Source organism: Streptomyces sp. NPDC090025, assembly GCF_044748125.1.
Taxonomy (GTDB): domain Bacteria; phylum Actinomycetota; class Actinomycetes; order Streptomycetales; family Streptomycetaceae; genus Streptomyces.
In genome coordinates this window covers 170,030-220,222 of record NZ_JBIVFL010000015.1, presented here as the reverse complement: position 1 = coordinate 220,222, position 50,193 = coordinate 170,030, and the positions used below count along the sequence as shown (strand labels likewise).

General features: G+C 73.5%; 44 protein-coding genes and 1 pseudogene (1 of these 45 running past the window's edge). 27 read left to right on the top strand and 18 right to left on the bottom strand.

From position 1 onward, the window contains the following. Positions 1-73 precede the first annotated feature (73 nt). Positions 74-1,660 carry an FAD-dependent monooxygenase gene (locus ACIPXM_RS29165; protein WP_401661424.1) on the bottom strand — a complete coding sequence of 529 codons (1,587 nt, stop codon included), beginning with the start codon at positions 1,658-1,660 and terminating at the stop codon, positions 74-76. A gap of 74 nt (positions 1,661-1,734) precedes the next feature. Further along, the gene (locus tag ACIPXM_RS29160; protein WP_401661422.1) at positions 1,735-2,610 is read right to left on the bottom strand and encodes an NAD(P)-dependent oxidoreductase; all 876 of its coding nucleotides are present in this window, start codon (positions 2,608-2,610) and stop codon (positions 1,735-1,737) included. Positions 2,611-2,741: 131 nt separating this feature from the next. Here ACIPXM_RS29160 and ACIPXM_RS29155 point away from each other — a divergent pair, with 131 nt between their 5' ends. Further along, positions 2,742-3,056, top strand: a complete 315-nt coding sequence (locus ACIPXM_RS29155) for an ArsR/SmtB family transcription factor (protein ID WP_401661419.1) — start codon at positions 2,742-2,744, stop codon at positions 3,054-3,056. A 69-nt stretch (positions 3,057-3,125) separates the two neighbouring features. Here the strand turns inward: ACIPXM_RS29155 and ACIPXM_RS29150 are convergent, their stop codons facing one another. Both ACIPXM_RS29150 and ACIPXM_RS29145 read right to left on the bottom strand, forming a co-directional pair. Further along, positions 3,126-4,319, bottom strand: a complete 1,194-nt coding sequence (locus ACIPXM_RS29150; protein ID WP_401661416.1) for a Cmx/CmrA family chloramphenicol efflux MFS transporter — start codon at positions 4,317-4,319, stop codon at positions 3,126-3,128. Positions 4,320-4,425: 106 nt separating this feature from the next. Next, on the bottom strand, positions 4,426-4,962 hold the full coding sequence (locus ACIPXM_RS29145; RefSeq protein ID WP_401661413.1) for a TetR/AcrR family transcriptional regulator: 537 nt from the start codon (positions 4,960-4,962) through the stop codon (positions 4,426-4,428). Positions 4,963-5,286: 324 nt separating this feature from the next. Between ACIPXM_RS29145 and ACIPXM_RS29140 the strand changes: the two genes are divergently transcribed. From ACIPXM_RS29140 to ACIPXM_RS29125, 4 genes are all read left to right on the top strand, one after another. After that, complete coding sequence (locus ACIPXM_RS29140; protein ID WP_401661410.1) at positions 5,287-9,273, top strand: amino acid adenylation domain-containing protein; 3,987 nt, start codon at positions 5,287-5,289, stop codon at positions 9,271-9,273. 142 nt (positions 9,274-9,415) lie between these two features. Then, positions 9,416-9,655 carry a tautomerase family protein gene (locus ACIPXM_RS29135; protein ID WP_401661408.1) on the top strand — a complete coding sequence of 80 codons (240 nt, stop codon included), beginning with the start codon at positions 9,416-9,418 and terminating at the stop codon, positions 9,653-9,655. A gap of 77 nt (positions 9,656-9,732) precedes the next feature. After that, entirely contained in the window at positions 9,733-10,479 is a 747-nt protein-coding gene (locus ACIPXM_RS29130) for an arylmalonate decarboxylase (RefSeq protein WP_401661405.1), read from the top strand. 106 nt (positions 10,480-10,585) lie between these two features. After that, the gene (locus ACIPXM_RS29125) at positions 10,586-11,812 is read left to right on the top strand and encodes an MFS transporter (protein WP_401661402.1); all 1,227 of its coding nucleotides are present in this window, start codon (positions 10,586-10,588) and stop codon (positions 11,810-11,812) included. An 86-nt stretch (positions 11,813-11,898) separates the two neighbouring features. On the opposite strand, the gene ACIPXM_RS29120 is transcribed toward ACIPXM_RS29125, so the two are convergent. After that, entirely contained in the window at positions 11,899-12,927 is a 1,029-nt protein-coding gene (locus tag ACIPXM_RS29120; protein ID WP_401661400.1) for a phosphotransferase, read from the bottom strand. Then, entirely contained in the window at positions 12,924-14,786 is a 1,863-nt protein-coding gene (locus tag ACIPXM_RS29115; protein ID WP_401661454.1) for an ATP-binding cassette domain-containing protein, read from the bottom strand. The genes ACIPXM_RS29120 and ACIPXM_RS29115 overlap by 4 nt, the downstream gene beginning before the upstream one ends. 446 nt (positions 14,787-15,232) lie before the next feature. Here ACIPXM_RS29115 and ACIPXM_RS29110 point away from each other — a divergent pair, with 446 nt between their 5' ends. The 7 genes from ACIPXM_RS29110 (at position 15,233) to ACIPXM_RS29080 (ending at position 25,647) form a co-directional block, all read left to right on the top strand. Next, positions 15,233-18,763: a LamG-like jellyroll fold domain-containing protein gene (locus tag ACIPXM_RS29110; protein WP_401661397.1), complete on the top strand. Its 3,531-nt coding sequence runs from the start codon at positions 15,233-15,235 to the stop codon at positions 18,761-18,763. 377 nt (positions 18,764-19,140) lie between these two features. Then, complete coding sequence (locus tag ACIPXM_RS29105; RefSeq protein ID WP_401661394.1) at positions 19,141-20,517, top strand: cryptochrome/photolyase family protein; 1,377 nt, start codon at positions 19,141-19,143, stop codon at positions 20,515-20,517. 149 nt (positions 20,518-20,666) lie between these two features. Then, a complete protein-coding gene (locus ACIPXM_RS29100; protein ID WP_401661391.1) occupies positions 20,667-21,365 on the top strand; it encodes a sigma-70 family RNA polymerase sigma factor in 699 nt (232 codons plus the stop codon). A gap of 46 nt (positions 21,366-21,411) precedes the next feature. Next, on the top strand, positions 21,412-22,671 hold the full coding sequence (locus ACIPXM_RS29095; protein ID WP_401661388.1) for an NAD(P)/FAD-dependent oxidoreductase: 1,260 nt from the start codon (positions 21,412-21,414) through the stop codon (positions 22,669-22,671). Next, positions 22,668-23,438 carry a DUF1365 domain-containing protein gene (locus ACIPXM_RS29090; protein ID WP_401661386.1) on the top strand — a complete coding sequence of 257 codons (771 nt, stop codon included), beginning with the start codon at positions 22,668-22,670 and terminating at the stop codon, positions 23,436-23,438. The genes ACIPXM_RS29095 and ACIPXM_RS29090 overlap by 4 nt, the downstream gene beginning before the upstream one ends. After that, positions 23,435-24,814, top strand: coding sequence for a class I SAM-dependent methyltransferase (locus ACIPXM_RS29085; protein ID WP_401661383.1), 1,380 nt, complete (start codon positions 23,435-23,437; stop codon positions 24,812-24,814). Before ACIPXM_RS29090 ends, ACIPXM_RS29085 begins: the two co-directional genes overlap by 4 nt. Beyond that, positions 24,811-25,647: a DUF1295 domain-containing protein gene (locus ACIPXM_RS29080; protein ID WP_401661380.1), complete on the top strand. Its 837-nt coding sequence runs from the start codon at positions 24,811-24,813 to the stop codon at positions 25,645-25,647. The genes ACIPXM_RS29085 and ACIPXM_RS29080 overlap by 4 nt, the downstream gene beginning before the upstream one ends. Before the next feature lie 41 nt (positions 25,648-25,688). Here the strand turns inward: ACIPXM_RS29080 and ACIPXM_RS29075 are convergent, their stop codons facing one another. Continuing rightward, positions 25,689-26,708, bottom strand: coding sequence for a MerR family transcriptional regulator (locus ACIPXM_RS29075; protein WP_401661377.1), 1,020 nt, complete (start codon positions 26,706-26,708; stop codon positions 25,689-25,691). 45 nt (positions 26,709-26,753) lie between these two features. Then, positions 26,754-27,194: an SRPBCC family protein gene (locus tag ACIPXM_RS29070; protein WP_401661374.1), complete on the bottom strand. Its 441-nt coding sequence runs from the start codon at positions 27,192-27,194 to the stop codon at positions 26,754-26,756. Positions 27,195-27,374: 180 nt separating this feature from the next. On the opposite strand from ACIPXM_RS29070, the gene ACIPXM_RS29065 reads away from it, so the two are divergent. From ACIPXM_RS29065 to ACIPXM_RS29030, 8 genes are all read left to right on the top strand, one after another. Next, positions 27,375-28,268 carry a HipA family kinase gene (locus ACIPXM_RS29065; RefSeq protein WP_401661371.1) on the top strand — a complete coding sequence of 298 codons (894 nt, stop codon included), beginning with the start codon at positions 27,375-27,377 and terminating at the stop codon, positions 28,266-28,268. Beyond that, positions 28,265-28,648: a DUF3037 domain-containing protein gene (locus tag ACIPXM_RS29060; RefSeq protein ID WP_401661369.1), complete on the top strand. Its 384-nt coding sequence runs from the start codon at positions 28,265-28,267 to the stop codon at positions 28,646-28,648. Before ACIPXM_RS29065 ends, ACIPXM_RS29060 begins: the two co-directional genes overlap by 4 nt. Positions 28,649-28,708: 60 nt before the next feature. Further along, the gene (locus ACIPXM_RS29055; RefSeq protein WP_401661366.1) at positions 28,709-29,407 is read left to right on the top strand and encodes a hypothetical protein; all 699 of its coding nucleotides are present in this window, start codon (positions 28,709-28,711) and stop codon (positions 29,405-29,407) included. 213 nt (positions 29,408-29,620) lie between these two features. Further along, positions 29,621-30,382, top strand: coding sequence for a 3-oxoacyl-ACP reductase FabG (fabG, locus tag ACIPXM_RS29050; protein WP_401661364.1), 762 nt, complete (start codon positions 29,621-29,623; stop codon positions 30,380-30,382). 40 nt (positions 30,383-30,422) lie between these two features. After that, positions 30,423-31,241 (top strand): SDR family oxidoreductase, encoded by an 819-nt coding sequence (locus ACIPXM_RS29045; protein ID WP_401661451.1) that lies wholly within the window; start codon positions 30,423-30,425, stop codon positions 31,239-31,241. Positions 31,242-31,389: 148 nt separating this feature from the next. Then, positions 31,390-32,967, top strand: a complete 1,578-nt coding sequence (locus tag ACIPXM_RS29040; protein ID WP_401661361.1) for an ABC transporter substrate-binding protein — start codon at positions 31,390-31,392, stop codon at positions 32,965-32,967. Positions 32,968-33,162: 195 nt separating this feature from the next. Continuing rightward, positions 33,163-33,846 carry a uracil-DNA glycosylase gene (gene ung / locus ACIPXM_RS29035; RefSeq protein ID WP_401661358.1) on the top strand — a complete coding sequence of 228 codons (684 nt, stop codon included), beginning with the start codon at positions 33,163-33,165 and terminating at the stop codon, positions 33,844-33,846. A 127-nt stretch (positions 33,847-33,973) separates the two neighbouring features. Continuing rightward, positions 33,974-34,453 (top strand): hypothetical protein, encoded by a 480-nt coding sequence (locus tag ACIPXM_RS29030; protein ID WP_401661355.1) that lies wholly within the window; start codon positions 33,974-33,976, stop codon positions 34,451-34,453. Positions 34,454-34,500: 47 nt separating this feature from the next. Here the strand turns inward: ACIPXM_RS29030 and ACIPXM_RS29025 are convergent, their stop codons facing one another. Both ACIPXM_RS29025 and ACIPXM_RS29020 read right to left on the bottom strand, forming a co-directional pair. Continuing rightward, complete coding sequence (locus ACIPXM_RS29025; RefSeq protein WP_401661352.1) at positions 34,501-34,968, bottom strand: hypothetical protein; 468 nt, start codon at positions 34,966-34,968, stop codon at positions 34,501-34,503. 153 nt (positions 34,969-35,121) lie between these two features. Next, complete coding sequence (locus ACIPXM_RS29020; protein ID WP_401661350.1) at positions 35,122-35,676, bottom strand: DinB family protein; 555 nt, start codon at positions 35,674-35,676, stop codon at positions 35,122-35,124. Positions 35,677-35,957: 281 nt separating this feature from the next. On the opposite strand from ACIPXM_RS29020, the gene ACIPXM_RS29015 reads away from it, so the two are divergent. Continuing rightward, entirely contained in the window at positions 35,958-36,860 is a 903-nt protein-coding gene (locus ACIPXM_RS29015; protein WP_401661347.1) for a Gfo/Idh/MocA family protein, read from the top strand. Here ACIPXM_RS29015 and lnt read toward each other — a convergent pair. The 5 genes and pseudogenes from lnt to ACIPXM_RS28990 all read right to left on the bottom strand — a co-directional run bounded on the left by lnt (position 36,787) and on the right by ACIPXM_RS28990 (position 41,126). Further along, positions 36,787-38,607 (bottom strand): annotated as a pseudogene (lnt, locus tag ACIPXM_RS29010) (apolipoprotein N-acyltransferase). The gene ACIPXM_RS29015 and the pseudogene lnt sit on opposite strands and share 74 nt — an antisense overlap. A gap of 52 nt (positions 38,608-38,659) precedes the next feature. Next, positions 38,660-39,097: a nuclear transport factor 2 family protein gene (locus ACIPXM_RS29005; protein WP_401661345.1), complete on the bottom strand. Its 438-nt coding sequence runs from the start codon at positions 39,095-39,097 to the stop codon at positions 38,660-38,662. 175 nt (positions 39,098-39,272) lie between these two features. After that, a complete protein-coding gene (locus ACIPXM_RS29000) occupies positions 39,273-39,464 on the bottom strand; it encodes a hypothetical protein (RefSeq protein ID WP_401661343.1) in 192 nt (63 codons plus the stop codon). A 194-nt stretch (positions 39,465-39,658) separates the two neighbouring features. Beyond that, positions 39,659-40,531: an undecaprenyl-diphosphate phosphatase gene (locus ACIPXM_RS28995; RefSeq protein ID WP_401661341.1), complete on the bottom strand. Its 873-nt coding sequence runs from the start codon at positions 40,529-40,531 to the stop codon at positions 39,659-39,661. Between the two features lie 133 nt (positions 40,532-40,664). Beyond that, positions 40,665-41,126, bottom strand: coding sequence for a winged helix-turn-helix transcriptional regulator (locus tag ACIPXM_RS28990; protein WP_401661338.1), 462 nt, complete (start codon positions 41,124-41,126; stop codon positions 40,665-40,667). A gap of 131 nt (positions 41,127-41,257) precedes the next feature. On the opposite strand from ACIPXM_RS28990, the gene ACIPXM_RS28985 reads away from it, so the two are divergent. Further along, positions 41,258-42,427, top strand: a complete 1,170-nt coding sequence (locus tag ACIPXM_RS28985; RefSeq protein ID WP_401661336.1) for a thiolase family protein — start codon at positions 41,258-41,260, stop codon at positions 42,425-42,427. An 87-nt stretch (positions 42,428-42,514) separates the two neighbouring features. Here ACIPXM_RS28985 and ACIPXM_RS28980 read toward each other — a convergent pair whose 3' ends face one another. Then, entirely contained in the window at positions 42,515-43,318 is an 804-nt protein-coding gene (locus ACIPXM_RS28980) for a TVP38/TMEM64 family protein (RefSeq protein WP_401661333.1), read from the bottom strand. Between the two features lie 109 nt (positions 43,319-43,427). On the opposite strand from ACIPXM_RS28980, the gene ACIPXM_RS28975 reads away from it, so the two are divergent. The 3 genes from ACIPXM_RS28975 to ACIPXM_RS28965 all read left to right on the top strand — a co-directional run bounded on the left by ACIPXM_RS28975 (position 43,428) and on the right by ACIPXM_RS28965 (position 46,701). Next, positions 43,428-44,153 carry a DNA alkylation repair protein gene (locus ACIPXM_RS28975; RefSeq protein ID WP_401661331.1) on the top strand — a complete coding sequence of 242 codons (726 nt, stop codon included), beginning with the start codon at positions 43,428-43,430 and terminating at the stop codon, positions 44,151-44,153. Positions 44,154-44,476: 323 nt separating this feature from the next. Then, a complete protein-coding gene (tuf, locus tag ACIPXM_RS28970; RefSeq protein WP_401661328.1) occupies positions 44,477-45,664 on the top strand; it encodes an elongation factor Tu in 1,188 nt (395 codons plus the stop codon). A gap of 191 nt (positions 45,665-45,855) precedes the next feature. After that, the gene (locus ACIPXM_RS28965; RefSeq protein WP_401661325.1) at positions 45,856-46,701 is read left to right on the top strand and encodes a spermidine synthase; all 846 of its coding nucleotides are present in this window, start codon (positions 45,856-45,858) and stop codon (positions 46,699-46,701) included. Here the strand turns inward: ACIPXM_RS28965 and ACIPXM_RS28960 are convergent. Both ACIPXM_RS28960 and ACIPXM_RS28955 read right to left on the bottom strand, forming a co-directional pair. Then, on the bottom strand, positions 46,663-48,060 hold the full coding sequence (locus ACIPXM_RS28960) for an MFS transporter (RefSeq protein ID WP_401661322.1): 1,398 nt from the start codon (positions 48,058-48,060) through the stop codon (positions 46,663-46,665). The genes ACIPXM_RS28965 and ACIPXM_RS28960 overlap by 39 nt on opposite strands. After that, positions 48,057-49,214 carry a hypothetical protein gene (locus ACIPXM_RS28955; RefSeq protein WP_401661319.1) on the bottom strand — a complete coding sequence of 386 codons (1,158 nt, stop codon included), beginning with the start codon at positions 49,212-49,214 and terminating at the stop codon, positions 48,057-48,059. The genes ACIPXM_RS28960 and ACIPXM_RS28955 overlap by 4 nt, the downstream gene beginning before the upstream one ends. 109 nt (positions 49,215-49,323) lie before the next feature. Between ACIPXM_RS28955 and ACIPXM_RS28950 the strand changes: the two genes are divergently transcribed. Together ACIPXM_RS28950 and ACIPXM_RS28945 are read left to right on the top strand one after the other, a co-directional pair. Beyond that, a complete protein-coding gene (locus ACIPXM_RS28950; protein WP_401661449.1) occupies positions 49,324-49,761 on the top strand; it encodes a DUF4442 domain-containing protein in 438 nt (145 codons plus the stop codon). 261 nt (positions 49,762-50,022) lie between these two features. Then, positions 50,023-50,193, top strand: the 5' portion of a protein-coding gene (locus ACIPXM_RS28945; RefSeq protein ID WP_401661317.1) for a beta-glucosidase. 2,421 nt of this gene lie beyond the right edge of the window; only the first 171 of its 2,592 coding nucleotides appear in the window; it begins with the start codon at positions 50,023-50,025; the stop codon falls past the right edge of the window.

Sequence of the window (50,193 nt, the reverse complement as noted above, 5' to 3'; positions counted from 1 at the left end):
GCCGGACGAAGTCCCACTCAGCATCCGTCAGTTCATGTCGACGTATCACGACACCATGGTCCATCAACGGTGATCATTTGAAGACACCGCCTAGCGGCAGCTGCCCCCGGGGCACCGCTCCCGGACCGGCCGGGCCCAGCCAGCGCGCCAGTTCCCCGGCGAGCTCGGCCGGGTCCGGCTCCAGGGCGCCCGCCGCCCACGCCAGATAGCCGTCCGGGCGGCACAGCACCGCCCGCCAGCCGAGCGCGGCGCCCTCGGCGTCGGTGGGCGCGACCCGTACCGTCCGCAGCCGGTCCGGCCAGTCGGCGAGCAGCTCGTTCGGCACCGTCGTCACGTCCTCGGCGAGCAGCAGCAGGGGAGTGGCGTCGCTCAGCAACTCGGCCGTGCTCACCGGGCCTTCGGCGGTGAGGAAGGTGTGGTTGGGCAGGAACGTGCCGGTGAGGGGATCGGTGCCGGGGCGGGCGTAGCGCACGCTCTGCCCGCTGATCTCGTCCGCCGTCGCCGCCCGCGCCTCCGGCACGTCCATCAGCCGGGCGAAGTAGGCGCGCAGCGGCTCCTGTTCGGGCCTTGGGTCCATCAGGGCCGCCTGCGCCCGGGTGTTGGCGGCCACCGCCTGGGCCACCGGCCGCCGCTCCCGCCCATAGCTGTCGAGCAGTTCGTCCGGGGCGTCGCCGCGGGCCACCAGACCCAGCTTCCAGCCCAGGTTGAAGGCGTCCTGGAGACCGGTGTTGAGACCCTGCCCGCCGAGCGGCGCGTGCACGTGCGCCGCGTCACCGGCGAGCAGCACCCGGCCGTGGCCCGTACCGCCGTCCGTACCGCCGCCCGTGCCGTCCACGAGACCGGGGGAGCGGTAGACGTCGGCGACCCGGGTGAAGTCACTGAACCGTGACCCGTACGCCAGCTCCCGCATGGGCAGTTCACGGCCGAGCACCCGCTCGGCGGTGGACCGCAGCTCCGCCAGGGTGACCGGACGGCTCCGGTCCGGGAACGGCCGCTCGAAGTCGTGCGTGAGGACCCGGCTGAAGCCGCGCGGGTTGACGTTGATCAGCGTCGAGCCGTGCGGGCCGCGCGCCCAGCCGCCCGGCGCGTCCGCCGGGTCGAGCAGCCTGACCAGGCCGATCACCCCGCTGAACGAGGGCGGGGTGGTGGTGACCGGGAACCCGGCGAGCTCCCGGACGGTGCTGCGGGCGCCGTCGCAGCCCACCACGTAGTCCGCCGTCACGGTGCCGGTGCTGCCGTCGGTGGCGGTGAACCCGACGGTCACGCCGTCCGGCCGCTCGGTCAGCCCGGTCACCCGCAGGCCGCGCCTGACCTCGGCGCCGAGCGCCCTGGCCCGGCCCTCGAAGGCCGCCTCCAGGGAGGACTGCGGCTGGTTGTGCAGCGGCGGGCCCTCGGCCGTCGGGGTGCTGATGGTGAGCAGCGGCAGCCCGCCGAAGTGGAAGCCGGAGCGCTGCCACAGGTCGAGCCGCCCCGGCCGGGGCAGCCGCAGGATGCCGCGCCGCAGCAGCGACTGCACGCTGCGCGCGTGCAGGGTGCCCGCGCGCGGGCTGTCCCGCACCCGCTCGTCCCGCTCGACCACCAGTGTGTCGACGTTCTGCAGCGCCAGCTCGCCCGCGAGCAGCAGTCCGACCGGACCGCCGCCGACGACGAGGACACTCACCCGTTCCCGGAACACCCTTGCTCCCCGCTGCCTTGTTCCCGTTGTCCGACTCGTGTCGTCCGCCTCGTGCGCCGTTACGCGTCGAAGCTGGCGAACCAGCCCGCGGCCATGTCCTTGTCGCCGTGGCCCTGGGCGGCGGCGCGCTGGAAGCGGCGGTGCCCGGCCTCGGTGGTGTCCAGCCGGACGCCGACCCGCTCGGCCGCGTCAAGGACGATCCGGGCGTCCTTCTCGGAGTTGTCCACGGAGAACTGCGGGGTCCAGTTCTCGCCCAGGATCGCCGCCGCCTTGCCCTGGAAGAACCCGTTGTCGAGCGGGCCGCCGGAGACCACGTCCACGAAGTGCGCCGGGTCCACGCCGAGCCCGCCGGCCAGCGCGAGGGCCTCGCCGACGCCGTGGGTGAGCGCGCCCACCCAGACGTTGAGGACCAGCTTCAGGCGGCTGGCCGCACCGGTGGCGCCGTCCTCGCCGACCCAGACCGTGCGGGCGCCGATGAGGTCGAACAGCGGCTGCACGGTGGGCCGTACGGCCTCCGGCGCGGCGGCCAGGACGACCAGCTTGCCCAGCTCGGCGGGCTGCCGGGAGCCCTGCACGGGGGCGTCGACGAAGACCAGCCCGGCCTCGGCGGCGAACGCGGCCAGCTCGTCGACGTCCTCGCCGACGGTGGAGACCTGCACCCAGACGGTGCCCTTGGCGAGCCCCGGCGCGGCGGCCTTGATGGTCTCCAGGACGCGCGGGCCGTCGTTGAGGACGGTGAGCACCACGTCCGCCCCCTCGACGGCCTCGGCCGGGGTGGCGGCGGCCGTGACGCCGTCGGCGGCCAGCGCCTCGGCCTTGGCGGCGGTGCGGTTCCAGGCGCGGACGGTGAAGCCGCCCTTGGCGAGGTTGCGGGCGACGGGGGCGCCGATGAAACCGGTGCCGAGGACTGCGATGACCGGCTGGGCGGTGGTCATGTCCGTACTCCTAGAGGGGGGTTCGAAAATTTTCGTACCGAGCTACCTTAGGCACCGGTGGCACGTGTTCCGCAACGTTTCCCGGCGTGCCGTCACGCATATGTCAACTTCCCGAAACCGAGAGGTCCCCGATGCCCGTCGAGCTGTTCCACCCGGCGCTGGACAGCGTCGAACTCGACTCCGTGTACGCGGCGTTGGCCGACCGGCACCGCCGTGGCGTGGTGGTCGTGCTGGCCCGTACACCGGACGCCGAGGTGGCCTGTACGACGCTCGACCTGCCGGGCGCCAAGTCCACCCGCTCGTACCACTGGAAGGTGCTCAGGGAGGCGGGGCTGATCCTGCAGCGCAGCACCGGGACCGGGATGCTGCTGCGGCTGCGGCCGGACTTCGAGCGGCGCTTCCCGGGGCTGCTCGGCAATCTGCTGAGCCTGACGGACGCGCACTGACGGACGCGCACTGACGGACGCGCCCTGACCGACGCGCACTGAGGGCGCGGGCGCCGGGCCCGCGCGCCGTCATGGCGTGGTCACCGGTACCGAGGCCGCCGGCTTCGCGGGCGCGGCCGCCGCACGGCGCTGGAGCACCCCGGACAGCAGGGCCGTGCCGAGCCCCGCGACCGCGAGCAGCGCGCCGGACCAGACCGGCGCCGTGTAGCCGAGGCCCGCGCCGATCACGCTGCCGCCGACCCAGGGGCCGATGGTGTTCCCCAGGTTGAAGGCGGAGGTGTTGGTGGTGGTCGCGAGGGTCGGCGCGTCGCCCGCCTCCCGCATCACCTGCGCCTGGAGCGCCGGGTTGATCGAGAACGCGGTCAGTCCGAACGCCAGGATCGTCGCCACGGTCGCCACCCGGCTGTGCGCGGTCACCGTGAGGACGGCGAGCACGACGGCCATCGCCGCGATCCCGCCGTACAGGTTCGGCAGCAGATGGCGGTCGGCGAACCGGCCGCCGACGAGGCTGCCCGCGAAGCAGCCGACCCCGAACAGGGTGAGCAGCAGCGGCACGGTCGCCTCGGAGAATCCGCTCACGTCGGTGAACAGCTTGGACAGATAACTGAAACAGCAGAAGATCGCGGCCTGGGTCAGCATCGAGGTCGAAAGCGCCACCCACACCCGGGGGTTGCGGAACGCGGTGAACTCCGCGCGCACGCCCGCGTACGGGCCGCCTGGCCGCCTCGGCACCGCGAACAGCACCCCGAGCAGCGCCAGTACGGCCAGCGCGTCCACCGCCCAGAAGCTGGCCCGCCAGCCTGCGTGCTGGCTGAGGAAGGTGCCGGCCGGGACGCCGAAGACATTGGCGACGGTCAGCCCGGCGAACATGATGGCGAGGGCCCGGCCCCGGCGCTCGGGACCGGCCAGCTCCACCGCGACCACCGAGCCGATGCCGAAGAACGCGCCCTGGGCGAGCGCCGCGATGACCCGGCCGGTCATCAGCACCCCGTACCCGGGGGCGAGCGCGCCCATGGTCTGGCCGAGCACGAACAGCAGGAGCAGCGCGACCAGGGCCTTCTTGCGGTTGACCCGCAGGGTGGCGACGGTGAGCGCCGGGCCGCCGACGACGACGCCGAGCGCGTATCCGGAGATCAGCCAGCCGACGGCGGGGACCGAGACCGACAGGTCGCGGGAGAGTTCGGGCAGCAGCCCGGAGATCATGAACTCGGTGGTCCCGATGCAGAACACGCTCAGGCCGAGCACGTAGACGGCGAAGGGCATCGCCGCTCCTCCTCTTTGTTGAACTATCGTTCCAGAACGACGGCGAAAGAAACGGCCGACGGCGGTGCGGGGCGGCGTCGGCCGGTCCGTGGGTCGCGGAGGGGGGTTACGGGTGCGGCGGCAGGATCTGATCGACCAGGGTCTCCAGGGTGGACCGGTCACTGACCTTGCCGAGCACCCGCAGACCGTACATCGAGTTGAGCAGATAGACCGCGAGCACCTGCGGATCCTGGCCCGCGGGCATCGACCCTTCGCGCTGGCCCTGTTCGATGCAGATGCGAAGTGCGACCTGGATTCTGGTGAACGTCCTGCGGACGTGATCGGTGATCTCGACGTCCTGGCCCGCCAGTTCCATGGCGGTGTTGACCACCAGGCAGCCGCGGTGCTCGGGGGCCTCGGCGGTCTCCTCGTCGACGACGCTCAGGAGCACCGAGCGGATCCGGTCGCGGGCCGGGCCCTCGCCCTCCTCGAGCAGTCTCACCAGGTGCGCGGTGCACTCGTCGTCGTAGCGCTTGAGGGCGGCTTCGAAGAGTCCGCGCTTGCTGTGGAAGGTGTTGTAGAGGCTGCCGCGACCCAGTCCGGTGCTGTCGACGAGGTCCTGGGCGGACGTTCCGGCGTACCCCTTGTCCCAGAATGTGGTCATTGCCGCGTCCAGCGCGTGGTTGAGGTCAAAGCCCCTGGGCCGAGGTGACATGTCGACAGGTTAGCAGTTCTGGAACGATTGTTAAAATTCCGTGGCCTGGCGTGACGACCCCCCGGAAGGTGTGGTTACCTCAAGTCGTCGACGCGGCACTGAGTGTCTCGGGCACCACACCGGGGCACTCGTGCATCGCCATCCGGCGCGAGGGATCCGACCATCCCGGACGCCGGTGTCGCCGCGAAGGACCCGGCTGCCGTCCCGTACGTGGACGGCCGCGGGGGAGAGCCCGACTGAGGGCATCAACATCATTCGCATGGGGGAATATCCGTGGCACCCGTTCAGTCCGTTGCGCCCATTCACGGCTTACGTCTGGAAAACGGGGCTTGCCTGCCCGGCCTGCTGGAGCAGCAGGCCGTGGCGCGGCCCGAGGCCGTGGCGGTCGTCTCCGACGATCGCAGTCTGACCTACCGCGAGCTGACCGACTCCAGCGGCCGGCTCGCCGTCCACCTGTACGCCCTCGGTGTCGAGGTCGACGACTGCGTCGGCCTGTACACCGAGCCGTCGCTGGACCTGATGACCGGTGCCTGGGGAATCCTGTTCGCCGGCGCCGCCTATCTGCCGCTGTCCCCGGAGTACCCCGAGGACCGGCTCCGCTACATGATCGAGAACAGCCGGACCCGGGTCATCGTCACCCAGGACCACCTGCGGGAACGGCTCACCGCCATCGCCCCCGCGGGCACCCGGATCATCACCCTGACCGACGTCCCGGACGCCGCCCTCGACGGCGTACCGCACTGCGGTGTCGGCTCCGTCGGGGCCGCCGCGGGCATCCCCGGACAGCGCGCCGGCGGCTCCGCCGCCGAAGCCGCCACCGAGGCCGACGCCGTGACCGCGACCGCGGCCGCCACCGAGCGGCGCGACCCGCGCGGCATGGGCCCGCGGCCCGACTCGCTCGCGTACGTGATCTACACCTCGGGCAGCACCGGCAAGCCCAAGGGCGTGATGATCGAGCACCGGAGCATCGTGTCCCAGCTGCGCTGGATGCACTCCTTCGGTCACCTCGGCAGCCATGTCACCGTCCTGCAGAAGACCCCGATGAGCTTCGACGCCGCGCAGTGGGAGATCCTCGCGCCCGCCGCCGGAGCCAAGGTCGTCGTCGGCGCGCCCGGCATCTACCGGGACCCCGAGGCGCTGGTCGCCGCCATCGACAAGCACCAGGTCACCACCCTCCAGGGTGTGCCCACGCTGCTCCAGGCGCTGGCCGACCTCGAGGAGTTCCGCTCCTGCACCACCCTGCGCCGGGTGTTCTCCGGCGGCGAGGCGCTGTCCCAGCGGCTCGCCAGGACGCTGCTCACCGAGCTGCCGTGGATCTCGCTGGTCAACCTGTACGGGCCCACCGAGACCACCATCAACGCCACCGCCTGCCTGGTCGACCCGGACCTGCTCGGCGACGGCGCGGGCTCGGTCCCGATCGGCGTCCCGGTCGACAACACGCCCTGCTTCATCCTCGACGAGGAGCTGCGGCCGGTCGACATCGGCACCACCGGAGAGCTCTACATCGGCGGCGTCCAGCTCGCCCGCGGCTATCTGCACCGCGACGACCTGACAGAGGAACGATTCATCCCGTCCCCGTTCGTGCCGACCGAGCGCCTCTACAAGACCGGCGACCTCGCCTACTGGAACCCGGACGGCACCATCACCTGCGTGGGCCGCGCCGACAACCAGGTCAAGCTGCGCGGCTACCGGGTCGAGCTGGACGAGATCTCGCTCGCCATCGAGGAGCACGCCTGGGTCCGCCGCGCCGCCGCCGTCGTCACCGACGACCCGCGCACCGGCTTCCAGAACCTCGTCGCCTGCATCGAGCTCAACCCGCGCGAGGCGGCCCTGATGGACCAGGGCAACCACGGCAGCCACCACCAGTCCAAGTCCAGCAAGCTCCAGGTCAAGGCGCAGCTGTCGAACCCCGGCGTGCGCGACCAGGCCGAGCTGGCCGGCCGGACCGTGCTGGAGCTGCCCGGCCGCGAGGAGACCGAGCGGCAGCGCCGGGACACCTTCGGGCGCAAGACCTACCGCTACTACGACGGCGGCGAGGTCACCCGCGACGACGTCCTGAAGCTGCTCGCGGCCCCCGCGAACGGCGACCGCAGCCGTGGACTTGACGAACTCACGCTCGAAGAACTGGGCGAGATCCTGCGCTGGTTCGGCGCCTTCCGCAGCACCGAGCGACTGCTGCCGAAGTACGCGTACGCCTCGCCGGGCGCGCTCTACGCCACCCAGCTCTACCTGGAGCTGAACGGCGTCGCCGGGATCGAGCCGGGCGTCTACTACCACCACCCGCTCGACCACACCCTGGTGCGGATCGGCGACACCCGGCTCACCGAGCCCGCCTTCACCGTCCACTTCGTCGGCAAGCGGCGCGCGATCGAGCCCGTCTACTCCAACAACATCCTGGAAGTCCTGGAGTTCGAGACCGGCCACATGCTCGGCGTCCTCGAAGAGGTGCTGCCCGAGTACGGACTGACCGTCCGCCCGGCCGGCTTCACCCCCGAGGCCAAGGACCGGCTCGACGTCGTCGACGAGGACTACTACCTCGGCACCTTCGAGGTGTACGCCAACGACGGCGCGCCCCGTGAGGACCCGACCGAGATCTACGTCCAGGCCCACCCGGGCCGGATCGCCGATCTCCCCGGCGGCCACTACCGCTACCGGGACGGCGACCTGGAGCGGGTCTCCGACGCGCTCATCCAGCGCCGTCACGTCATAGCGATCAACCAGTCGGTCTACGACCGGGCCTCCTTCGGCGTCACCGCGGTCAGCCGCGCCGCCGAACCCTGGCTGGAGTACATCGCGATGGGCGCCAAGCTGCACCGGCTCCAGCGCAACGGCCTGGACCTCGGCTTCATGTCCTCCGGCTACAGCTCCAAGACCGGCAACCCGCTGCCCGCCGCGCGCCGGATCGACGAGATCCTGGAGTCGGTCGGCATCGAGCCTGGCCCGTCGTACTTCTTCCTCGGCGGCCGGGTCACCGAGGAGCAGATCCTCAGCGAGGGGATGAACGAGGACGCGGTCCACACCAAGGGCCCCGCCGAGATCATCAAGGAGGAACTCGCCGGGTTCCTCCCCGACTACATGATCCCCAACCGGGTCCTGGTCATGAACGACCTCCCGCTCACCGCCAACGGCAAGGTCGACGCCAAGACGCTCGCCGCCAGCGAGCACGTCAGAGCCGCCGGCAGCGGCGCTCCCTACGTCGCCCCGGCGACCGCCCACGAGCGGTGGCTGGCCGATGTCTGGGGAGCCGCCCTCAAGTACGAGGAGCCGTCCGTCGAGGACGACTTCTTCGCGGCCGGCGGCAACTCCCTGGTCGCCGTCGCCCTGGTGAACCGGATCAACCGGGAGTTCGGCACCGAACTGCCGCTCCAGGTCGTCTTCGAGGCGCCGAAGCTCGGCGACCTCGCCGCGCGGATCGCCGACGGCGACGGGGCGCCCGTCTCGCGCCTGGTCCGGCTGCACGACGACACCCCGAAGGGGGCCGAGGGCGTCAGCAGCCCGGTGTTCTGCTGGCCCGGACTCGGCGGCTACCCGATGAACCTGCGGCTGCTCGGCCGCGAGGCCAGTCTCGGCCGGCCGTTCTACGGAGTGCAGGCGCACGGCATCAACGAGGGCGAGCAGCCCTACCCGACCGTCCAGGAGATGGCCGCGGCCGATGTCGCAGAACTGCGCCGGATCCAGCCCGAGGGCCCGTACCTGTTGTGGGGCTACTCCTTCGGCGCCCGCGTCGCCTTCGAGGCGGCCTGGCAGCTGGAGCAGGCCGGCGAGAAGGTCGAGCAGCTGCTGCTGCTCTGCCCCGGCAACCCGAAGGTGCGGTCGGCCGAGGCGGACCGGCACGGCCGGGAGGCCGCGTACACCAACCCCGCCTATGTGACGATCCTCTACTCGGTCTTCGCCGGGTCCATCAGCGGCCCCGAGGTGACGGACTGCCTCGCGGCCAGTCACGACGAGGACAGCTTCGTCGCCTTCGTGCACGAGCGGATACCCGCCCTCGACGAGCAGTTGATCCGACGGATCACCCGCATCGTCGGGGAGACCTACGAATTCGACTACAACTTCCGTGAACTGAGTGAGCGTCAGCTCGACACCCCGGTGACCATCTTCAAGGCCACCGGAGACGACTACTCCTTCATCGAGGGCTCCGCAGGCTACTCCGCCACCCCGGCCACCGTGGTCGACCTGGTGGGGGACCACTACAGCGTCCTGAAGGAGCACGGCGTCGCCGAGCTGGTGGCCGCGATCCGCGCCCGCCTCGGAGCCTGAGCCGCTCCGCACCTTCCCTCAGCTCCGCCTTCTTCCCGCTTCCGCACGCACCAGCACGCGCACGCCGGACCGTACGCCCGTACCCGCACGCGTACGTGCCCGTGACCGTGTCCTTGAACGTGTCCATGAACGACTTGGAGTCATGACTGTGCCGCACGTCGACATTTCCTACTACGGCCGGGAGTTCACGGCCGACCAGAAGGACCGGCTCGCCCAGGCCCTGGCCGATGTCGTGGTCGAGCACTTCTCGACCTACGACGGCGCCGTCTCCATCGCACTGAGCCCGGTGGACCCCGACGACTGGAACGAGCAGGTCTTCGAGCCCCGGATCACCCGCAGTCCCGAGCGGCTGATCAAGGAACCGAACTACCGCGACGCCTGACCAGGCCGGTCCGTTCCCGATCCGGTCCGAGCGGCCGGTCCACCCGCACCACCCGAACTTCTTGAGAGGCACCCATCATGACCGACTCCCTCGGCCCCCGACTCAAGGTCGGCGTCGTCGTCCCCTCCACCAACACCTCCGCCCAGCCGGAGCTGGAGGCGCTGCGTCCGCACCAGGTCACCAACCACGTCGGCCGCATGGTGATCGGCGACGACTCGATGGTCGACGAGCCCGGCTTCGACCACGTGATGCACAGCATCCGCAAGTCCACCCACCCGGCGATCAAGAGCGTCGTGAGCTGCAACCCCGACACCGTGATCATCGGTGTCTCCCCGGAGAGCTACTGGGACGGCCCGGACTCGCACGAGCAGGTCCTCGCCTCCATGCGCGAGGCCGCCGGCGGCCTGCCCGTCATCATGAGCCCCGACGCGATCAAGGCCGCGCTCACCGCCTACGGCGCCCGCCGCATCGCGGTCATCACCCCCTACCTGCCCGTCGGTGACGACTCCGTCAGCCGCTTCTTCAAGGACAGCGGCTACGAGGTCGTCCGCATCCAGGGCCTCGGCATGCCGAGCCCGGCCAAGATCTCGCACGTCTCGCAGACCGAACTGCGCGACGTCATCAAGGAGATCGACGGCCCCGACATCGACGCCATCGTCCAGGTCGGCACCAACGTCGCGATGTCCCACGTCGCCGCCGTCGCCGAGTTCTGGATCGGCAAGCCGGTCATCTCGAACAACACCGTCCTGTACTGGCACGCCCTGCGCAGCAACGGCATCCAGGACAAGGTCCACGGCCACGGCTCGCTGCTCTCCGAGCACTGACCGCGGCCCCACCCCGCTCGCGGTGCGGCACCGGCCGCACCGCCCCATCTGACCGACGGCCGTGGCCCGTTCCGCGGAACGGGCCACGGCAAACTGGAGAATTCCCGTGACCAGCACTGGCAGTAGCGAAGCGACCGCAACCGCACTGCGCCCCCAGCCGGCGCCGTCCGAGGAACGGCTTCCCATCCTCAAACTCCTCGCGTTCACCGCGGCGGGCTTCCTGGCGATCATGACCGAGACGATGCCCGCGGGCCTGCTCCCGCAGATCGGGCGCGGCCTCGACGTGTCCGAGGGGCTGGCGGGACAGCTCGTCACCCTCTACGCCATCGGCTCCGTGATCGCCGCGATCCCGGTCATCGCCGCCACCCGCAGCGTGCGGCGCCGCCCGCTGCTGCTGTGCGCCGTCGGTGGTCTGTTCGTCTTCAACACCGTCACCGCCCTGTCCACCAGCTACGGCCTCACCCTCGGCGCGCGGTTCGTCGCCGGTATGGCCTCCGGTGTCATCTGGGGTCTGCTCGCCGGATACGCCCGCCGCCTGGTCCCCGAGAACCTCCAGGGCCGCGCCCTCGCCGTCGTCGGCGTCGGCCAGCCCATCGCGCTGACCGCCGGTGTCCCGCTCGGCACCTGGCTCGGCTCGATCTTCACCTGGCAGGGCGTCTTCTGGGTGATGTCCGCCGTCGCCCTGATCCTGATGATCTGGGTCCGCGCCCTCGTCCCCGACTTCGCGGGCCAGGCCGCCGAACAGCGCCAGCCGATCCGCGAGATCTTCGTGACGCCGGGCATCCGCCCGATCCTCGCCGTCATCTTCCTGTGGATCCTCGCCCACAACATCCTCTACACCTACATCTCCCCCTTCATGAGCAAGGCGGGCCTCGGCGAGCGCGTCGACGTCATGCTGCTCGTGTTCGGCGCCACCGCCATCGCCGGCATCTGGCTGACCGGCATGTTCGTCGACCGCAAGCTGCGCCTGCTCACCCTCGTCAGCCTCGCGGGCTTCGCCGCCGCCTCGCTGATCCTCGGCATCGGGCACTCCTCGCCGGTCGCCGTGGTCATCGGCGTCGTCGCCTGGGGTCTGACCTTCGGCGGCGCGCCCACCCTGCTGCAGACCGCGATCGCGGACGCGGCCGGTGACGGCGCCGACGTCGCCCAGTCGATGCTGGTCACCATCTTCAACCTGGCCGTCGCCGGTGGCGGCGTGGTCGGCGGTCTGCTCCTGGAGTCCTCCGGCCCGACCTCCTTCCCGTGGGTGCTGCTCGCCCTCGCGGTGCTGGCCTTCGCGATCGTCTCGTCGGCCAAGGCGGGCTTCAAGCCGGGCAGCCGCGGCGCCGCCTGACGCGCACGGCACGCTGCCTAGGGCGTGTCCTAGAGCCCGGGTCCCGTCGGGGGCCCGGGCTCGGCCCGTTGGGGCGCGGGCGGTCGTCAGCCCAGCCGCGCCCGCAGCGCCTCCTCCGCCTCGGGCAGCCGGTCCCGGAGCTCCGCCGCCGCCTCGTACCGGGCGTGCCCGTACCCGGTCAGGTCTGGCGTGAGCGGCCCGAGACCGTCCGCCACGGCGTTCAACGGATAGGTGGTGAGGGTGAGTTGGGCGGCGGTCACCCGCGCCACGGTGGCCAGCTCCGGCGCGCCGAGCGCCGGATGGGCCGAGTGGTACGCGGCGGCCAGCAGGGCCAGACCGGTCGGCCAGTCCGGATCGGTGAGCACCGTCCGCGGATCGAGGGCGACCCGGCCCAGCTCCCACACCGGGCCGCGGTGGGCCGGTGGATGGAAGTCGATCAGCGCCGCCACCCGGCCGTCCCGCAGCAGCAGATTCGGCCCGGACAGATCGCCGTGCACCACCTGCGTCAGCATGGTCTCCGGGACCGGCGCCAGGAGCCGTTCGACCTCCGGCAGCCGGGCCAGCTTCTCCTTGGCCGTGGCCGCCGCCCACCGCTCGTACGCGGTCTCCGGCGGACTGGCCTCGTAGTGCCGGACCAGCGCCGTCAGCCGCCCGGACGCCCGCACCGGATCGAGCGACCGGTCCCTCGGGCCAGGACGGGGCGGACCCGAAGGATGCCCGGCGAGCCCGCGGTGCAGCCGCCCGACGGCCAGGCCGACCTCCTCCCAGACCGGCCCCGACACCCGGCCGTCCGCCGTCACCGTGTCCGCCAGAAAGCGGTTCACCGACACCGCCCCGTCCGGCCCCGCCGCCACCGCCCGGGTCCCGTCCCGGGTGAGCAGCACCGGGGCGACCGGCACCCCGCAGCCGCCCGCGAACTCCCCGAGCCGCGCCGCGCTCTCGGCCCTGGCCACATCGGTGCCCGGCGGATGGCTCTTCACGAACCAGCGCCCGCCGTCCGGCGCGGTGGCCACGTAGTTGCGCGTCGCGGTCCCGGCCGCGCCCTCCTCGTACCCGACCGGACGCAGTCCGAAGGCGTCGGCGAGCAGCGCGGACACCCACGCGGGCGGTGTCATGAGCGGACCTCCGTGACGGTCGACGGTACGGGCGAGGCGGGCGGCGCCGACTGGCCCGGGACGCCCGGGTGCAGGAACTGACGGGCCTGCAGCTCGTACGCCGTACGGAAGGTACCGGGTCCCGAGCCGGGGTCCATCAGCTCGGCGAACGTACCGTGCTCGACCACCCGGCCCTCGTCGAGCACATAGATCAGATCGGCGTGCCGGACGCTGTGCAGCCGGTGGGTGATCAGGACGGTGGTCTGACCGGTCCCGGCCAGCTGGTGGATCTGGTCGAACACCCGCTGCTCGGCCGCCGGATCGAGCGCGCTGGTCGGCTCGTCCACGATCAGCACCGCCCCGTCCCGGTAGCGCGCCCTGGCCAGACCGATCTTCTGCCACTGCCCGCCGGAGATCTCCTGGCCGCCCTTGTAGCCGCGCGACAGCAGGGTGTCCAGGCCGCGCGGCAGCGAGCCGACGACCTCGTCCGCCCCGGCGTACGCCGCCGCCGCGCCGATCGCGGTGTCGTCGATCGCGTCGCCCGCCCGGCCGATGCCGATGTTCACCCGGGCCGTGAACGGCCAGCGGTAGAAGTCCTGCGCCACCATCGCCACCCGCCCGAACACCTGCGCCCGGTCGGCCTCCGCGGTGTCGACGTCGCCCCACACCACCCGCCCGGCGTCCGGCAGCCGGGCCCCGCAGAGCAGCCGTACCAGGGTCGACTTGCCCGAGCCGTTGCGTCCGACGAGCGCGACCGTACGGCCCCGGGGGATCACCAGGTCGACGCCGTCGAGGGACGGCCGGTCGGCGCCCGGGTAGGTGAACGTCACCTTCTCGAACCGGATCTCGGCCACCTCGTCGGGCAGCTCCCGGCCGCCCACCGGGATGGCCCGGCGCACCGCCTCCTCGCACAGCGTCTCCAGGTCGGCGACGAACAGCGCCTCCTCCTGCACCTCGGTGACCCGCAGCACGAGATCGGTGATGTTCGCCGAGCCGCCGCGGATCGCCAGCACCGCCGTACCGGCCACGGCCAGCTCCATCCGGCCGGTCCACAGCAGCAGCCCGAGCAGCCCGTAGGCGGCGAGGGTGGCGAGCCCGCGCGCCGAGTCCGCGAGGACGCCGGTCCGCGCCCCGGTCCTGGCCAGCCGGGTCTGTTCGCGCTCGCTGGTCTGCGCCATCTGCCGGAAGTGGGTGAGCAGGAACGGCGCCACGTCGTGGACCCGGACCTCGGCCGCGGCCTGCTGGTTGATCAGGAGCTGGCTGATCAGCTTGGCGGCCCGGACGTGCTGGACGAAGCGGTGCCAGCTCACGTACCGGTGCCGGGCCATGGTGAGCGAACCCCAGGCGCTCGGCAGCGCGATGAGGACGAGCAGCGGGAGCAGCGCCGGGTGCAGCACGGTGAGCACCCCGGCCGCGGCGGTCAGCGAGATCGCGGAGGTGACCACCGCGGTGCAGTAGCCGACCATCCGCCGGGCGGAGTCGGCGCCCCACTGCGCGGAGTCCATCAGCCGGTGGAAGGCGTCGTCCTCGATCGCCTCCAGCTCGACCCGGGCGACGAGCCCCAGATACCGCTCGGTCGCGACCCGTTGGGCCTTCGGCTCCAGGATGCCGGTGGCGGCGGCCGACACCGACTTGCAGGCGGCGCCGACCACCGCGAGGACGGCGACGAGCCCGAGCGCGGGCAGCGCAGCCCGCAGCCGCCCGGTGATGTCACCGGCCGCGAGCAGTTCGACGAGCAGCGCGTTGACCGCGATCAGCGACACGGCCTGGGCGACGCCCCGGGCGATCTCACAGCCACCGACGGTGAGGAACGCCCACCGGTCCGCCTCCCTGGCCAGCCGCACGGCCACCGCCACCTGCCGCGGCAACGCCCCGGCCATGGCCCGCAGTCCGAGTTTCAGCCAGGCGCCGTCGTGGCTGCCCCAGCCGTGGTCGTAGGTGAGTTCGCCGCCGAACAGCAGCTGCTCGGAGTCGGAGGGGGCGCCCAGGGTGTTCACATCGGCCTCCGGAGGTCGGATCGTACGTGCGCGGTGAAGCGATGTCGGGCGGTTCAACGACCCCGCGCCCCGGCTCGAACACACGTGTTTCGGACGGGGCGGCAGCGTCGGTGGGCGGCGCAGCGGAGCGAAAGTCTGTTCGTGTCGGCTACATCGACCCGTGCGGCCACCGGGCCACCCATGGCCCGCCCGCTGGCCGAATCGCCGTCGCTGTGACGTGAGGTACCAGAGGGATTCCCCCAAGCCCATTCCGGCCGGAACCGGCGCAGAGCGGAACCGGCGAGGGGGCCGTGGGGGAGTGGCGCCGACGGCTGGTTAGCGTCCCGGCCATGCACAGAAAACGATCAAGCGCCGGGCGCCGCGCCGGGGCGCTGCTCACCGCGCTCGCCGGGCTCGGCTCGCTCCTCGGGGGCGTCGCCGCCCCGCCCGCCGCCGCCAGCGGCGCACCGCTCTCCGACGCCAACCGGATCGGCACCCAGCAGGTGCTGTTCCGCTCCGGCACCGCCGGATACGGCTGCTTCCGGATACCCACCCTGGTCCGTACGAAGTCGGGCGCCCTGCTCGCCTTCGCCGAGGCCCGCACCTCACCGTCCTGCGCCGACCGCGGCCCCATCGACACCGTCGTCCGCCGCTCCACCAACGACGGCCGCACCTGGGGCCCGATCCGCGTCGTGCTCTCCGGCAGCGAGACCGACCCGGACGAGCCGTACGTCCGCGGCAACGCCTCGCCGATCGCCGACCTCGTCACCGGAGACGTCTTCCTGCTCTCCAACTCGGAGAAGGCCGTCCCCACCCAGGGCGAGTCCCGCAAGTCCTGGGTGCAGAAGAGCACCGACGACGGACTCACCTGGGGCGCCCCGAAGGAGGCGCCGCGACTGACCGAAGCCGGCACCGGCTGGTTCGGCACCGGCCCCAGCCACGGCATCCAGCTCAAGGGGGGCCCGCACGCCGGGCGGCTCCTGGTCGGCGCGTACGAGCAGCCCGGCGGCACCGTGGCCAAGGTCGGCGTGCTCTACAGCGACGACCACGGCGTCAACTGGAAGGCGGGCACGAGCGTCGACTCCTACGCGGTGGACGCGAACGGCAAGCCGGCCGCCAAGCCCGGTGAGCCCTCCGTCGTCGAACTCCCCGGCGGCCGCGTCTACCTCAGCGCGCGCAGCCCGCACGACGCCGGTCACCGGATGCACTCCGTCAGCGAGGACGGCGGCGTCACCGTGCCCAAGTTCACCTTCACCCAAGGCTGGACCGGCCCCGACGTGAGCGGCTCGGTGATCGCCCCCGAGCACACCTACCGCACCACCCCCGGCGACCTGCTGCTCATGTCCGCGCCCGCGCACCCGAGCAACCGCCAGACCATGCAGATCCGTTACTCCACCAACAACGGCGTCACCTGGACCGACGCCCCCGGCGGCCGGCTGAGCACCGCCACCGCCGACCGGGCCGGATACTCCGACCTCGCCGAACTCTCCGAGGGCGAGTTCGGCCTGTTCTACGAGGGCGGCCCCAGCTTCTCCGCCGAGAACCTCTACTTCACCCGGTTCCGCGCCGCCGACCTCCAGCTCCCGGCCTCCGTCGGCCACCTCGGCTCGGCGCTCCCGGCGCCCGCCCCGGCCCCGGGCCGCACCACCCCGGACACCACCGCCGAGGCCAACGACGGCTATCTGAGCACCGGAGCGACCCTCACCTCGGGCGCCGCCTACCCGCCCACCGGCAGCCCCGTCTCCTTCGGCCAGGGCCTGGCCCTCGACGGCACCGACGGCCACGCCGACCTGCCGTACACGCCCTCGCTCGACCCGGGCGACGGCGACGCCACGTACGCCATGTTCTTCAAGTACGACACCACCACGAGCAGCCCGCAGCAGGCCCTGTTCTGGGCGTACGGCGTCGGCTCCACGAAACCCCAGGTCTGGGTGCGCGCCCAGCCCGGCAAGAACCAGCTGTACGCCTGGGTGCAGGGCAGCGGCGGCACCGCCACCGTGACCCTGGCAGGACCCGACCCCGCCAAGCCCGCCTTCGGCGACGGCCAGTGGCACCACCTGACCCTGGTCCGCTCCGGCGGCACCGTCACCCTCGACGTCGACGGCCGCCTCGGCACCCAGTCGGGCACCGTCTCCGGCGCCCTCGCCGGACCCCGTACGGGCAACACCACCGGCCTCGGCATCAGCGTCGGCGACAAGCCGATCACCGACCCGCCGGGCGCGCCCGCCGACGGCTTCGCGGGCGCCGTCGACGAATTCCGGGTCTACCGCGCCGCGCTGACGGCGGACCAGCGCGCCCAGCTGCGCGGCCCCGGTGCCGCCGCCGTGGCCGCCGACCGGCTCGCCGCCCATCTGCCGTTCCAGGTCGTCGACACCGCCACCCCGGCGGCGCTGCGCACCACCCGGATCCAGGACGACGTCTCCGGCCACTGCGCCGACGGCACGCTGCTCGGCACCACGTCCTCGGAGAGCGCCCTGACCACCGGCCGGATCGGCAAGGGCGCGCTCGCCGTGAACGGCGACCTGCCCGGCGTCGAGGTGCCCTTCGTGCCCGGACTCGACAACGGCACCGGCGACTTCACCTTCCTGCTCTGGTTCCGCTACCCGGCCACCGCGACCACCAAGGACGCGGCCCTGATGTGGGCGTACGGCTCCGCCACCGGCAAGCCCTCGCTGTGGGTGCGGACGAAACCGTCGCTCGACAAGCTGACGCTCCGGGCCGAGACCGCGACCGGCGCCGTCGAACTGGACCTGCCCGATCCGCGTGCCGACCGCATCGCGTTCGGCGACAACGCCTGGCACCTGCTGACGGTCACCCGCGGCGCGGGGCAGGGCCCCGGTTCCCGGATCACCCTGGCCGTCGACAGCGCCGACCCGGCCGCGCCCGGCGCGACCGCGGTCTCCGGGGACGGCCTGCAGGGCTCCTTCACGGATGGCGTCACCACCCCCGAGGGCTTCCGCATCGGCTCCAAGCCGACCGGCACCGACGTCCTCACCGGGGAGCTCGACGACTTCCGCTACTACCGGCGGGTGCTGCCCGTGAAGGACGTCGCCGACATCCTCGACACCGTCGGATCCGGCTGGGCGCAGCCCTTCGACCCCGACCTGTGGTGGTCCATGGAGCCGGGCAACACCGAGCAGCACCTGGTGATGCGCCCGGCCGACGACGCGAGCACCCGGGCCACCCCGGACGCCGGGCGGCACTGCGGCCACGGCTATGTGCGGGGCGGCGCGGCCCCGGCCGCGACCGGCGGCAAGTACGGGCGCGGCCTGGTCCTCGACGGTGTCGACGACGCCGTGGAACTGCCCTACGGCGACGCCGAGGCGCTCGGCACGGGCGACTTCACGCTCGCCACCTGGGTGCGCTTCAAGGCCGCCGACAACACCACCCCGGTGCTGGCCTGGGCGTACGGGGTCGGCAGCGGCGAACGCCAGCTCTGGATCAGGGCGGTGCCCGCCCAGAACAAGGTGACCGCGCTGCTCCAGACCGACGCGGCGACCACCACGCTGGACGTCGTCGCCCCGCCGGGCACCGTCTTCGGCGACGACAACTGGCGGCACGTGGTGCTGCGCCGCCAGGGCGGCGCGCTGACCCTGTCGGTCGACGGCACCGCCGTCACCAAGCAGGCCCCGGTCGGCGCCCTCACCTACGACGACGGCTTCGACGTCCGCGGTCTGGTGCTCGGAGCCCGCCCCGACGGCGGCACGACGGACCGGCTCAAGGGCGGTCTCGACGAGTTCCGGCTGATCCGCCGCGCCCTGTCGGACGGCGAGCTGACCGCCCTGCGGTCCGCGGACACGCCCCCGGCGGCCGACGCGACGACGGCGGTCAGGCTGCCGTTCGACACGGTGACGGCGCGGGGCGCGTACGCGCGCATGTAGCCGTGCCGGCCGCGCGGCCGCCGTGCCCCGTCACCCGTGGGGCGCGGTGGCCGCGCGCTCAGCCGTCGGCCGGTCCGGCTCGTCGCCGTTGGTCCACGGCGCTCGTGACGGGCCGCGCCGGGGGCTGGTCGCCACCGGTGGCGTCATCACCTGAGCAGCCGTCGTCCTCGCCGCCGCCTTCGCGGCGTCGTACGTCCGCATCCGTGGACCCGGGCGGGCCGTGGGCCCACCGGATCAGGAGCCGCGCCCGCCCCGCGTATCCGTCGCCCCGCATCCGTCGCCCCGTCACGAGGGGAAAGGCGGATGCAGGAGTGCCATGTCAGTGCCCCGGCCGGGCGCCGCGCGTCCGTGACCGGTGGCCGAGCCGGGAGAGCGCGATGACCGTCTCCGTCGTTCTGTACACCGCCGACCTCAGGGTCCACGACCATCCGCCGCTCAGGGCCGCGGCGCTGAGCGCGGAGGAGGTGGTGCCGGTCTTCGTCCGCGACCCCGCCGTGGACCGGGCCGGTTTCGCCGCGCCCAACCGGCTGGCCTTTCTCGCCGACTGCCTCCAGGACCTCGACGGGTCCCTGCGGGAGCGCGGCGGCCGGCTCGTGGTCCGTGAGGGCGACCCGGTCGCCGAGGTGCGGGCGCTGGTCCGGCGGACCGACGCCGACGAGGTCCACATGGCCGCCGGGGTGACCGCCTTCGCCCGGCGGCGGGAGGCGCGGCTGCGCGGCGCGCTGGAGGCGGACGGCTGCCGCCTGTACGTCCACGACGGCGTCGTCACCGTCGTGCCGCCCGGCGACGTCGTCCCGCAGGGCTCGGACCACTTCGCCGTCTTCACGCCCTACCATCGGCGCTGGGCCGCCGAGCCGCTCCGGACGCCGTTCGCCGCCCCGAGGCGGCTCCGGGTGCCCACGGATGTGCGCTCCGCTCCGCTGCCGCACCGCTCCGGCGTTCCGGACGTGTCCCCCGGCCTGCCCACGGGGGGCGAGAGCGAGGCCCGCAAGCGGCTCGCCGGCTGGCTGGCCGACCACCTCGCTGCGTACGAGGACCGGCACGACGACCTGGCGGGCGACGTCACCTCGCGGCTCTCGCCGTATCTGCACTTCGGCGCCCTGTCCGCCACCGAGGCGGTGCACCGGGCGGCCCGGCGGGGCGGGGCGGGCGCCGACGCGTTCGTACGCCAGGTGTGCTGGCGGGACTTCCACCACCAGGTGCTCGCCGCGCGCCCCGGGGCCGCCGAGACGGACTACCGGCCCCGGCCGGGGGGCTGGCGGACCGGCGCGGACGCCGAGGACGACCTCGCCGCGTGGCGGGAGGGGCGCACCGGCTACCCGCTCGTGGACGCCGCCATGCGGCAGCTCGCCCACGAGGGGTGGATGCACAACCGAGGCAGGCTGATCACCGCCTCGTTCCTCGCGAAGACCCTCTGCGTCGACTGGCGCGAGGGGGCGCGGCACTTCCTCGGCCTGCTGGTCGACGGCGACGTCGCGAACAACCAGCTCAACTGGCAGTGGGTCGCCGGAACCGGCACGGACACGCGCCCCCACCGCGTCCTCAACCCCGTCCTGCAGGCCAAGCGGTACGACCCCGAAGGGCGCTACGTCCGCCGCTGGATCCCCGAACTCGCGGGCATCGAGGGACCGGCCGTCCACGAGCCGTGGAAGCTCGCCGGCCTCGACCGGGCGGCCGTCGACTACCCGGACCCGGTGGTCGGGCTCTCCGACGGTCTGGCGCGATTCCGGCTGCTCCGAGGCTCCGCCGACTGAGACTTCGATGCGGAAACGATGCGAGTTGTGGCGAGGGACGCGCCCGGCGGACCGTGAGGGGGCACGGGGCCGCTGAGACCCCGGCGTCGCCGCCCCGACGGCGGCCCGCCCGGTGGACGCCCGCGCCACCATCCGGAGGAGGAAGCGCCATGACCCCGCACCGGACGACCGGATCGCCCGACCCCGCCGCTCCCGACGCGGGCCCCGACGCCGACCCCGCCGCTGCCGACGCGGGCCCCGACGCCGCCCCCGCCCCCGCCCCCGCCCCCGCCCACGCCTCCGACGAAGACGATGCCGCCACGGTCACCGACGCGGAGATCGCCCGCGGTCTGGCCGGTGGCGACGAGCACTGCCTGACCGTCGCCCACCAGCGCTGGGGCCGTCTGGTCCACACCCTGGCGGCCCGCTCCCTCGGCGACTCCCGGGAAGCGGAGGACGTCACCCAGCAGGTCTTCGTCGCCGCCTGGCGCGGCCGGGCGAACTTCCGCCCCGACCGGGGCTCGCTGCCCGCCTGGCTCACCGGCATCACCCGGCGCAAAGTAGCCGACGCCCTCACGGCCCGCACCCGCCGCACCGAGCTCGCGGCGGCCCTCGGCGGCTCCCTGGAGCACGACGACCGGACCGACGAGGAATCCGCGCGGGTCCTCGACCGCATGGTCGTCACCGAGGGGCTGTCCCGGCTGCCCCGCGTCCAGCGCGACGTCCTGGAACTCGCCTACTTCGCCGACCTGACCCAGACCCAGATCGCCGACCGCACCGGGCTGCCGCTGGGCACGGTCAAGAGCCACGCCCGCCGCGGCCTCCTGAACCTGCGGCACAGCCTCGAACTCGCCGACGCCGGCCGCTGACCCGCCGCGGCAGGCCCGTACGACACACACCGAGGGATGGGGAACGATGAACGCGCACAGCATCGCCGTGGTGGGAGCGGGAGTGGCGGGACTCACCGCCGCCCTCGTCCTGTCCCGCGCGCACGACGTGGTCCTCTACGAGGCGGACGACCGGCTCGGCGGCCACGCGCACACCCACCGGCTGCCCTCCGCCGAGGGCGGCACGCTCCATGTCGACACCGGCTTCATCGTCCACAACGAGCGCACCTACCCCCATCTGCTCCGCCTCTTCCGCGCGTTGGGCGTCACCACCCAGGACGCCGAGATGAGCATGTCCGTCCGCTGCGACGGCTGCGGCCTGGAGTACGCCGGGGCGCGCGGCCTCCACGGACTCCTCGGCGGCGGGAACGCCCGCAGCGGCCGGTACCTGCGGACGCTCGCCGCCGTGCCGCGCTTCCACCGCGCCGCGCGCCGCCTGCTCGCCGCCGACGACGACCCGACCCTCACCCTCGGCGACTTCCTCCGGGTCCACCGCTTCTCGCCCCACTTCGTCAGCCACTTCGCGATCCCGCTGGTCTCCGCCGTCTGGTCGTGCGCCGCCGACGCGGCCCTGCGGTACCCCGCCGGGTACCTCTTCCGCTTCCTCGACCACCACGGACTCCTCTCCGTGACCGGGTCCCCGCGGTGGAGGACCGTCACCGGTGGGTCCGCGGCCTACGTCGAGCTCGCCGCCAGACCGGTCTCCTCCGTGCGCACCGCCACCCCCGTCCGGGCCGTCGTCCGCGGCGACCGCCGCGCCACGGTCGTCACCGCGGACGGCGAGTCCGCCGAGCACGCCGCCGTCGTGATCGCCGTCCACCCCGACCAGGCCCTGCGGCTCCTCGCCGACCCCACCGAGCCGGAACGGCGCGTCCTCGGCGCCTTCACCTATGCGCGCAACCCGACCGTCCTGCACCGCGACACCCGGCTCCTGCCCCGCTCGCCGCACGCCCGCGCCTCCTGGAACTACCTCCTGCCGTCCTGCACCGCCCGCCCCGGCGCCGTCCAGGTCAGCTACGACATGAACCGGCTCCAGCGGCTGCGCACCATGGAGCCGCACATCGTCACCCTCAACCCCGGCGACCACGTCGACCCGTCGACCGTCCTGGCCCGCATGACGTACGAACACCCCGTCCACACCCCGGAGTCCGTGGCCGCCCAGCGCCTCCTGCCGACCCTGACCACCGCCGTCACCACGTACGCCGGCGCCTACCACGGCTGGGGGTTCCACGAGGACGGCTGCCGCTCGGGCGTCGAGGCGGCCCGCCACCTGGGGGTGACGTGGTGACACCCGCCACCGACGCCTTGCCGCCGGTCCCCGCCCCGCCGCCGGTCCCCGCCCTGTACGAGACCGAGATCGGCCACACCCGCGTCACGCCGCTGCGCCACACCCTGCGCCACCGCACCTACCTGTGGCTGATCGACCTCGACGAGCCACCGGTGCTGCCCCGGCCGCTGCGCCCCCTCGCCCGCTTCGACCCCACCGACCACTTCGACGGCACCGCCCCGACGCTCCGCGCCGGGCTCGACGCCTGCCTCGCGGCACACGGCGTCCGGGCGGACGGCCGGATCCTCATGCTCGCCCACGCGCGCGTGCTGGGCCACGTCTTCAACCCGCTCACCCTGTACTGGTGCCACGACCGCGCCGGTCGGCCCGTCTGCGTCGTCGCCGAGGTGCACAACACGTACGGCGGGCGCCACACCTACCTGCTCCGCCCCGACGCGCACGGGCGCGCCGAGACGCCCAAGGAGTTCTACGTCTCCCCGTTCCTCGACGTCGAGGGCGCGTACCGGATGCGGCTGCCGCTGCCCGGCGACCGCCTCGACCTCACCGTCCAGCTGCGCCACCCCGACGGCAGCCGCCCCCTGACCGCCACCGTGCGCGGCACCCGCAGGCCCGCGCACCCCCGCGGCCTGCTCGCGGCCGCGCTCCGCCACCCGTGGTCCACCGCCGCCGTCTCCCTCGGCATCCGCCGCCACGGTGTCCAGCTCTACCTCAAGGGCCTCCGGGTCCGGCCCCGCACCGCCCCCACCGCGCAGGAAGGCACCCCGTGACCCGCTCGACCCCGCCGTCCGCCGCTCGCCCCGGTCCCGGTCCCGGTCCCGGTCCCGGTCCCGGCGGCGTCCCGGTGGACGCCGCCCGATGGCCCGACGTCGCCCGGCTCCCGCGTGCCTCCGCCGCCCGCACCGCGGCGGCCCGGCTGCTCGTCCGGCGCGCCTTCGCCCGGCTGCCCCTGCGGATACGCACCGGACCCGGCGGCGCGCCCGCCGCCTCCGCACCGGCCGGTGGGGACGCCTCCGTACCGACCCTCACCCTCCACGACCCGGACGCCTTCCACCGGCGCGTCGGCGCCGACGGGCTCATCGGGTTCGGCGAGTCGTACATGGCCGGCGAGTGGGACGCCGACGACCTGGTCGGCGTGCTCACCGTCCTCGCACAGCACGTCGACGACCTCGTGCCCGCTCCGCTGCGCCGGTTCCGGGGCGCCTGGGTCCGCCGCAGGCCGACGGCCGACCGCAACACCCCCGACGGGGCCCGGGAGAACGTCCGCCGCCACTACGACCTGTCGAACGAGTTCTTCGCCCTCTTCCTCGACCCCGGGCTCAGCTACTCCTCGGCCGTCTTCGAACCCCTCCCCGAGGACCGGCGGGTGCTGTCCGACGCCCGCTTCACCGCGGCCCAACACGGCAAGATCGACCGCCTCCTCGACCTGGCGGGGACCGGACCGGGCACCGAACTCCTGGAGATCGGCACCGGCTGGGGCGAACTCGCGATCCGCGCCGCCGCCCGCGGCGCCCGGGTCCGCACCGTCACCCTCTCCGCGGAGCAGCTCGCCCTCGCCCGCCGCCGCGTCGCGGACGCCGGTCTCGCCGACCGGGTCACCGTCGAACTCCTCGACTACCGCCACGTCCGGGGCCGGTACGACGCCGTCGTGAGCGTCGAGATGATCGAGGCGGTCGGCGCCGAGTTCTGGCCCGACTACTTCACCGCGCTCCGCCGCCTCCTGGCCCCCGGCGGCCGGGTCGCCCTGCAGGCCATCACCATGCCGCACGAGCGGATGCTGGCCACCGCCCGCACCCACACCTGGATCAGCAAGTACGTCTTCCCCGGCGGCCTCATCCCCTCCCCGGAGGCCCTCGCGGACGAGAGCGCCGCCGCCGGACTGCGCATCACCCACGACACCGGGTACGGCGCCCACTACGCCGCCACCCTGCACCAGTGGCGCGCCCGCTTCCACCGCGCGGAGGCCGCCGTCGACGCCCTCGGCTTCGACGCCGTCTCGCGGCGCCTGTGGGACTTCTACCTCGCCTACTCCGAGGCCGGGTTCCGGGCCGGCCGCCTCGACGTCCGCCAGCTCCGCCTCACGGCGGCCGGCGCCGGGGCGGTGACCGCCACCGTCCCGGCACGCCGCCATGCGGGGGCATCGTGAGCGGCGTCGACACCACGACCCTCGGCACCGTCCTCGCCGCGTCGGCGGCCGCCGCCCTCGCCGTCATGCTGGTGACCTTCGTGCTCGGCACCGTGCGGCGGCTGCACCGGCTCGTCGACGTCGCCTGGGGGATCGCCTTCGCGGCCGTCGCCGTCGTGTCCTGGCTCCTCGCGGCCGGGCACGGCGACGACGTGCGCAGGACCGCCGTCGCGCTCGCCACCGTCGCCTGGGGGCTGCGGCTCGCCCTGCACATCGCCCGGCGCGGCCGCGGCCACGGGGAGGACCCCCGGTACGCGCGGATGCTGGCGCGCGGCCGCGGCCGGGGCCGCCCCGCCCTGCACGCCCTGCGGAAGGTGTATCTCCTCCAGGGCGCGCTCGTCTGGCTCGTCTCCCTGCCCGTGCAGGTCGCGGTCCTGCTGCCCGGGCCGCTGGAGGTCACGGCCTTCCTCGGACTCGCCCTGTGGGCTGCGGGACTCGCCTTCGAGGCGGTGGGCGACCACCAGCTCGCCCGGTTCAAGGCGGACCCGGCCAACCGGGGGCGCGTCATGGACCGGGGACTGTGGAACTGGACCCGCCATCCCAACTACTTCGGTGACTTCCTCGTCTGGTGGGGCCTCTATCTGACGGCCTGCGCGACCTGGCGGACCGCCCTGCTCACCCTCGTCTCCCCGCTCGTGATGAGCGGCCTCCTCATCTGGGGCAGCGGCAAACGGCTCCTGGAGGCACATATGGCCGACCGGCCGGGGTACGCGGACTACCGGGCCCGCACCAGCGGCTTCGTCCCCCTGCCGCCCGGGAAGCCCCGGCCCGGCGCCGCCGCCGACCGCGCCTGACCGGGTCCGACCGGGTCCGGTCAGGCGCGGTCGGACCCGGCTCAGTCCCGGCCGCGGCCCGCCGCCTCCGGGTCCCCGGCCCGCTCCCCGTACAGCCGGGAGAGGACACCGAGCGCCTCGCCCAGGCCGGTGGGGCGCACCATGCCCGGAGCGGGCGCGCGGCCGAGCCAGCCGGGGCCGGCGAGGAGGACGAGGGCTGCGGTGCGCGCGCCCCGCAGCCCGAACGCCGTCCCGGCGACGTGCCCGGCCAGCGCGTGGTTCGCGGTGGAGCGGGCCTGGGACCACAGGACGACGGCGGCCGGGCCGGAACGCCGTACCGCCGCGTCCAGGGCCTCGGCGGGCACGGCGCCGCCGAACATCCGGGTCGGCAGGGACCGTTCGGCCAGCCCGGCGGCGAGCGCTTCGAGCGGCAGCGTGTGCTGTTCCGAGGGGACGCACGCGAGCAGGACCGGCGGCGCCGGGGACGCCGGGGCCGGCCCGGTGACGGCGGCCCGCCGCAGCGCGGTGGAGATGTGCCAGGACAGCAGGTGCTCGACCTCGACGTAGCGGTCGCCGGACGATTCCCACTTGCGGCCCACGGCATGCAGGGTCGGGGCCATGATCTCCTCCCAGGCGGTCACCAGCCCGTGCTCCACGAGCGCCGCCCGCAGCAGTGCCTCCATGGCCGGCCCGTCGAGGCGCACGGCGGCCCGAGCGAGCCCGCGGCACTCCTGCCGCACGTCACCCAGCGGCAGGCCGCCCCCGCCGGCCGGACCGCCCCCCGCCGTCCTCACCGCCACGGGCGCGGGCGCGACGGGCCCCGCCGCCCCGGCGCGCACCGCCGACGCCCGCACCTCCCGGGCCGCCCGGGCCGCCTCGGCGGGCGGGACACCCGACGCCGTCAGACGGCACATCTCCTCCAGCATGGCGACGTCCGCGGGGCTCCACCGCCGGTGCCGTCCGTCCCCGCGGACGGCGGGACCGATCCCGTACCGCCGGTCCCAGGACCGCACGGTGGTGGGGGAGACCCCCAGACGGCGGGCCACGGCGCCCGTGGTGATCCCGTGAACGGCCTCGCGCATGTCACCACCGTACGATGCGGAAACGACGCGAGCCGGGGAGCGCGGTCACGGGCGCCACGCCTCGGCGGCCGCCGGCAGCCGCGTGACCACGCCGTCGGCCAGCCCCTCGAACTCCCCACGCAGGAAGGGCGCGGCCAGCCGGGCGAAGCCCTTGAACGTCAGCGACGCCGCGTAGGTCAGCCGCGTCGACGTCCCCTCCTCGGCGAACCGCAGGTCGTCCCGCGCGGTCACCGTCCGGTTCTCCCCGACGAACACGAGCCGCGCGGACTCCCGTACGACGAGCTCGTACCGCAGCTCGGTCGTACGGCCCCGGAAGCGTGACGTGTTCCGCCACCGCGCGCCCGGCCGCCCCGGCCCGTCGTCGAGCCGCACACAGCGGACGGTGCCGGGATCCCACTCCTCGGTCCGGGCGAAGTCCGTCAGATAGGCCACGACCTCGGCCAACGGACGCCGCACCACCATCACCCGCGTCACGCTTACCACCACGACGGCCCTCCTCCCGCTGTCCGCCGGGGCGCGCGACGGCCCCGGTCGTCAGGGATTCCGGCTGACGGGCCCGACCGGATGCACGGGGTCCCCGGGGCGGCTGACGGGTGCGTCGCACCGCTACGCTCCTGATGAGTCGTCCGTGGACCGCACGGTTGAAGAGATGGGTGGCCTGGGAAAGTGTTGCAAGAGGTCGTAGCGACCCGCTATGTCACGCCCCTGCGTGAGGGCGGATCGCTCCCCGGGATCGTCGAGGCCGATGACCTCGGCACGTACGTCATGAAGTTCACCGGCGCCGGACAGGGCCGCAAGACCCTGGTCGCCGAGGTCATCTGCGGACAGCTGGCCCGGCGGCTCGGGCTGCGGGTGCCCGAGCTCGTCACCATCCAGCTCGACCCCGTGATCGGTCTCTCCGAGCCCGACCAGGAGGTGCAGGAGCTGCTGAAGGCCAGCGGCGGGCTCAACCTCGGGATGGACTTCCTGCCCGGCTCGCTCGGCTTCGACCCGCTCGCGTACGAGGTCGACCCGGCCGAGGCGGGCAGGATCGTCTGGTTCGACGCCGTGATCAACAACGTCGACCGCTCCTGGCGCAACCCCAACATGCTGGTGTGGCACGGCGAGCTGTGGCTCATCGACCACGGCGCCACCATGATCTGGCACCACAACTGGCCCGGCGCGCAGGCGTCCGCCGCGAAGCCGTACGACGCCTCCGACCACGCCCTCGCCCCCTTCGGCCCGGACATCGCCGCCGCGGCCGCCGAGCTGGCGCCGCTGGTCACCAAGGAACTCCTGGACGAGGTCGCCGCCGACGTGCCCGACGAATGGCTGGTCGACGAGCCGGGCTTCGCGGGTACGGACGAGGTCCGTGCCGCGTACGTGGCCGCGCTGCTGCCCCGCGCCGCCACCATCCACGAGCGCATCACCCTCGGGCCGCGCACCGAGCGCCGCCCGCAGCAGCCCCCGGGCTGGCTCGCCGACCGCCTCGCCCCGAGGTCCCACGCCGCGCCGGACGCCCCTGAAGGCGGCCCCCGGGGCACCGGCCAGCACGCCACCGAGAAGGACAGCACCTCGTGACCGACCGCGACGTCTTCGAATACGCGCTGCTGCGCGTCGTGCCCCGTGTCGAACGCGGCGAGTTCTTCAACGCGGGCGTGGTCGTCTACTGCCGCGCCCGGTCCTTCGTCGCCGCCCGCACCCACCTCGACGAGGCCAAGCTCGCCGCGCTCGACCCGCGCGCGGACGTCGTCGGCGTCCGCGCGGCACTCCGAGCCGTCGAAGGCGTCTGTACGGGCGGCGAGGCCGCCGGGCAGGCCGCGGGCGACGACGCGGGCCGCCGCTTCCGCTGGCTGATCGCCCCCCGCTCCACCGTGGTCCAGCCGGGCCCGGTGCACACCGGCCTGACCACCGACCCCGAGGCCGAGGTCGAGCGCCTGCTGGACCTGCTCGTCCGCTGAAAGGTGCCGCCGGGCGGCCCGGCCGTCCGGGCACCGTGCCTGACCTGGGATCATGCGGACATGGACCAGGAAACGCCCGTCAGCCGTCTCGACCTCAGGACCGTCCTGCCCGACGCGGCCGACACCTGGCCGTCGGCCGCCGTACGGCCGCTGGTCGACGGGCGGGACGTGCTGGCGCGGGCGCATCCGGGCGGCAGGTCGAGCAGTTACCAGTACCTGTGGTTCGGGCCGCCGGAGAGCTGGCCGCTGTGGGCCGCCGAGGAGCCCCGCCGGGTCGTGCTGTCCAACAACGACTGCGACCCGGGCTGCTGCGGCGGCGTGTTCGTGACCGTCCGGCGGCGGGGCCCCCACGTCGAGTGGGTCGACTGGGAGAACACCCATGACGTCCGGGCCGCCCTCCCGGCCGAGGTCCGCTTCGACGCCGTGCGGTACGACGCCGAGCTGGCCCGGTCCGCCGCCGACCACGACTGGGAGGAGCCGGTGGACACGGCGGCCCGGCTGCTGGCCCGGCGGACGGCCGAGAACGGCTGGTACGAGCGGTGGGGCTGCACGCCCTACGTGAACGGCGTCCAGGTCCGTGAGCGCGGCGCGTCCGCCGCGGTCGTCATGCACTTCGCCGTCGGCCCGTCCGGCGCGGGCGACAGCGGCCGGTGGCACCTCCTCCCGCTCGCCCCGGGTGAGCCCGTCGAGGACCAGGTGGCGTCCTTCGTCGAGTGGATCACGGCGAACGACCCCCGTGACACCGCCGCGGGCCGGTGACCCCGCGAGGGCTGCCCCCGCACGTCAAGGCGCGCGGCGCGTGATCCGGTGCACCCGGTGGGCCGTTGACACCGGGTGCCAGGGCTTCTAGCGTCTCGTCTGCGGGTGATACTAAGCGGTCGCTCATCTCCGGGTCGAGGGATTCCGGGGGAACGGGCCGCCCGCTGGGTAGGGACCGTATCCAGGGACGTTCCAAGGGCGAGGAGAACAAGCATGTCCACCACCGAGCAGCGGGTAGCCGTCGTCACCGGTGCGGCGCGGGGCATCGGCGCCGCCACCGCGATCCGGCTCGCGGCCGAGGGCCGTGCCGTCGCCGTGCTCGACCTCGACGAGGCGGCCTGCAAGGACACCGTCGAGGCGATCACCGCGGCGGGCGGCACCGCGCTCGCCGTCGGCTGCGACGTCTCCGACAGCGCCCAGGTGGAGGCCGCCGTCGCGCGGATCGCCGCCGAGCTCGGCGCGCCCACCATCCTGGTGAACAACGCGGGCGTGCTCCGCGACAACCTGCTCTTCAAGATGTCCGAGTCGGACTGGGACACCGTGATGAACGTGCACCTCAAGGGCGCGTTCCTGATGAGCAAGGCGTGCCAGAAGCACATGGTGGACGCGGGCTTCGGCCGGATCGTGTCGCTGTCCTCCTCCTCGGCGCTCGGCAACCGCGGCCAGGCCAACTACTCCGCCGTCAAGGCCGGTCTGCAGGGCCTCACCAAGACCCTCGCCAAGGAGCTCGGCAAGTTCGGCGTCACCGCCAACGCCGTCGCCCCCGGCTTCATCGTCACCGAGATGACCGCGCAGACCGCCGAGCGGGTCGGCATGGGCTTCGAGGAGTTCCAGGCCGCCGCCGCGTCGATGATCCCGGTGCAGCGGGTCGGCCGCCCCGAGGACGTCGCCCACGCGATCGCCTTCTTCACCGGCGACGCCGCCGGATTCATCTCCGGCCAGGTCATGTACGTGGCCGGCGGCCCGCTCAACTGACGCGCGGCGCGGGAGGAACGAGCAGATGAGCAGCGAGCGCATGAGCAGCGAGCACAAGGGTGGCGAGCACGTGAGCGGCGACGGCGACGGGCGCGGCCCGAAGGAGCTGCCCGAGCTCTCGGGCAAGGTCGCCCTGGTCACCGGCGCCAGCCGGGGCATCGGCTACGGCGTCGCCGAGGCCCTGGTGGCCCGCGGCGACCGGGTCTGCATCACCGGACGCGGCGAGGAGGCCCTCAAGGAGGCCGTGGAGCGCCTGGGCGCCGACCGGGTGATCGCGGTCCCCGGCAAGGCCCACGACGAGGCCCACCAGGCCGCCGCGGTCGAGGCCACCATGGCGGCCTTCGGCCGGGTCGACTTCCTGGTCAACAACGCGGGCACCAACCCGGTGTTCGGGCCGATCGCCGAGCTGGACCTCGGTGTCGCCCGCAAGGTCTTCGAGACCAATGTGGTCTCCGCCCTCGGCTTCGCCCAGCACACCTACCGGGTCTGGCAGAAGGAGCACGGCGGGGCGATCGTGAACATCGCCTCGATCGCCGGGCTCTCCGCCTCGCCGTTCATCGGCGCGTACGGCATGAGCAAGGCGGCGATGATCAATCTGACCATCCAGCTCGCCCATGAATTCGCACCCTCGGTACGGGTCAACGCCATCGCCCCGGCCGTCGTGAAGACGAAATTCGCCGCCGCCCTGTACGAGGGCCGGGAGGCCGAGGCGGCCGCCCCGTACCCGCTCGGCAGGCTCGGCGAGCCCGAGGACATCGGCGGCGCCGCCGCCTTCCTCACCTCGCCCCAGTCGGATTGGATCACGGGCCAGACTCTGGTCGTCGACGGCGGCATTTTCCTGAACGCCGGTGTCGGGTGACCGATATCCGGACACCTTCCTGAATTCTTGACCGGTTTGGCCCCGGTTGCGGATCGAATGCCTCAAGTGCCCTGCCAGGGCGGAAGATTGACCTGGCAGGGCGCTGCGGTATGGTCGGCCGACCCCAGGCTGAACGAGGAGCGTGCACGTGTTCAACCGGACCAGTCTGCAGGCCGCTGCAGCCCTTGTGTCCATATCCCTCCTGTCCGGATGCAGTGTGTTTTCGGACGGTGAATCGGCAGCGGACCAGAGAATCGTCGTGGGGACGACGAGTTCTCCCACGACCCTCGATCCGGCGGCGGCCTGGGACAATTCCTGGGAGCTTTTCCGGAATGTGTTCCAGACGCTCGTGGCCTTTCCCACCGGAACGACGATCCCCAAGCCGGACGCCGCCGACTGCGCCTTCAAGGGGACGTCGAGCCGCGTCTACGAATGCACCATCCACGACGGTCTGACCTTCTCCAACGGCCACAAGCTGGACGCGGCCGCGGTGAAGTACTCGATCGACCGCATTCGCACGATCAATGTCGACGGCGGCCCGAACGGCATGCTCAAGTCGCTCGAAAAGATCGACGTGATCGACCCGCAGACCGTGGTCTTCCGGCTGAACCGGCCCGACGCGACCTTCCCGTTCATCCTCGCCACCCCGGCCATGTCGATCGTCGACCCGGCCGAGTACCCGGCGGACAAGCTCCGCAAGGACGGCAAGCTCGTCGGCTCGGGACCGTACGTCCTGGACTCCTACGCCGAGGGCGAGAAGGCCGAGCTCACCCGCAACGCCGGTTACAAGGGCTTCGCCGACCGCAAGAACGGCGGCGTCACCATCCGGTACTTCAAGGAGTCCGAGCCCATGGTGGCCGCGCTCAAGAAGAAGGAGATCGACGCCACGTACCGCGGCCTGACCGCCGCCGAGGTCGTCGAGCTCCAGGCCGACAAGCCCGAGAACAGCGGCCTGCAGCTGGTCGAGTCGACCGGCGCCGACATCCGCTACCTGGTCTTCAACGCCGAGGACCCGACGGCCGCCAAGCTGCCGGTCCGCCGGGCCATCGCCCAGCTCGTCGACCGTGACGCGCTCGTCAACACCGTCTACCAGGGCACCGCGGAACCGCTGTACTCCATGGTCCCCAAGGGCATCGCCGGGCACACCACCAAGTTCTTCGACCGCTTCGGCTCGCCCGACCCCGCCAAGGCCAAGCGCATCCTGCGCGACGCAGGCATCACCGAGCCGGTGAAGATGGACTTCTGGTACACCACCGACCGCTACGGCTCCTCCACCGGGCCCGAGTTCGTCGAGCTCAAGCGGCAGCTGGAGGCGTCCGGCCTGTTCGAGATCACCCTGCACGGCAAGCCGTGGAAGGAGTTCCAGCCGGGCTACCAGAAGGGCCAGTACCCGGTGTTCGGCCGCGGCTGGTTCCCCGACTTCCCCGACGCCGACAACTTCATCGCGCCCTTCGTCGGCGAGGACAACGTCCTCAGCACCCCCTACGTCAGCCCCCGGATCTCCGACCAGCTGATCCCCAAGTCGCGCCGCGAGAGCGACCGCGCCGCCGTCATGGACGAGTTCAACGAGGCGCAGGAGATCATGGTCCGCGACGTCCGGCTGCTGCCGCTGTGGCAGGGCAAGCTGTACGTCGCCGCGAGCGAGGACATCGCGGGCGGCGAGCGGGCGCTCGACCCGCAGACCGTCATGCAGATGTGGGAGCTGGGCCGCCGCACCAGCTGGTGACGACCGACCGACCGCGCACGGCCCCGCACGACCGACCGACTGCCCGCCGACCGCCCGCGACCGCCTCCGACGGCGGTCGCGGGCGGCGGCACGAGCGGCCGGAGCGGGCCGCGGGACGGGCGGCGGAGGGCGTTGTCAGTGGGCACCGGTAGGTTCGTTCCCGGAGTGACAAGCAAGCCCACGGAGGTTGTTGACGTGACCGACACCGACATGCTGCCCGAGTCCTGGCGCGGCGTCCTCGGCGACGAGCTGGAGAAGCCCTACTTCAAGCAGCTCACCGAGTTCGTCGAGGAGGAGCGGGCCAACGGGCCGGTCTACCCGCCGCGCGACGAGGTGTTCGCCGCCCTCGCCGCCACCCCCTTCGACCGGGTCAAGGTCCTGGTCCTCGGCCAGGACCCGTACCACGGCGAGGGCCAGGGCCACGGCCTGTGCTTCTCCGTCCGGCCCGGGGTGAAGACCCCGCCGTCACTGCGCAACATCTACAAGGAGATGCAGGCCGAGCTCGGCCACCCCATCCCCGACAACGGTTATCTGATGCCGTGGGCCGAGCAGGGCGTGCTGCTGCTCAACGCGGTGCTCACGGTCCGGGCCGGCGAGGCGAACTCGCACAAGGGCAAGGGCTGGGAGAAGTTCACCGACGCCGTCATCAAGGCCGTCGCCGACCGGCCCGACCCGGCCGTCTTCGTCCTCTGGGGCAACTACGCCCAGAAGAAGCTGCCGCTCATCGACGAGACCCGGCACGTGGTGGTGAAGGGCGCCCACCCCTCGCCGCTGTCCGCGAAGAAGTTCTTCGGCTCGCATCCCTTCACCCAGATCGACGCGGCCGTCGCCGCCCAGGGCCACGAGCCGATCGACTGGCGCGTGCCGGACCTCGGCTGAGCCTCGCCCGGATCCGGCGCGGCGCCGGATAGCGTCGGATCCGGCAGTGCCGTACCCAAGTGCTGCCGTCCCCGGGCGGGCGCGGCAGCGCGCCGACCCGGGACGGCAGCCACCGCGTGGAGGCCGTATGACCGGGCAGCAGGTGTCGGACGACGCCGTCATGACCAGGATCGGGCAGGCGACGATGCTGCTCCACGGCGGCGACCGCGAGGAGGCCCGCAACCGCTTCACGACCCTCTGGATCGAGCTCGGCCCGGACGGCGACCCGCTGCACCGCTGCACCCTCGCCCACTACATGGCCGACGCCCAGGACGACCCGGACGTCGAGCTGGCCTGGGACCTGCGGGCGCTGACCGCCGCCGAGGGGCTCGACGAGGACCGGCTGGCCCGGCACGACTCGGCGGCGGCGCTCCGCGCGCTCTACCCGTCACTGCACCTCAACCTGGCCGCCGACTACGTGAAGCTGGCCCAGCCCGACGCGGCCCGGATCCATCTGGACCGGGCCCGCGCCGCCGCCGAGACACTGGACGACGACGGCTACGGCAACGGGGTGCGCGCCGCCATCGGCCGCCTGGAGCTGCGGCTGCGCGCCCACCCCGAGCGGTAGCCCGCCGGATGGCTCCGGCCGGCTTGCCAGGTGGTCCGGCCGCGCCCTCAGGGCCCGTACGTTCCCCGGCAGAGCTTCGCCTGCGGGCTGTCCGGCGCCCAGCCCCCGTACGCCTGGCCGAGCGCGCACACCTCGGACCGGTCGCGCGGCACCCGGGGCACCCCCAGGGGCACGGCGGGCGGCCGGGCGGACGGCCGGTGTTCCTCCGGTACGGGGGAGGGGTCCAGCCGCTCCGCGCGGCGCGGCCGGGACACCGGGGCGGCCGCGGGACCCGCCGGACGCCGTGCGGTGTCCGCGCGCGGTCCGGGTTCCGGGGGATCGGGCAGCGCCGCCTCCAGGGCCTCCCTGGCGGGCCCCGGCACGATCTGCGGGGCCACGTCCTGGCCCTCGGGGGCGGTCGTGCGGCTCGGGGCGGTCGACGGCGCGGCGGGCGGCGAGTCGACCGCGACGCAGCCCGAGAGGGCGGCCATCGCCACCCCGGCGAGCAGCGTCACTGTGGTTCGGGTTCCATGCACCCGCGCCACTCTGCTGTCCTGATCACCCGGGCCGCGCCCCTACTCGCGGGGAATGCCCCGCACGAGTGATCATCCCGGTCCGCGCTGACCGCGCCGCGGGGGCGGCCGGCGGTCAGCCGCACCTGCTCCGGGCTCGCGGGCACCGGCCGGTGCTCAGTCGCCGGTCGCGCCGTCGATCCGCTCCCGGATCAGATCCGCGTGGCCGTTGTGCCGGGCGTACTCCTCGATCATGTGGAGGTAGATCCAGCGCAGGTTGAAGGTGTCACCGCTGCGGTGCTCGCCGACCCCGATGTCGTCGAGCCCGCGGTCGGCCGCCAGCGTCCTGGCCCGGGCGATCTCACCCTGCCACGCGGTGTACGCCTCCTCCCAGGTGTCCTCCTCGGTGACGTGGATGTCCCGGTCGTAGTCCTCGGCGGTGGCGAAGATCCAGGTCACGTCCTCGCCGGCCAGGACCTTGCGGAACCAGCCCCGCTCCACCTCGGCCATGTGCCGGACCAGGCCGAGCAGATTGAGGTCGGACGGCGGGACGGAGACCGTGCGCAGCTGGGCCTCGTCGAGGCCCGCGCACTTCGTCTCCAGGGTGGCGCGGTGGTAATCCAGCCACTCCTCAAGGGCGGCGCGCTCGGCGGTGACGGTGCCCGGCTCGACACGGGAGACACGGGAGGAGACAGGGTGCGATGCGGTGCTCTCGGCAGTCATGGGCCGCATCCTGACCCACCGGCAGCCCGTCTGCCAGCGAATTGACGTGAAGGCGGCTGCCGAACCGCCGCCGAGCCGCCGCCGGACGGACGTGCGGACGGACGCGTAAGCTGACCGGCGCCACGGCCCGTACAGGGCTGGGGGCGGGCGTACGCAGGCAGGATGCGGCCGTCCCGCAGTCGGTTCCCGGACAGTTCCCGGGCAACTCCCCGGCACCACAACGGCATGGCATTGGCACGACAACGGCACGACAACGGCACGACGAGCATGACGAAGACAAGGAGCACCCCGTGAAGGTCGGCTGCATCGGACTCGGCGACATCGCGCGCAAGGCGTATCTGCCCGTCCTGTCCACCCTGCCCGGGGTCGAACTCCACCTCCAGACCCGCACCCCCGCCACCCTCGACGAGGTCGGCGCCACCTTCCACGTGCCCGCCGAGCGCCGCCACCGCGACCTCGACTCGCTGCTCGCCACCGGCCTCGACGCCGCCTTCGTGCACGCCCCGACGTCCGCGCACGCGGAGATCACCACCCGGCTGCTCGACGCCGGGGTGCCCACCTATGTCGACAAGCCGCTGTCCTATGAGTACGCCGAGTCCGAGCGGCTGGTGGAGCTGGCCGAGAAGCGGTCCGTCAGCCTCGCCGTCGGCTTCAACCGGCGGCTCGCGCCCGGCTACGCCCAGTGCGCCGACCACCCGCGCGAACTGATCCTGCTGCAGAAGAACCGGGTCGGACTCCCCGAGGACCCGCGCACCTTCGTCCTCGACGACTTCATCCACGTCGTGGACACCCTGCGCTTCCTGCTGCCCGGCGAGGTCGACCACACCGATGTACGCGCCCGGGTGCGCGACGGACTGCTCGAGCACGTGGTGCTCCAGCTCTCCGGCGACGGCTTCACCGCCATCGGCATGATGAACCGTCTGAACGGGTCCACCGAGGAGATCCTGGAGGTCTCGGGGCAGGACACCAAGCGCCAGGTCATCAACCTCGCCGAGGTCGTCGACCACAAGGGCCAGCCGACCCTCCGGCGGCGCGGCGACTGGGTGCCGGTGGCCCGGCAGCGTGGCATCGAGCAGGCCGTCGTGGCGTTCCTCGACGCGGTCCGCGAGGGCCGCACGCTCAGCGCGCGCGACGCGCTGGTGACCCATGAGCTGTGCGAGCACGTGGTCCGCGAGGTGCTGGCCCAGGCATGAGGCGCGCGGGGCCGCGCCGGGCCGGTCAGCCGTCCCGGCGCCGCCACGGCGGCCCGTCGCGGTGGCCGCGCAGGACGCCCGCCGCCAGGCAGGCGACGACGACCGTCGCGCACGCGCCGTACAACGGCCAGTCGCCGAGCCGGTCGTACGGCGAGCGCGCGCGGGCCAGCGGCAGTTCGTAGACGGCGGTGGCGCTGCGGTCGGTGCCGAGCACCGGGCCGACGCGGCGGCCGTCCGGCCCGTACGCGGCGCTGATCCCGGTCAGCGTCGCGTGCACCATCGGCCGCCCCGACTCGGCGGCCCGCAGCGCGCCCAGCGAGGCGTGCTGGGCGGGGGCCCAGCTGTGCTGGAAGGTCGAGGTCGACGACTGCGCGACCAGCACGTCCGCGCCGTCGTCGGCGAGCCGCCCGCTCATGTCGGGGAACGCGGTCTCGAAGCAGATCAGCGGACCGATCCGCAGCCCGGCGGGCCCGGGGCCAGGGGCGTCGGGCAGCGCCATCACCACCGGGGCCGTGCCGCGCCGCCGGTCCTCGCCCGCCGCCTTGCCCACCGAGGTCGCCCAGCCGAGCACCGCGCGGGCCGGGACGTACTCGCCGAGCGGCACGAGCCGCATCTTGTCGTACCGCGCGCCGGTCGGTCCGTCCCGGCCGATCAGGATCGCGCTTTTGAAGATGCCGGGCCGGTCGGAACGGCGGGCGTCCACGTTCACCAGGAGCGGCGCGTCCACGCCCCGCGCGAGGGTGGTGAGCCGGGCCGCCAGATCGGGCCGCGAGCCGAGGTCGGCGCCGACGCTGCTCTCGCCCCACACCACCAGGTCGAGCCGCTGCCCGGCGAGCGCCCTGGTCAGCTCCTCGCCCCGGGCGAACCGCCGGTCGGCGCCCCCGGGACCGTCGTACACGCCCGGCTGGACCACCGCGATCCGCACTGTCCCGGTGCGCGGCGGCGGGGCGCCGACCCACCAGCCGAGGCCGACGAGCAGCGCGCAGACGAGCAACCCGGCCACTCCGGTCGCCCCGGCCGCCGCGAGGCGGCGGGCCGGTGCCATGGCGAGCACCAGCGCGAGCGCCGTGTTCACGGCCACCACGAGCAGCGTCAGCAGCCACACCCCGCCCACCGAGGCGAGCCGCAGCGCGGCGGGCACCTGCCACTGGCTGGCGCCGAGCAGGCCCCACGGGCCGCCGAGGCCCTGCCAGGAACGGACCAGTTCGATGAGCAGCCAGCCGGACGGCACCACGAGAAGTCCGGCCGCCGCCCGCCGCGCCGACGGCCTCCCGCCGAGGAACGCCCGGACGAGTCGCCCCCACGGCAGCCACAACAGCCCCAGAAGTCCTGCCAGAACCAGCAGGAACACATGCAGGCTCGGCAGCAGCCAGTGGTGCACGGCGATGACGAACCCGGCGCCCCCGCACCAGCCGTCCAGACCGGCCCGCCGCTGGTCGGGTGCGGACCGGATCAGGAGCAGCCAGGGCACGAGTGCGAGATACGCCCACCACCAGAGCCCCGGGGCCGGGAAGGCGAGCGCGGGCAGGGCCCCGAGCAGCAGCGCGAGCGCCGAGCGGGCGAGCCCCCGGCCGCGGCCGCCCCGGCCACGGCGCTGTTCGCCCCGGGCGCCGCTCCCGGCCCGTACCGCCGCCGAGTCGGTTCCGCCGGTCCCGCCGGTCTCATCGGTCCCGCCGGTCCCGTCGGCCGGAGAAGCCATCGGCCCGACGCTCCCGGTCGCCGACCGATGGGAATACGGCATCCGCATGCCCTGCCTCCAGGTGTCGCCTCCAGTCTGCGCGCGCCACCACGGCCCGGCCTCACATACGGCGCCACTTCTCCTCGACGACCACCGAACGGAGCCGCCAGCCGCCGTCCGTACGGCGCAGCGCGAAGGTGTAGCGCCCGCCGCACACGAAGTCCTCGCCCGACGCGAAGCGCATCGGGTTCAGATAGTCGGCCCGCACGGTCGCGGTGTCGCCGGGGTAGCCGCCGAGGTCCTGGAGGCTGATCCGGCGGTTGACGATCAGGTGCTGGCGGACCGGGAACAGCTTCATCGTCTCGGCCAGCCAGTCGGCGACCTCGGCGGCGGGCCCCTCGATACCGCCCGAGCCCGAGTAGTCGGCCCGCCCGTCCCGGGTGAACAGCGCCCGGTACGCGGTCCAGTCGGAGTCGTCCACGGCCACGGCGTAGCCGGTGACCAGGTCGTCGATGGCGAGCCGGTCCATCACCGTCGCGAGATCCACGCGCTGCGTCATCGGATCAGTGTCGGGCAGCGGACCTACGGGGCCAAGGGGCGTGCGCGCACGAACGTGACCGGCGCGCGAGCGTGCGCGGCGGGTACGTGGGCGGCCCTGTGCCCCTGAAGGCGCCCGCCACGGGGAGGCGGGCGCCTTCAGGGGCGCGTGGGACGGCGCGGGGACCGGGCCGGGGTCAGCGGACCACCGTGCCCGCGGGGGCCGACAGGAGGCCCAGTTCCGCGCGGGTCGGGGCGCCCTCCGCCGCGCCCCTGGGATCGTCATGGGCCCCGGGGCCGTCCGGGGGCAGGCACAGCGGGAGCTCGTCGTCGGAGGCGATCAGGACGTCCACGAGCGGCGCCCTGTCCTTCCTCTTCCTGGTGGACAAGGTGGAGCGCATCGAGGCGTAGGACGCGCCGCCGCCCGGCGTGTCCGGGGGCCGTACGCGAGCGGACGCGAGTCCTGGACGACCCGTCCCCTGCTCCGTCCGGATGTACGGAAGGGCCCGCACGGCTTCTCTCAGCCGTGCGGGCCCTTCCGCGTCATCCGCCGCTTCGCGCGCGTGTGTGTGTCGTGGCGGGGTCAGCCAGCCGACTCGCCCGCGTGCGGGCTGAGGACGCCCGCCGCGACCAGGGCGAAGAGCACGATGCCGAGCAGGATCCGGTAGATCACGAACGGCATGAAGGACTTGGTGGTGATGAACTTCATGAACCAGGCGATGACCGCGTAGCCCACCACGAACGCGATGATCGTCGCGAAGATCGTCGGCCCCCAGGAGACATGGCCCTCGCCCGCGTCCTTCAGCTCGAAGACGCCGGAGGCGAGCACCGCCGGGATGGCGAGCAGGAAGGAGTAGCGGGCGGCGGCCTCGCGGGTGTAGCCCATCAGCAGACCGCCGGAGATGGTGGCGCCGGACCGGGAGACGCCCGGGATCAGGGCCATCGCCTGGCAGACGCCGTAGATCAGGCCGTCACGGATGCCGAGCTCCTTGAGCGACTTGCGCTCGCGGACCGCGCGGTGCTTGCCGCCGATCTCGTCGCGGGCGGCGAGGCGGTCGGCGATGCCGAGCACGATGCCCATCACGATCAGGGTGGTGGCGATCAGGCGGAGATCGCGGAAGGGGCCCTCGATCTGGTCCTTGAAGGTCACGCCGAGGACGCCGATCGGGATCGAGCCGACGATGACCAGCCAGCCCATCTGGGCGTCGTGGTCCGAGCGCAGCGACTTGTCGAAGAGCGAGCGGAACCAGGCCGAGACGATCCGCACGATGTCCTTGCGGAAGTAGATCAGGACGGCGGCCTCGGTGCCGATCTGGGTGATCGCCGTGAACGCGGCGCCCGGGTCGTGCCAGCCCGCGAACGCGGCGGTCAGCCGCAGATGCGCGCTGGACGAGATGGGGAGGAACTCGGTAAGCCCCTGGACGAGTCCGAGGATGAATGATTCGAACCAACTCATGGAGTCAGGGCCGTCCCGAATGTACGTGTGCGGTCACAAGGTCGCTGCGCAGCGTACCGTCCCCGGGTGACACAGCGTTCCGCCGGGGCCGGGCGGCGGCCGGTCGAAGGCCGTCCGCCGGGGGCCGGGCCGCTCACTGCCCGGAGGGGCCCGTCGTGCTCCAACCGGGCGCCGTGACATGGGCCTTGAGCGTGGTGTGATCGGCCTCGTCGCCGCAGGACGCGCAGATGACCCGCGGGCTGAGCACTTCGCCGCAGCTGTGTTCGAGCACCACCGGCGGCCGGCCCGGGTTGAGGTGCCGGTCACCCCAGGCCATCAGGGTGGTCAGGACCGGGCCGAGCTCCTCGCCGGCCGCCGTCGCGCGGTACTCGTGGCGTGGCGGGCGCTCGCTGTACGCGACCTTCTCCAGGATCCCGGCCTCGACCAGGCGCTTCAGGCGCGCCGTGAGGATGTCACGGGGGGCGCCGGTGTTGCGGGCGATGCGGTCGAAACGGTGGACACCGAGCGAGATCTCGCGCAGCACGAGCAGCGAGTACTTCTCGCCGACCAGGGCGAGGGTGTCGGCGATCGAGCAGGGGCGGGGCGCGGCCTTCATGGGGTCAGCCTAGGCCAGCCTCCCGGGGAGGGTTTGAAAATCCAACCGACAGGGCTATGTTACTGGCAGGTGTTGGTCCAGTTTTCCAACTCAGTCGTCCGCCCGCGGGATCTGCCCACAGGAGACATGCCATGCGCGACGCCGTCATCGTCGAAGCCGTCCGTACGCCGATCGGGAAGGGCAAGCCCGGCGGCGCCCTCGCCGACGTCCACCCGGTCGCCCTGCTCTCCCACACCCTGCGCGCCCTGATCGACCGGACCGGGATCGACCCCGCCCTCGTCGACGACGTCATCGGCGGCACCGTCGACCAGGTCGGCGAGCAGGCCATGAACACCACCCGCTACGCCTGGCTGGGCGCGGGCCTGCCCGAGACCGTCCCCGCCACCACCGTCGACCGGCAGTGCGGCTCCTCGCAGCAGGCCGTTCACTTCGCCGCCCAGGGCGTCCGCTCCGGCGCCTACGACATCGTCGTGGCCTGCGGGGTCGAGTCGATGAGCCGGGTTCCGATGTGGTCCAACGTGCCGCCGGGCGCCGACCCCTTCGGCCCCGGCGTCGCCGCCCGCTACCCGGAGGGCCTGGTCCCGCAGGGCATCAGCGCCGAGCTGATCGCCGCCAAGTGGTCGATCGGCCGCACCGCCATGGACGAGTTCGCCGCCGCCTCGCACGCCCGGGCCGCGCGGGCCTGGCAGGCCGGACTCTTCGACGCCCAGGTGGTCCCGTACGGCGAGGTGCGCCGCGACGAGTCGGTGCGGCCCACGACCACCCCGGAGATCCTGGCCGGGCTGCGGCCCGCCTTCGAGGACCCCGGCTTCGCCGAGCGCTTCCCGCAGATCGAGTGGTCGGTCACCGCGGGCAACAGCAGCCCCGTCAACGACGGCGCCTCGGCCGTCCTGATCATGGCCGCCGACACCGCCCGCGCCCTCGGGCTGCGCCCGCTCGCCCGGCTGCACTCCTTCGCCGTCACCGGCTCGGACCCGGTCCTCATGCTCACCGGGGTGATCCCGGCCACCGAGAAGGTGCTGCGGAACGCCGGACTCCGGCTCGACGAGATCGACCTGTTCGAGATCAACGAGGCGTTCGCCAGCGTCGTCCTCGGCTGGCAGCAGGAGACCGGCGCCGACCCGGCCAAGGTCAATGTGCACGGCGGCGCGATCGCCCTCGGCCACCCGCTCGGCGCCAGTGGCACACGGCTCACCACCACCCTGGTGCACGCGCTGCGCGAGCGGGGCGCGCGGTACGGCCTGCAGGCCATGTGCGAGGCGGGCGGCCTGGCCAACGCGATGATCGTCGAGGCGCTGTAGCGGCCATGAGCCCATGAGCCCATGAGCCCATGAGCCCATGCGGCGGGCGACCCTGCCCGGCGTGGGACGTGCCACCGGGCGGACGGGCTACGGGGCGGGGGAGCCCGTCGCGGCGGGTGCGGGCGGCACCACCGTGGCCGCCGCCTCCGCCTCGGCCCCCGTGACGGTCGCCGTCTCCGCCGCCTCGTGCTCGCGCGCCGAGCGGTCCGCGTGCGCGCTGATCCGGTGCCGCTTGCGCCAGGCCACCACGGCGGCGACGGCCGCCGACAGGACGATGAAGCCGGTGGCGATGAGGAAGGCGGGGGAGGTGGGCGAGGTGGCCTCGCTGCCCGCGATCACGTACGCCGCCGTGTTCGGCACCGAACCGAGCCCGGTGGCGAGCAGGAACGGGAACAGCTTCATCCGGGAGACCGCGGCCGCGTAGTTCGCCAGTTGGAACGGCATCCCGGGGAACAGCCGGATCGCCAGCATCGAGCGGAACCCGTGCCGGGTCAGCTGACCGTCCGCCGCCTTCAGCCAGCGGCCCCGCACGTACGGGCGCAGCGCGTCCTGCCCGAGCGCCCGCCCGAGCAGGAAGGACAGCGCCGCGCCCACGATGGTGCCGCCGAGCGAGACCGCGATGCCCCAGGGGGCGCCGAACAGGGCGCCCGCCGCCAGGTTGAGGATCGGCCGCGGCACCAGGGCCGCGGTGCACACCCCGTACGCCACACCGAAGACGATCATCGCGCCCGCGCCGCTCAGCTGCGGCGGCCAGCCCGCCGCGAGCAGCCGTTGTGGCTCGAAGAGCAGCACGCAGACGCCGGCGGCGACCAGGATCACAGCGAGATACGTCAGCCGGGCCTTGGGCGAAAGGAGCCCTCGGGAGCGGCGGACGGACACGGGCTCGAACACCCGGGGAGAGTAACCGACCCGGGCGTGTGATCGCCGTAATGTGCGCCATGCCCGGCCGCCCGTCCCGCCGTCCGTCCTGCCGTCCGTCCCGCCGTTCTGGAGTGATCCGATGCGCACCCCCGCGACCCCCGCCACGCCGGAGCAGGTCCCCGCGAGCGCCCTCGCCGACGAGGTGCTCGCCCGCCTCACCACCGTCTACCCGACGGGCGGCGACCCGTTCCGGGCGCAGGAGATGGTCGCGTACATGAAAGGCGTGGCGCCGTTCCTCGGGGTGCGCAGCCCGGAGCGCCGGGAGCTGACCCGTACCGTCCTCAAGGGCCTCGGCACGCCCGACGAGGCCGACTGCGCGGCGGTCGCGCTGCGCTGCTTCGCGCTCGACGAGCGCGAGTACCACTACTTCGCCGTCGACTACCTCCGCCGCCACATCAAGCGCTGCTCGTCCGGCTTCCTGCCGGTGGCCAGGACCCTGGTGACCACCGTCTCCTGGTGGGACACCGTCGACCACCTCGCCGCCCATGTGGTCGGCGGCCTGGTCGCGGCCGATCCGGCGCTGGCCACGGCGATGGACGAGTGGATCACCGACGACGACCTGTGGGTGGCCCGCACCGCCCTGCTCCACCAGCTCCGGTACAAGTCCGGCACCGACGCCGAACGCCTCTTCTCGTACTGCCTGCTGCGCTCGGGCCACCCCGACTTCTTCATCCGCAAGGCGATCGGCTGGGCCCTGCGCGAGTACGCCAAGACCGCACCGGGCGAGGTGCGGGCGTTCGTCGACCAGAACGCGTCGCGGCTGTCGCCGCTCTCGGTGCGCGAGGCGACCAAGAACCTGCCGTAGCCGGGACCGGCACCGGGACCGGCACCGGGACCGGGACCGGGACCGGGACCGGGCGCCGCCCCGCCGTGCCCGAGCCCCGGCGAAATTCGTTCGACGCCGCCGACCTGAGCGGCCATCATCAGTGCCATGTTCCGGTACGCCTTCCTCGCAGCGCCGTCCGCAGTCGCGGACGCGCCGAAGGCTGCCGTGGCGACCACGACCTTGCTCGGCGGCGACCGAAGCTGACCCTCCCCGGACCGTCCGGCGGACCCCACAGGGGGAGGGTCGGTTCGGCCCCAGGGGTCCCCACTCACGTTTCGAGCAGGGAATCGAGCACACCCGCCATGTCCAAGCAGGCATACGCGCGCACCAAGCCGCACCTCAACATCGGCACCATGGGTCACGTCGACCACGGCAAGACCACCCTCACCGCCGCCATCACCAAGGTCCTCAGCGAGCGCCCCGGCGCCACCGCCGACAACGCCACCGCCTACGTCCCCTTCGACCGCATCGACCGCGCCCCCGAGGAGGCGCGCCGCGGCATCACCATCAACGCCGCGCACGTCGAGTACGAGACCGACACCCGCCACTACGCCCATGTCGACCTGCCCGGGCACGCCGACTACGTCAAGAACATGGTCACCGGCGCCGCCCAGCTCGACGGCGCGATCCTCGTCGTCTCCGCGCTCGACGGGATCATGCCGCAGACCTCCGAGCACGTGCTGCTGGCCCGTCAGGTCGGCGTCGACCACATCGTCGTCGCCCTCAACAAGGCGGACGGCGCCGACGAGGAGCTGGCCGACCTCGTCGAGCTGGAGGTGCGCGAACTGCTCACCGCGCACGGCTACGGCGGCGACGCCGTGCCCGTGGTCCGGGTCTCCGGCCTGCGCGCCCTCGCGGGCGACCCGCGCTGGACGGCGTCGGTGGAGGCGCTGCTCGACGCGGTCGACACCTATGTGCCGGTGCCCGAGCGCTATGTCGACGCGCCGTTCCTGTTGCCGGTGGAGAACGTCCTCACCATCACCGGCCGGGGCACGGTCGTCACCGGTGCCGTCGAACGCGGCACCGTCCGGGTCGGCGACCGGGTCGCGGTCCTCGGTGCGGACACCGAGACCGTCGTCACCGGCGTGGAGACCTTCGGGCGGCCGATGGAGTCCGCCCAGGCGGGCGACAACGTGGCGCTGCTCCTGCGCGGGGTGCCACGCGGCGCGGTCCGGCGCGGCGACGTCGTCGCGGCGCCCGGCAGCGTCGAGCCGCGCCGCCGCTTCACGGCCCGGGTGTACGTGCTGTCCGCCCGCGAGGGCGGCCGGGCGACCCCGGTCGCCACCGGCTACCGGCCGCAGTTCCACCTGCGGACGGCGGACGTGGTCGGCGGCGTCGACCTCGGCGAGGCGGGGGTCGCCAGGCCCGGCGACACGGTCACCATGACCGTCGAGCTCGGCCGCGACCTCCCGCTGGAGGCCGGGCTCGGCTTCGCGATCCGCGAGGGCGGCAAGACCGTCGGCGCGGGCACGATCACCGAGGTCCACTGAGCGGCCCGCCGAGGGGACCAGGGAGCGGTCCGGTACGGGGCCGGTGCGGGCCGCACCCTCGCGGGGTGCGGCCCGCGTCCGGTTCCCGGCGCCGGCCCTGGTCCGCCCGCCCGGCCCCCGCCCCTCGGGCCCCGGCCCGCCCACCCCGCCCCTCGGGCCCCGCCCCGCCTCCGCCCGGGCAGAATGGGCCCGTGAACGAGCAGATCCCTGTCATCCGCGAGGTCGACCACGGCACCGCCCGGCTGATGCCCGACGTCGACACCGAACGGGGCTGGCTGCTCACCGTCGACGGCGCGCCCCAGTCGTACATCGACCTCGACGACCCCCGCCACCTGGAGTTCGAGTACGCGCGGCGGCTCGCCCACGTCCTCGACCTCGCCGCGGAGCCGGGGGAGCCGCTCGACGTCGTGCACCTCGGCGGCGGCGCGCTCACCCTGCCCCGCTACACGGCGGCGACCCGGCCCGGATCGCGGCAGCGGGTCGCCGAGGCGGACCGTGGACTGCTCGGCCTGGTGGCCGAGGTGCTTCCGGTGCCCGCCGAGGACGGGATCGCGGTGTACGGGGCGGACGCCCGGGAATGGCTGGCGGCGGAGCCGGACGCCTCGGCGGACGTGCTGATCGCCGACGTGTTCGGCGGCTCCCGGGTCCCCGCGCACCTCACCTCGGTCGACTACGCGCGCGAGGCCCGCCGGGTGCTGCGCCCCGGCGGCGTCTACGCGGCGAACCTCGCCGACGGCGCGCCCTTCGCCTTCCTGCGCGGCCAGCTCGCGACCTTCGGCGCGGTCTTCCCCGAGCTGGCGCTGATCGCCGAACCCGGGGTGCTGCGCGGCCGCCGGTTCGGCAACGCGGTCCTGCTCGCCGCCGACCGGGAGCCCGATCTCGCGGGCCTGGCCCGCCGTACCGCGGCCGACCCGTTCCCGGCCCGGGTGGAGCACGGAGCGCCGCTGACCCGGTTCATCGGTGACGCGGTGCCGGTACGGGACGAGGACGCGGTCCCGTCACCCGTGCCGCCGGACGGCGCCTTCGGCATCGGCTGAGCCGGTCCTGGCCGAGATGGTCTCGGCCGGGACGGCGTCAGCGGGGACGGCACCGGCCCCCGGGTCCGGGGCCGTGCCCGGGTCCGGAGCACCGGCCCCCGCCACCCGCTTCGTGACCGTCCCCGCGACCGTCCCCGTCCCCGTTCCCGTCCGCCGGGTCATGTTCCGCACGTCCGGCACCAGCAGCACCAGGCCCGTCACCAGGACGATCAGCGTGGCCGAGCCCCACAGTGCGGTGTCCCGGCCCATCAGGCTCTCCGCCGGTCCGGCCAGGGCCGTGGACAGCGGGAGCATCGCGGTGGAGCCGAACCAGTCGTAGGCGGAGACCCGGGACAGCTTCTCCTCGGGGATCTCCTGGTGCAGCGTGGTCATCCAGGAGACGCCGAAGATCTCGATGGCGACCCCGCTGACGAACATCGCCGCCGAGAGCCCCCACACGTCGAGCGGCACCGCGAGCGCCGCCGAGGGCAGCGCGATCGGGAACACGCCGAGGGTGCCCACCAGGAGCAGCCTGCGCGGCTTCCAGCGGGCCATGAGCAGCGCGCCGCCCAGGGTGCCGACTCCGAAGGCGGCGAGCGCGATGCCCCAGGGCCGGGCGCCGCCGAGTTCGTCGCGGGCGACCAGCGGGCCGTACACCGACTCGGCCGCGCCGACCAGCGCCACCACGATGGAGAACTGGGCGACGATCGACCACAGCCAGGGGCGGCCGATGACCTCGCGCCAGCCGTCCCGCAGATCGGCGAGCAGTCCGCCGCCGGGGGACCGGTCGGCCACCTGCCGGACGTCGAGGAAGGCGCGCAGCGCGCCCGCGAGGGCGAACGCGGCGGCGTCGACGGCGAGCACCCAGCCCGGTCCGACGGCGGCGACCATGGCGCCGCCGAGCGCCGCGCCGCCGATGCCGGCGCCGCTCAGCGCCATCCGGAACAGCGCGAAGGCGCGGCTGACCTGCTCGCCGTCGACCGAGGACAGCAGCATGCCCTCGGCGGCCGGGTTGAAGAACGCCTGCCCGGTGCCGCACAGCGCGGTCAGCACCATCATGTGCCAGAGTTCGGCCCGGCCGGTGAGCACCAGGACGGCGAAGAGCGCCTGGGAGACGCAGTTCAGCGCGTTGGCGGCGACCATCACCCGGTGCCGCGGCACCCGGTCGGCGACCGCGCCGCCGATCAGCAGGAAGAACACCAGCGGCAGCGTGCGGGCCATCGCGACCAGGCCCACGTCGCCGCCGTCGCCGCCGGACTGGATGACGGCGAACGCCGCCGCGATCAGGGCGCCGTGGGTGCCCACGTTGGTGATGATCGCGGCGGCGGTGAGCAGCAGGTAGTTCCGGCCCGCCCAGCCGGGTATGTGCGCGCGGATCACGACTCCGGGGAATCGGGGGCCAGGCGCACGGTGGACATGATCTTCTTGATCGTGTCGTCGGGCAGCTCGTCCTTGACGCCGTCGGCGGCGTAGAGCACGAAGGAGGAGAAGTCGCCCTTGGCGTTCTTGAAGGAGAAGGCGACCGACTTGCCGTCGGACTCGCACATGTTGCGCTTCTTGATGCCGGGCGCGGTCGCGGTCGCCATGCTGCCGGAGAGCCCGGAGGCCGAGGTGTACGGCACCGCCTTGGTGATCTTGATGGTGCCCTTCGGCATGTGCTGGGCGTAACCGGCCCACACCCAGTTGCCGGCCTCGTTGAAGGCCGCCTCCGCGGTGTCCTTGGCGCCCTGGCCGCCCTTGGTGCCCGCGCCGCCGAGGCTCCATGCCTCCTTGGTCCCGTTCTTGTCCGTGTCGTACGCGCACCAGTTGGACTTGAAGTGCGCGGGCGCGGACATGGTGACGACCGGTGAGCCGTCGTTCTTCTTCTCGTCCTCGAAGTAGGTGACGACACCCGGCTTCGCGAGCTCCCACTCCGGCGGTACGTCGAACAGCGTGCCGTACTTCGGGTTGTAGACGACCTTCCAGCCCGGGACGGTCGGCTGCATCGCGGCCCCGTCGCGCGGGTTGTCGATCGACGGCTGGGCGGAGGGGGTGCCCGGCGCGCTGCTGCTCTGCTTGGGCTTGGGGTCGTCGGCGACGTTCTTCTTGCCGTCGTCGTCCTTGCCGACCACCAGGAACGCGGTGACCCCGCCCGCCACGAGCACGGCCACCGCCGCGACGATCGCGATCAGCGTGGTCTGCTTCTTCTTGCCGTTGCCGCCGTCGCCACCGGGCTGTGCCGGTCCGGGCATCGCGTACTGCTGCACGGTCGGCTGCTGGTACGGGTTGGGCTGACCGTAACCGGGATACCCGCCCTGCGGCGGGGCCGGCGGGGCCGGCGGCTGCTGGTACGGGTTCGGCTGGCCGTATCCGCCCTGCTGCACGGTCGGCTGCTGGTAGGGGTTCGGCTGTCCGTACCCGCCCTGCGCGCCGCCCTGGGCGCCGGGCTGCTGCCCGTAACCGGGCTGCCCGCCGGGCTGCGCGTACGGGTTCTGCTGCTGATTAGGGTCCTGCGGGTTCTGCTCGCCCCCGGGCGGCTGCTGTCCTGGCCACATGGGCCGTAACGATAGAGGTGCGACCGGTGCGCGGCTACGCCCGCCCCCGTCCGGGGATGGCGCGGACTGCTACCGGTGGGTAACATAACCGGGCATGAGCGCAGACCAGATGACCGTCGGCGAGATGCTCGCCGCCACGGTGCCCATGGCCAGGACCCTGAAGCTGGAGTTCCTGGAGACCACCGCCGAGCGCGCCGTCGTGCGCCTCCCGGACCAGGCCGACTACCACAACCACGTCGGCGGCCCGCACGCCGGAGCGATGTTCACCCTCGCCGAGTCCGCCAGCGGCGCCATCGTGCTCGCCGCCTTCGGCGACCAGCTGAGCCGCGCGGTGCCGCTCGCGGTCAGCGCCGACATCGCCTACAAGAAGCTGGCCATGGGCGTGGTCACCGCCACCGCGACCCTGGGCCGCCCGGTCGCCGAGGTCGTCGCCGAGCTGGACGCGGGGCAGCGCCCCGAGTTCCCGGTCCGCATCGACATCACCCGCGAGGACGGCGCCGTCACCGGCGAGATGACCGTCCTGTGGACCCTGCGGCCGAACAACTGACGGCATCCGCCGGTACGGGTGCCCCACCACGGGTGCCCGGCACGGCGGCGCGGAATCCGACGAACCGTCACGCATAGTGCGATCAGCCATCGACCGGACGCGGGTCGGCGGCCCCCAGGCCCGAGGCCCCGGGACCTCGGTCACCGGCCCCGGGCCGGTGAGCCGCCGACCGCCTCCGCGTCCGCCTCCGCGTCACGATCCTGATGGTGATCGTGATGGTGGTGATGGTGATCGTGCCGTTCGTCGCGAAGGAGCGCCGCCGTGTCCCAGGCCCCCACCCCGGAATCGGCACCGCCCGCCGCGTCCCGGCCGCCCGCCCGACGCCGGCTGCTGCTCGCCCTCGCGGGCGCCGCCGCCCTCACCCTCGCCCCCACCGGCACCCTCGGGCGCGCCACGGCGGCGCCGTCCGGGCGCGCCCCCGGCGGCCCGCCC

Excerpts from the sequence above, each read along its gene's own strand:
- ACIPXM_RS29160 (WP_401661422.1), bottom strand. The coding sequence starts at position 2,610 with ATGACCACCGCCCAGCCGGTCATCGCAGTCCTCGGCACCGGTTTCATC.
- ACIPXM_RS29155 (WP_401661419.1), top strand. The coding sequence starts at position 2,742 with ATGCCCGTCGAGCTGTTCCACCCGGCGCTGGACAGCGTCGAACTCGAC.
- ACIPXM_RS29150 (WP_401661416.1), bottom strand. The coding sequence starts at position 4,319 with ATGCCCTTCGCCGTCTACGTGCTCGGCCTGAGCGTGTTCTGCATCGGG.
- ACIPXM_RS29145 (WP_401661413.1), bottom strand. The coding sequence starts at position 4,962 with ATGACCACATTCTGGGACAAGGGGTACGCCGGAACGTCCGCCCAGGAC.
- ACIPXM_RS29135 (WP_401661408.1), top strand. The coding sequence starts at position 9,416 with ATGACTGTGCCGCACGTCGACATTTCCTACTACGGCCGGGAGTTCACG.
- ACIPXM_RS29130 (WP_401661405.1), top strand. The coding sequence starts at position 9,733 with ATGACCGACTCCCTCGGCCCCCGACTCAAGGTCGGCGTCGTCGTCCCC.
- ACIPXM_RS29120 (WP_401661400.1), bottom strand. The coding sequence starts at position 12,927 with ATGACACCGCCCGCGTGGGTGTCCGCGCTGCTCGCCGACGCCTTCGGA.
- ACIPXM_RS29115 (WP_401661454.1), bottom strand. The coding sequence starts at position 14,786 with ATGGCCGGGGCGTTGCCGCGGCAGGTGGCGGTGGCCGTGCGGCTGGCC.
- ACIPXM_RS29110 (WP_401661397.1), top strand. The coding sequence starts at position 15,233 with ATGCACAGAAAACGATCAAGCGCCGGGCGCCGCGCCGGGGCGCTGCTC.
- ACIPXM_RS29105 (WP_401661394.1), top strand. The coding sequence starts at position 19,141 with ATGACCGTCTCCGTCGTTCTGTACACCGCCGACCTCAGGGTCCACGAC.
- ACIPXM_RS29100 (WP_401661391.1), top strand. The coding sequence starts at position 20,667 with ATGACCCCGCACCGGACGACCGGATCGCCCGACCCCGCCGCTCCCGAC.
- ACIPXM_RS29095 (WP_401661388.1), top strand. The coding sequence starts at position 21,412 with ATGAACGCGCACAGCATCGCCGTGGTGGGAGCGGGAGTGGCGGGACTC.
- ACIPXM_RS29075 (WP_401661377.1), bottom strand. The coding sequence starts at position 26,708 with ATGCGCGAGGCCGTTCACGGGATCACCACGGGCGCCGTGGCCCGCCGT.
- ACIPXM_RS29055 (WP_401661366.1), top strand. The coding sequence starts at position 28,709 with ATGGACCAGGAAACGCCCGTCAGCCGTCTCGACCTCAGGACCGTCCTG.
- fabG (WP_401661364.1), top strand. The coding sequence starts at position 29,621 with ATGTCCACCACCGAGCAGCGGGTAGCCGTCGTCACCGGTGCGGCGCGG.
- ACIPXM_RS29045 (WP_401661451.1), top strand. The coding sequence starts at position 30,423 with ATGAGCAGCGAGCACAAGGGTGGCGAGCACGTGAGCGGCGACGGCGAC.
- ACIPXM_RS29030 (WP_401661355.1), top strand. The coding sequence starts at position 33,974 with ATGACCGGGCAGCAGGTGTCGGACGACGCCGTCATGACCAGGATCGGG.
- ACIPXM_RS29020 (WP_401661350.1), bottom strand. The coding sequence starts at position 35,676 with ATGCGGCCCATGACTGCCGAGAGCACCGCATCGCACCCTGTCTCCTCC.
- ACIPXM_RS29005 (WP_401661345.1), bottom strand. The coding sequence starts at position 39,097 with ATGACGCAGCGCGTGGATCTCGCGACGGTGATGGACCGGCTCGCCATC.
- ACIPXM_RS28995 (WP_401661341.1), bottom strand. The coding sequence starts at position 40,531 with ATGAGTTGGTTCGAATCATTCATCCTCGGACTCGTCCAGGGGCTTACC.
- ACIPXM_RS28990 (WP_401661338.1), bottom strand. The coding sequence starts at position 41,126 with ATGAAGGCCGCGCCCCGCCCCTGCTCGATCGCCGACACCCTCGCCCTG.
- ACIPXM_RS28985 (WP_401661336.1), top strand. The coding sequence starts at position 41,258 with ATGCGCGACGCCGTCATCGTCGAAGCCGTCCGTACGCCGATCGGGAAG.
- ACIPXM_RS28975 (WP_401661331.1), top strand. The coding sequence starts at position 43,428 with ATGCGCACCCCCGCGACCCCCGCCACGCCGGAGCAGGTCCCCGCGAGC.
- tuf (WP_401661328.1), top strand. The coding sequence starts at position 44,477 with ATGTCCAAGCAGGCATACGCGCGCACCAAGCCGCACCTCAACATCGGC.
- ACIPXM_RS28955 (WP_401661319.1), bottom strand. The coding sequence starts at position 49,214 with ATGTGGCCAGGACAGCAGCCGCCCGGGGGCGAGCAGAACCCGCAGGAC.
- ACIPXM_RS28950 (WP_401661449.1), top strand. The coding sequence starts at position 49,324 with ATGACCGTCGGCGAGATGCTCGCCGCCACGGTGCCCATGGCCAGGACC.